Raw genomic sequence first — 57,413 nt, 5'->3', positions numbered from 1 at the left:
TTCTGTTCCGCTGAAGGTCGATTATTCTTATGGAGAAAGCTGGTTTGACGCGAAGTAAGGGGAAGGGAAAATGCCGGAATTACCAGAAGTAGAAACCATTAAAGAGACGTTAAAATTGCTTGTTCAAGGAAAGACGATTGAAAAAGTAGATGTTCTTTGGGCAAATATAATAAAACAGCCGGATGATGCGGAGATATTCAAGCATCTTCTGGAAGGACAAACCTTTCAACAAATAAAAAGAAAAGGGAAGTTTCTGCTTTTTTATTTAGATGAATATGTGCTTGTATCCCATTTAAGAATGGAAGGAAAATATCGGCTGCATCAGCCGGGAGAGAAGATAGAAAAGCATACGCATGTTATCTTCCATTTAAAGAATGGGGAGACATTGCGTTATAACGATGTTCGTAAGTTTGGAACCATGCATTTATTGGCCAAAGGGAGTGAGTTCACGCAGGCCCCTTTGGCTGCACTTGGTCCTGAGCCGTTTGAAGAAGCATTTACGGCGGATTATTTTTATGAAAAGCTGAAAAAATCATCCCGATATATTAAAACGGCGCTTTTGGATCAAAATCTGGTGACGGGACTTGGAAATATTTATGTTGACGAGACGTTATTCCGTTCCGGGATCCATCCGTTAACAAAATGCAGTGAACTGACAAAAAAAGAAGTGTCTGCTATTCGTTCTGCAGCCATTGAAACACTTCAAGAAGCTGTGAAAGCTGGCGGGACAACCATCCGAAGCTACGTAGACAGCCAAGGGAATATGGGAATGTTTCAACAGGTTTTATATGTTTACGGTCAAGATAAGAAGCCATGTAAAACCTGCGGAGAAGAAATTATAAAAATGAAGGTTGGCGGACGGGGGACGCATCTATGTCTTCATTGCCAGCCGCAAAAAAAGGTGAATGTTTTATGAGTTTAGTGATTGGATTGACCGGAGGAATTGCCAGCGGGAAAAGCACGGTAGCGAAAATGTTTACAGCATTAGGTATCCCCGTAATTGATGCAGATGTGATAGCGAGAGAGGTTGTTGAACCAGGGGAAGCATCTTATAAACAGGTTATCGAGGTGTTTGGCAAAGACATATTAAGTCCAGACGGGTCGATTGACCGGCCGAAGCTGGGATCTATTATTTTTTCAGATAAGGAAAAAAGACAACAATTAAACCACATTGTTCACCCGGCAGTCCGCGAACGGATGCTGACGAAAAAAGAAGCGTATTTAGAACAGGGAGAAAAATGCATTGTGCTGGATATTCCTCTGCTGTTTGAAGGCAAGCTGTCTTCTTTAGCAGATAAAACATTGGTTGTGTTTGTAAATGAATCAACACAGTTAAAACGTTTAATGGAAAGAAATCAGCTTCATGAACAGGAAGCAATGAATCGGATTAAATCACAGATGCCATTAGCGGAGAAGGCAAAGCTAGCTGATGAAGTAATTGATAATAATCATTCCGTGGAAGAAAGCCAAAGGCAGTTATACGATTTGTTGAAAAAATGGGAAGTAATGGAATAGGTGAGTAAAAAGACACTATCTGAACTATAATTTACACCGTTCAGATAGTGTCTTTTGTATGGCAGAAAAAAATGTTTATAAAAATGCTGAGTATAGCTGCTCCGACGGGTTTCATGGGTGAGTAATCTTAGGCCCCAGAAATACACATCGCTTTTCATGGGCCCCTAGTTCATCTCCTTTAAAGAAGACTTGCTGACTGGCAAGCTGACAGGTGCAAACAGAGCTAAATTTGGGACTGCGATTACTCGCCCTATCAAACCCGTCGCTAGAAACAGCTTCTTTTCTTTGAAAGAAAGTAAATGAAACATATTTTTTTCAAAGATGGGAGCGGAGGAAAGACGACTCCTGCGGGAAAAGCAAGAATACCAGTATTTTAAAGACCAAGTGATTTTCTTGTGGCTGAAAAAGAAAAGCTGAAAATGGTTTCTGGAAAAAAGTCAGTAAAATCTTTGCGAAGGCCAAAATATGTACGTCACCTGTTTAAATGGACATCCAGTTGTTCCTTATAGAGGGTATTCAAAAAATGTGTGAAACATTTTAATATTTAATGACACACTTTCGCTTATATGTGTTATACTAATTACAACAAAATATAAAAAGTATAACATTTTCGGGAGGAAGATAGTGCTTATGGAAAAAACGCGTATTGCAATTACAGGTTTTGGTCGAATTGGTAGAATGGTCTTTCGTCAAGCAATGGAAGAGGAACATTTAGAAGTTGTTGCCATTAATGCGAGCTATCCTTCAGAAACGCTTGCTCACTTAATTAAATATGATAGTGTTCACGGTCCCTTTAACGGAGAAGTGCAAGCGCTGCCGAACAAATTGATTGTTAATCGGAAGGAAGTTCTTTTGGTGAATTTCAGAGAACCGGAAAAATTACCATGGGAAGACCTTGGGATTGACGTTGTTATCGAAGCAACTGGCAAATTTAACACAAAAGAAGCAGCAGGACGGCATTTACAGGCTGGAGCAAAAAAAGTAGTCATCACCGCTCCTGGAAAAGAAGTTGATAAAACAATCGTCATCGGTGTAAATGAAAGTGATTACAACCCAGAATTAGATGATGTTATCTCAAATGCCTCTTGTACAACCAATTGTTTAGCTCCTGTGGTCAAAGTAATCGATGACCACTTTACAATAAAGAATGGATTAATGACAACCGTTCATGCATATACAAATGATCAAAAAAATATCGATAATCCGCATAAAGATTTACGCCGGGCAAGAAGCTGTACGCAGTCTATTATTCCGACCACGACCGGGGCTGCTAAAGCGCTTGCGGAAGTGTTGCCTCAGACGAAGGGTAAATTACATGGAATGGCCTTGCGTGTACCGACACCTAATGTATCATTGGTAGATTTAGTAATTGATATTGAAGAAGATGTTACGATAGAAGAAGTGAATGCTTTATTCAAACAAGCATCAGAAGGAAGTATGCGTGGGATTATTCAATATTCGGATGAACCTCTGGTTTCCATTGACTATACTACAAGTACTTATTCTGCAACCATTGACGGGCTGTCTACGATGGTGATGGATAATAATAAATTAAAAATTATTGCTTGGTATGATAATGAATGGGGCTACTCTAAACGTGTTGTCGATTTAGTCAGCTATGTAGGTTATAAAATGGAACAAAGTGTGCGTTTAACATCATAGAATGATATAAAAGGGAAGCAGGCTTCTATACCAGCTTCCTTTTTCCCGAAAAGAGTTTCTTATAACAGCAGAAAAACATCCGCTTGAGCGTTCATGCGGATGTTTTTCTGCTTTATACTTTAAATTTCTGTGTCTCCTCCTGCAATCCTTGAGCAGTTTCACTTAAAGAAGTGGCGACATGGGCTACTTCATTCATTGTTGCAGATTGTTCTTCCATTGAAGCGGCTATCGTATCAATATTGCCAGACATAACCTGTGATCCAGTTGAAATTTCTGTAACAGAAGCAGAAACTTGTTCTGCGCTTGCTGAGAGCTCCTGAGAAGTTGCTGAAACCTCCTGGATTTCGTGTGTCATTCCTTGGACAGCAGTCACAATCGCTTCAAAGGATGTTCCAGCCTCCGTAATGACCTCTACTCCTTTTTGAACAGCAGGTAAAGCAGTTTGCATGGCTTTCTCCACATTTTCTGTATCATTTTTGATTTCTGTGGTTAACAGACTGATAGAGCTGGCTGATTTTTTGGATTGCTCAGCTAGCTTGCGTACTTCATCTGCTACAACTGAAAATCCTTTTCCTTGTTCACCTGCACGGGCTGCCTCAATCGCTGCATTTAATGCTAATAGATTGGTTTGATCTGTGATATCAGTAATGACCTTCGTAATATTTTCAATTTCTTCTGTTTGTTTTGCCAGTTTCAGCACAAGATCATTGACAGAAGAAGCAGATTCATTTATGTGATTCATTTGCTGCTGAGCGTCCCCGATAACCAGTGTTCCATTTTGTGCGGCTTCACTTGTTTCGCTGGAAGAAGCGTGAAGTGACTGCGCAGCTTCAGCAATTCGCTGAACACCTTGAGCGGTTTCTCCCATTGCAATGGAGCTTTCATTTGCGGCGTGTGCTGCAGTTTGAGAAGTTTCCGCAGTCTCTGCAGCTTGCTTCGTCACTTCTTCCGTTGTTGCAGATGCTTCTTCAGCACTTGCTGAAAGCTCTTCGGATGATGCCCCCCAGTTGTTCCGCATTGTGTTGAATACGCATAATTAAGTCCCGGGTATTATTTTTAGAAGCATTGAAAATTGCAGCCAGCTGACCTAGTTCATCTTTAGATTTGACAGCTATATCCTCTGCAGATAAATCACCATCACCAAATTTCCTTGCAACATCCATGATACTTACCAATGGGGCTGTGATAGAACGGCGAACATAGAACATTAAACCAATACCAATGAGTATACTTGCACCCAGAACAACGAATGAAATAACCTGGGCAGTAACAATGGAAGAGCTTATTTCGCTATCGATATTATCCATTTGTCCAGTTTGATAGATTTCCATTTCTTCAGCTGCATCAAGCATAGCGGTGTTGATATCCTGTACAGTTGTATTGACAATTTCTGTCGCCTCTTCGATATTCCCATTTTCCACATCAGCTATAATATTTGGCATTGCCTCATTGAAATCATTATTCGGGGCATTAGCCTGGTCCCAATATGATCTCATTTCCTCAGATGCTAAATAGCCTTGTAATTCATCTAAATTGCCGTCAAGGTCTGCAGCGACGGCTATAAGATTCTCTCTATGGTTATCTTCCTCCGGTTCTAAAATCATTGAACGGGTATGGAGCGCCTGCATCGCAACATCATAGCGGATATTTTCAATTAATATAAGCTGCTCCAGGCGTGAATCCATTGCCTCCTCTACATCATTTTCAATGTTTTTCAAATTCATGATGCTGTTTCCAACAGAAACAGCCAATAAAACAATTAATACAATAAAAGATAAATTCAATTTCTTTCCTACACTCATTAAAACATACTCCTTCTTTTTTAAGATGACATCTTTATGGATAATGGCTTTCTTAATTACTTTATCGGCTGTCGATAAACAATATGTAATAAGTCTTTGTGACTATTTTATGAAAATAATACTAAGTAAAATAAACGGGTTTATGTTTTATAAACATCGTTTTAATGTGCTTATATTAAATCCGGAGTTTACTCTATTTTGGGAAAGTAGTTTAAATGTACAAATCATGTTAAAATAATATATACGTATATGTATGTATTTATATGTTTAAAAGAATTGGAAGATACGTTAGAATAAATACGCTGCAATGCTGTTTACAGAGACAAGAGATGCTTGTAGAATAGTTTTTTATAGCGATAAATATAGGATGTGTATGTTTATGTCGATAGGGTATAAAATGAAACGTTTTTTTAGTAATCATGCAGAAACAAGTGATCATCATATAGATGCAAGCTTAAAAACCAGATATTATAAAGCGAGTAAGAATACTGTTATTCAGGAACTAGAGACATATTTTAATGGAAGCTCTGACTTTTCGATTCATGCCAGCTCGGAGCAGCATGGAGAGATTAGTGCCATCAGTAAACGCGGTAAAAAAGTTTTCATTATTGCTACAGTCATTATGGTCCGTCCGTATTACACAGCGCTTGACTTTTCAGTGACTACAGAGACACCTCTCCAGATAGATTTTGGTTACAGTAATAAAATCATAAAAAGAATGTATCAGCATGTGAATGAACAATTACCATTAATAGAAGGGTAAATGAAGAAGGAGTGAACGAAATGCGTTGTTCTAACTGCAATAATAAAAATACGAAAGTGTTAGATTCTCGTCCAATTGAAGAGGGAGCAGCTATACGCAGACGCCGGGAATGTGAGAAGTGCGGATTTCGTTTTACCACTTTTGAACGGATTGAAGAAGTACCACTCATTGTTGTGAAAAAAGATGGCATGCGTCAGGAATTTTCGAGGGAAAAACTTACCAGAGGGATTATCAGAGCTTGTGAGAAACGCCCTGTGGCGATAGATACAATAGAAAATATAGCTTTAGACGTAGAAAAGAAATTACGGAATGAAGGGAATTCAGAGGTCTCGAGTCATAATGTAGGCGAAATGGTGATGGAAAGACTTGCTGAGGTGGATGAAGTATCTTATGTCAGGTTCGCTTCTGTCTATCGTCAATTTAAGGATATAACTGTTTTCTTGGATGAGTTAAAAGAAATAATCAAGACAGATAAACAAACACAGGAAGAATAAAACAAAGGATGGGTTGAAATGAATGCAATCGGAAAAATCCTTCCTATTGATGGGTACCATGTCGTTATGGATGAGCAGCCTCCCATTGATTTTAATGCTTCATTGACGCATTTTTATCAGCCGTTGATTGGGATTCAGGCAATTTCGTTATACTATACATTATTTTATGAGGCAGATTATGCGCAAAAAACGCAGACACATCATACATTAATGACATATTTGAATTTAACGCTGGATAATATTTACCGTGCACGTATAAAATTGGAAGCTATCGGGTTATTAAAGACCTATAAACGAAGAGAGGACAACAGAGACTATTATACCTATAGTGTGCAGCGTCCTTATTCCCCCAATCAATTTTTTGGAGAACCTATGCTGTCCCAGCTATTATTACATCATATAGGAGAACAGAAATATAATGAGCTTTATGCTCGTTACGTAAAGGACAGCATCGCTTATGGGGAAGAGGTAACAGCTGATTTTAATGAAGTGTTTGATACGATTACACCTTCTGCGTCTGCTGCTCTGAATATAGAAAATGAAAAAGAAAATAGAGAAACGGATTTCATGGATTTTTCATGGATAGAACAATCGCTTCGTCAGCGGTTTATTCCGGCTGAAAAAGTTCTACATTCTGTAAATAAAAAACTCATTTATCAAATGAAGGTATTATATGACGCAGAAAGTGTAGAAATAGAAAAAGCACTCTTATGGGCACTTGATGAAGATAACCAATTGAATCAGGAAGAATTTAAATCTGCTTGCCATGATATGTTTATCTCCCGTAATAATGGACAGGCTATCCGTTTAAACGAAAAAATGGCAGCTGTTGATACGCAAGTTTCTATGAAGCAGCCTGTGACAAAAGAAGAGCAGCTGGTTCACGAGCTGGAGACCATATCACCAAAGCAGTTATTGGAGGATTTATCTGACGGAAACCATGCTTCGGAGCAGGATATTAAAGTGGTCCGGGAAGTGATGACAAAACAGGGACTGCCAGCTCCTGTCATGAATGTACTGATTCATTATGTTCTGCTGCAATCCAATATGAAGCTGTCTAAAGCGTATATGGAAACCATTGCGGGCCATTGGTCAAGAGTTGGTTTGAAAACAGCAAAAGATGCCATGAACTTTGCTAAACAAGAACAGGAAAAATATAAATCATCCAAAAGTAAACCAAGGAAAAGTAATAATTATAATTATAATAACAACTATAAAAAAGAAGTTGTTCCGGACTGGTTTAATAACCGGAAAAAGACACCATCAAAAAATACAACAGACAGCAATATAAGCGAACAAGAGCAGCAGGAAATTGAAGCTAAGCTGCAAAAATATTTAAATGAAAGCTGAGATGAAAAGGAGGGATAATAGGTGAAACCGATACAATCCGAATTAAAAGCATGGATGGACAAAAATGAGAACTTCAAAACCAATTACACTAGAATAAAAAATGAAATTCTAAGTGATCCCTCTGTTAAAGCATTTTTGCGTGACCATCCGGAACTGACTGACCACGATATTGAAAAGAATTTAATGCGGCTCTATGAATATAAATCACAATCGAAACAATGTGACCGTTGTGCATCTTTCGGAGAGTGCCAGAATTTGATGCAGGGTTACTCTCCGGTATTAAGTATGGATAAAAATGAAATTAGACTGAGCTATGAAAAATGTCATTCACGTATTCAGATTGAGGAACAGGAAGCACAACAGAAGCTTTTTCAGAGCCTTTATATGCCGAAGGAGATTTTAGAAGCAAAAATGTCAGAAGTGATCCAAGATAAGTCAAGAATTTCAGCTATTGGTGAGATTATCAGCTTTTTAGAAGAAGCAAAAAGCGGGCTGCCGAAAAAAGGATTGTATCTTCATGGATCATTTGGAATTGGAAAAACCTATTTGCTCGGCGCGATAGCAAATGAGCTGAAAAAGAGAAATTACTCTACTACCTTGATTTACATGCCAGAGTTTGTCCGGGAAATAAAAGGTTCCTTTAAAGATGATTCATTTAACGAAAAGATAGATTTCTTTAAGAAAGCGGATGTGTTAATGTTAGATGATATTGGAGCGGAATTGCAATCTGCCTGGTTTCGGGATGAAGTGTTGGGCTCCGTACTGCAATACCGGATGATGGAAGGATTGCCTGTCTTTTTCTCCTCCAATTTTGATTTGAATGAACTGGAGAAAGAATTGGCAAGCACCAGAAACGGTGTGGAAGAAGTGAAAGCCGGCCGGATTATTGAACGGATTAAGCAGGTAAGCAGTGTGGTAAAAATGTCTGGGAAAAATAGAAGAGACGAATAACGATTTGAACACACATGATTCACAATCTGCCTTCATAAAAAAGATTTCCGCTCAGATACGGAAATCTTTTTTTATGAACAGGAAACGTAGGTAAAAAACTAGAGGGTTTCATGGGGGAGTAAACCTAACAATATTGTCAGGTTAATGAATTTTATTAAATTTGATATAGATAGTAATAAAACCTGTCTAGCGTAGTGTTTTTCCGTAGCGGCCGCACTAACCTGACAACATTGGTAATCCTGAACCCCAGAAATATACACCGTTTTCCGCAGCCCCCAAGCTCATTTCCTTTAAAGAAAACTTGCTGACTGGGAGGGTTATCAAACATGGTTTGGTTTCAACTTTTCTTATACTACATGACTTTCATTTGCTAGTCTGACTAGTTTACGCATTTTTATATAGCCTTGTCCATATAATTGTAACAGTTTGTAAGTGGATGAGGGTGATATGTATTGTTGGAACTGTATTTTGAATCGAATAAAGAAGTAACGGCTTTTCGTAATCAGTTGACTCCATATAGAAAGCAGATCAGAGTACATCAACAAACAAATGCCTGGAGCAGCAGATTAAGGCTGGAAGGGGATTTAGAAGAAAGGGAGTTCATCCATGTGATAAGCTCCGTGATGGCAGAGGTTTTTATAGAAGAGCATCTTTCTGACATCATTATTGGTAAGATTACCGATAATTATTATTTTTCAGATCCAGATGAAATCAACCGTATTTATGATTTTTCTATGTGGATTTTATTTGAAACAGATTCAGACAATCAGTATTTACGAGAACATGTGAATACTACAAAGCTTTTGCAGGATATTTTTTTTCGTCATTTAAAAGAACATAAAAGCATTCATTTTAGTGCAATATTGCATTTCCGGCTTGCTTCCTTTTTAGAATTTGTCCACGAATGTGTGGGGAAAGCAATTGAAGAATTTAAGCGGGAAGAGGATCATCAGGCATTTATAGATATGCTCCGTCATTATATCGAGAAAAAAGATCCCTGTGTTGATTTGATTTATATCGAACAGGGAGAGAATTTTATTTTTTATAATGATAAAGGAGAAGTGATCTCTAAAGATAAGCTGCGTATGTGGATGTTTCAAGCACCGTTATACGCATTGGGGCTGCATGAAAATGAATTTAATTTAAGCCCGCTGATTGCCATGTCACCAGCAAAAATAAAGGTGTATGGAGATGATCCGGACGATCCGAAAATCATGACAATAACAAATATATTTCAAGAAAGGGTGGAATTTGAAACGGAAGGAACTTCTATCCTGTCTCGCGGGGAATAATCCATTGGACTTGCTTTTCAAACCTGAAAGGAATATAATACGAATAGAGTTTGAAAATAAGCTGCTGAGATGAGGACAAGATTATTTCCTAATTACGTACTCAGAGAGGGAAGTCATTTGGCTGCAAGCTTCCTTTCGTGAAGAAATAATTACCGCCTCGGAGCATTGCTGCTGAAACGATTGGAAGTAGGCAGTAACGTCCTATCTGCGTTAAAGATCAATGAAGCTGAGGATAAGAGGATTAGTTTATCTTCAGGAATTTGGGTGGAACCACGGCATAAAACGCTCGTCCCTTTGCATAGCGCAAAGAGATGGAGCGTTTTTTAATTTGATAAAGGAGTTCGATAAACATGGCTGATTTAACAATTATTTTTCCAGATGGAGCTGAAAAACAATTCCCTGAAGGAACAACAGGAGAAGATATTGCTGCTTCTATTTCTTCAGGTTTAAAAAAGCAGGCACTTGCAGTTAAATTGGATGGAGAGCCTGTAGATTTACGCCGTCCGCTACCAAAAGGCGGAAAAATTGAAATTATTACGTATCGAGACCAAGAAGGCTTGGAAATTGCACGTCACTCTACAGCCCATTTATTAGCGCAAGCTGTAAAACGCTTGTATCCTAACGTGCAATTAGGTGTCGGACCTGTAATTGAAGAAGGCTTCTACTATGATATTGATATGGAGCATACCTTAACTCCGGAGGATCTTCCAAAAATAGAAAAAGAAATGAAGCGGATTGTGGACGAGAACTTAGAAATAACTCGTGTGGAAGTATCACGTAATGAAGCAAAAGCCCGCTTTGCGGAAATTGGTGATGACTTAAAATTAGAACTGCTGGATGCAATCCCTGAAGATGAAACAGTAACCATATACGAACAGGGGGAGTTCTTTGATTTATGCAGAGGAGTGCATGTTCCTTCTACCAGTAAAATCAAAGCATTTAAATTATTAAGTATTTCTGGCGCTTATTGGCGTGGAGACAGTAATAATAAACAGCTGCAGCGTATTTATGGAACCGAATTTGAGAAAAAATCACAGTTAGAGGAATATCTGCAAATTTTGGAAGAGCGTAAGGAAAGAGATCATCGGAAGCTTGGGAAAGAGCTGGGTATTTTCACCGTGTCGCAAAAAGTAGGGCAGGGCCTGCCTTTATGGCTGCCAAAAGGAGCAACTATTCGTCGTAACGTGGAGCGTTATATCGTTGATTTAGAAGAACGCTTAGGTTATGACCATGTGTATACGCCTGTTCTCGGTAATGTAGAGTTGTATAAAACAAGCGGACACTGGGATCATTATCAGGAGGATATGTTCCCGACCATGGAAATGGATAATGAAGAGCTTGTATTGCGTCCAATGAACTGTCCGCATCATATGATGGTTTTCAAAAATCAACTATGGAGCTACCGTAACCTGCCTGTGCGTATTGCAGAGTTAGGAACCATGCATCGCCATGAGATGAGCGGGGCGCTTGCCGGTCTGCAGCGTGTCCGTGCAATGACATTAAATGATGCGCATATTTTTGCCCGTCCCGATCAGTTAAAAGAAGAATTTATCCGCGTAGTAGAACTGGTTCAGCGTGTGTATAAAGATTTTGGAATTGATGACTATTATTTCCGTCTTTCCTATCGTGACCCTGAGGATAAAGAGAAATATGTGGATAATGATGCCATGTGGGATAAAGCGCAGGCAATGCTGAAGGAAACCATGGAAGATATGAATTTGGAATATGTAGAAGCAGAAGGAGAAGCTGCTTTCTATGGTCCGAAGCTGGATGTGCAGGTGAAGACAGCATTAGGAAAAGATGAAACATTATCTACAGTGCAATTAGACTTCCACTTGCCAGAGCGCTTTGACTTAACTTATATCGGAGAGGACGGAAAAGAACATCGTCCCGTTGTTATTCACCGTGGTGTCGTTTCTACGATGGAACGCTTTGTTGCATTTCTTATTGAAGAGTACAAAGGGGCTTTTCCTACTTGGCTTGCCCCCGTACAAGCAAAAATCATTCCGGTATCTTTGCAGGCGCATCTTGATTTCGCTAAAGAGGTGGAGGATAAATTACGCCAGGAAGGTATCCGTGTTGAATTAGACAGCCGTGATGAAAAGCTGGGCTATAAAATACGTGAAGCACAGACACAAAAAGTTCCATTCGCCCTTGTTCTGGGAGATAAGGAAATGGAAGCAAACAGTGTGAACTACCGCCGTTACGGTGAACAAGACACAGAAACACTTCCATTTGATCAATTTGTTGATTTTATCAAGGAAGAAATTAATCAGAAGAAATAAACTATATTCCTAATTTTAACAGAGAAAAGCTATTTTCATATTAGATATGAAAATAGCTTTTTTGTGGAATAAAAAAGTACAAGCAGACATTTCTATGGCAAGAACATCGATGTTTTAAAGACCGAGCGGTATTCTTGGATTTTCTTAAAATGAGGAAGCATTTCAAAGTTAACCGTCTTACTTCTATTTTGGGAAAAACCATTGACACTTCACAATAACCGTGCTATGATTCAATAGTTGTTTAAAACAAAAGGATACAGTCCTTGACAAGTAAACGATAAAATGCTATATTATAAAAGTTAATGATATGATCTAAAGACAAGTAGAAGCACCCGCTTCTCACCTGATTGACATCCATGGAGGATAGTTGACTGGTTCATCACGATTCATGTTTACGAATGAGGAGATGTGTGGGTGCAAGTATGTACCGACACTTTTTTTATGTATTGAAATGACTTGTCCAGATAGATCAGTAACAAAATTTCGGAGGTGGCTGGCTATTAGCAAGGATATGAATGTTAACGAAAAAATTCGTGCAAGAGAAGTTCGTCTCATTGATGCAAATGGGGATCAGCTTGGAGTAAAATCTCGTAATGAAGCACTGGATATTGCCGGGAAACGAAACCTTGATCTAGTATTAGTTGCTCCAAACGCAAAACCACCGGTATGTCGTATTATGGATTTCGGGAAGTATCGTTTTGAGCAGCAGAAGAAAGAGAAGGAAGCTCGTAAAAAGCAAAAGGTAATTAATGTGAAGGAAGTGCGTTTTACTCCTGGAATTGGTGACCATGACTTTGAAACGAAGCTTAAAAATGCACGCAAGTTCTTGGAAAAAGGGGATAAAGTAAAAGCTGCAGTCCGTTTCCGCGGCCGCGCAATCACCCACAAAGAACTCGGAAAAGAAGTACTGGACCGTTTCGCTGAAGAAGTGAAGGATCTCGGAACAGTAGAAACAAAACCGAAAATGGAAGGCCGTAATATGTTTATGATGGTCGCTCCATTAAATGAAAAAAAATAAGCTTTTTATTGCAATGACTGGAGGAAAAAAACATGCCTAAAATGAAAACTCATAAAGGTTCAGCAAAACGTTTCAAAAAAACTGGATCTGGAAAAGTAAAAAGATCTCATGCATACACTAGCCATATGTTTGCACACAAATCTCAGAAGCAAAAACGTAAATTACGTAAGAGCACTTTAGTTTCTTCTGGGGACTATCAACGCATTAAACAAATGCTGCCAAAATAATAAATTTAGATATGTAATTGAATACAGGAGGGATTTCTTATGCCACGTGTTAAAGGTGGAACAGTTACGCGTCGTCGTCGTAAACGCGTCTTAAAATTAGCAAAAGGTTATTACGGTTCGAAAAGAACTCTATTTAAAACAGCAAAACAACAAGTTATCAAATCAGGTCAATATGCTTATCGTGACCGCAGACAGAAAAAACGTGATTTCCGTAAACTTTGGATTTCTCGTATTAATGCCGCTGCTCGTTTAAACGATATGAGCTATAGCAAACTAATGCACGGTTTGAAGCTTGCTGGTATCGATATTAATCGTAAAATGCTATCTGATTTAGCTATTAATGATGAACAAGCATTTTCTCAATTAGTATCTCAAGCAAAAGAAGCTTTAAAATAACATGAAGAATGAGAGGTCGCATCCAAATTGGATAGCGATCTTTTTTTATCTTTCGAATCAAAGCGCTCAGCGTTGCAGGAAACAGAGACTTTCTTTATGATGAAAAGGTATCTTTCATAAAAACAGGAGGAAGAAATGGAAAACATATCATCATGGCTTCTTTATATACTGATTGCGAACATGATTGGGTTTTATTTGATGTTTAAAGATAAACAAAAGGCAAAGCAGCGAGCATATCGAATTCCTGAACGGACTTTTTGGCTGCTGGCTATTTTAGGAGGAAGTGCCGGTGTATATATTGGCATGCAGACTTTCCGGCATAAAACAAAGCATAAGAGCTTTACTATCGGGATTCCGGTATTAATCGTGATTAATATAATCAGCTTTATTAGCCTGACTGTCTATTTCTAGAGGGAGTGCTTCATTTTAATAGAGAATTTTTTAGATAGAAAAACCAGCGTCATTCTTTTATCATACACAGCTCGTCTTGAAACATATATATAAATAGAAATGAAACCAGCTTCCTCAGAGGAGGGTTAGCCATGGAATACGTTGGGAATTATTTGCTGGTGATTGTTGAGATGGGAGGCGTGCTTTCTCCGCTGCTGTTTATTATTCTTCATCTCATTCGACCGATGTTATTCTTACCAGTTGTCTTTATTTGTATTTCTGGCGGTATCTTATTTGGTCCAATTGCAGGAAGTGTTTATTCTATTATCGGGATAACAATGGCGAGTTTGCTTTTTTATATCATGGCAGGCTGGATGCCGAAATCTATCGATAAGCTCATTATTTTGAAGCAGCGGTTGCTTGGCAAGCATACAGAAATGACGACCGCTCAGATTACGCTGTTACGTCTTGTTCCATTTATCCACTTTCACTTATTATCTTTATGCTTGATCGAAACGAATCAAACCTTTAAAGGATATATTAAATCTTCCTTTATCACAAACATTCCTCTGGCAATTGTCTACACAAGCATCGGTGGTTGGATTTCTCAGCTTTCTCCAGTATATATTGCTGCATTTATCATCGCCTTACTCCCATCCTTGTACCTGTTAAGGAGAAAAGAGATTATTATTAAATGGCAGGAGTTTTTTGCTGCGCCAACGTCGGGAACGGAGTATCGGCATCATGGATTATCAAAACCTCTTACACCGAGTAAAACAACCAGCTCTTGAGCATAAGAGCTGGTTGTTTTAAAATAAAAGTAAGAAGAAAGGCGTTAAAAGAGGTGATGTATGATATGGAACTCCCGTCGTGCTGGAATTGTGAGCATGAATTTAAACTTCGTGAGCTTGTCTGGAGCTGGAGAATGCGCTGTCCAAGCTGTAAAAATAAGCAATTTTTAACAAAAGAAAGCCGGTTTAATACATTTCTTTTCAGTCCGATTCTAATGATTGTTATTTTCATCATGAATGTATGGAACATTTCTTGGTTGATTATCATTCCAGTAAGCTTTTGTTTATTTATTATTTTTATGTTAATTATCCCTTACTTTTACCGTTTTACCGACAAAGAAGCTCCTTTTGTATAGAAAAATAACCAGTCCTGTCCGGGCTGGTTAGTCTTTTGTAATCTCTGTTATAATCAGCTCATTAATCGGATGCTTCCACGTAATGGAAGCATGCGGATAATGAATTAATATTTCCTGCTCCAGAAAATACAAATCCTCTCTCGTCAATCCGCGAAGCTCTAATGGATTTTTAACGGTAACATGAATATCCACGACTTCAAAAGCATCTTCGGTGGTCCCTAAGTATTTTTCACCGATAAAAAGGCAGCCTTTATAAGTTAATTGGAAATTTTTCTTATTGTTATTTTGTTCATCTAATAAATAAAAACCCTGATTCTCCTGAGAAAGACGCAGTTTTCGCTCAGGATTTTTTAAGTATTGAATCCATGTATAAATTAATAGTGCAATTGCAATCACTAATAATATTCGAAAGATAATGATGGCCATAATTATCTACTCCTTAGAACGTCCTGTTACCCCTTCATACGGATGAGATTCAAAAAAGTTTCAGAGAAATATTATTTTATTAAAAAAATGTTGAAATTTAATCTTTCCTGCCTTCCCTGATTGTCATATTGGAAACTCCTCCTGTTTTAAGCCCTCACATTATTTTATTGACTTAAACTAATCAAGTTAGTTATAATATTAATAATATTAGTTGAGGTGATTAAATGATAATTAAACGGTATCATAATTTATATCAAATTACTTTTTTGCCACATCTTTTTCCAATTAACTGCTTTGTTGTAGAGCAGGAAGCAGATTTAATCTGTATCGATATGGGTGTGAGTAAGTTTACTGATATGGTAAAAGAAATTGTTCATCAGACTGGAAAACCGTTGAATAAATTAATTTTGACACATGCACACGGAGATCATGTAAACGGGACACCCTATTTTAAAAAAGTCTTTCCTGAAGTACTGGTGGGAATTTCAAAAAGAGACAGTTATTTATTAAAAAAAGATTTTCGCTTGCAGGAAGACGAACCGGATAAACCTGTAAAGGGAGGATTTCCTAAAAACATTATCCCGATTGATTTTACTTTTGAAAGCGGAGAATTCATTGATTCTTTGGAAGTAATTTCGAGTCCGGGGCACACTCCGGGAGCGGTGTCTTTTTTTGAACCGCAGCATCGAATGCTTATTGCCGGAGATGCATTTCAAACAAGGGGAGGCCTTGCTGTTTCCGGGGTCTTAAAGTGGCAGTTTCCTTTTCCTAAAATAGCAACTTGGGACAGAAAAACGGCTGTAGAGAGTGCAAAAAAATTACTGGATTTAAGTCCTGAATTACTTGCAGTAGGACATGGTAATATGCTCGTCAAGCCAGAGGAGCAGATGAAAAAAGCAATTAAAGTTGCAGAAGGCGGACGAAAAAAATGAGAAAAAAGATAGATCAAAGAAAAATTATTGATGCAACGCTAAAAATTGTGAAGGAGAAGGGGACATCCGGTGTAACCATTAAAAATACAGCTATGGAGTTAGGTATTAAATCGCCATCTCTATATAATCATGTGGAAAATTTAGAAGACTTACTGGATTTAGCAGCTCATAAGAGTATGCAGAATTTGTATGAGAAGCTGCTCACAGCCAGTATTGGACTGGAAAAGAAAGAAGCGTTATGGGCGATTGCAAAGGAGTATCGAAATTTTGCAAAAAACAACCCCGGCCAATATGAATTAGCACAAAAAGTAAATACATGGAATAGCGAGGAAACCAAACAAATATCTGAGCAGATTGTAGCCATCTTCTTAAAAATACTGCAAAAATATACGTTGTCCGAAGAGGAAGCGATTCATTTTATTCGGGTATTACGAAGCTATCTGCATGGATTCACGCTGTTAGAGGTAAATGGAGGATTTGGGCTTCCCCAGGAGCTGGAAAAAAGCTTTACAATCGGATTGGAGATGATTTTGACAAATTTGGAAAGCCGTTCAAATCAAGATGGGCAATGAGAATAAAAAGATTTTCTAAAAGGTCTGTGATAAAATGGAAGAGAACATGGAAGAGGAGGCGTTACGTTGGATTGGAATCAGCTATTTGATATGCAGAAGCAATTAGATACATATATTGAAAATAATCATGATTTGTCAGATGTAAATTTATTTCGTGAAAAGCATCTTGCCTTGCTGGTAGAGCTTGGGGAGCTTGCAAATGAGACAAGATGCTTTAAATTTTGGAGCACCAAACCAAGAAATAGCGGGCAGGTTATTTTAGAAGAATACGTAGATGTTCTGCATTTTTTAATGTCCATTGGTATAGAAAAGGATTTTATTTATCAATCAGCGGATAAAACAGAACTGGAAGAGGACATTACCGAATCAGAATGTTTTTATCACGTATATGAGAAGGCGATTACCTACCGGGAAAACCCGAGAAATGAGAATTATCAGCAGCTGTTCAGCTGGACTCTGCGGTTAGGGAACCAGCTTGGGTTTACGGATGAGGATATCCAGCAGGCCTATTGGGATAAAAATAAAATTAATTATGAGCGTCAGGATCAAGGTTATTAAATCTTTTCCATACGTTGGGAAAGAGTAAGCTTATAACAAATGATTTTAAGCGGCGAGTCTTTGTGTTGTATTCGTCGTTGATGAATGTAAAACAAAGGAAATTTAAGCTTTATTTACACCAGGCAAGCCAATTTTTCTTTAAAGGAGAGATTTTGAATATGGAAAAATTAGACAACACCTTAACAATGCTTAAAGATTTAACGGACGCAAAGGGAATACCAGGAAATGAAAAAGAAGTGCGTGACGTATTTGAAAGCTATATCAAGCCCTTTGCAGATGAGCTGAAAACAGATAATTTAGGCAGTTCCGTCGCTGTAAAAACAGGTGACGAAAATGGACCGAAAATTATGGTTGCAGGGCATTTGGACGAAATTGGCCTGATGGTTACACGCATTGATGAAAATGGCTTTTTATATTTCCAGACAGCTGGCGGCTGGTGGAATCAGGTTATGCTGGCGCAGCGCGTAACGATTATGGGCTCAGACGGAGATGTAACAGGGGTCATTGGTTCTAAGCCTCCGCATGTACTTAGTCCTGAGGCAAGAAAGAAACCATATGAAATAAAAGATATGTTTATCGATATTGGAGCAACAAGTAAAGAAGAAGCAGAATCGTTTGGTGTAAAACCTGGAGATTCGGTTGTTCCATATTTTGAATTTACCCAATTAAAAAATGAAAAATTATTGATGGCGAAAGCTTGGGACAACCGTATCGGTTTAGCAATCGCAATTGATGTATTAAAGGCGTTAAAAGATGAAGCACATCCTAATATCGTCTATGGTGTCGGCACGATTCAAGAAGAAGTCGGCCTGCGCGGGGCAAAAACATCTGCCCATCTGATTCAGCCCGATATCGGTTTCGGTGTCGATGTCGGTATTGCAGGGGACACTCCGGGGATTGCGAAACAAGAAGCGGACAGCAAGCTTGGCGAAGGCCCGCAGATTGTGTTATATGATGCTTCTATGATTTCTCATAAAGGACTGCGCGATTTGGTTGTCGATACAGCAGAGGAGAATAATATTCCTTACCAATTTACCTCGATGGCTGGCGGCGGTACAGATTCAGGCTCCATTCATTTAACGGGCAATGGCGTTCCATCTCTGTCTGTTACAGTAGCAACCCGCTATATCCATTCTCATGCAGGGATTCTTCATCGTGATGACTATGAAAATACTGTGAAGTTATTGACTGCTGTCATAAAAAAATTGGACCGCAAAACCGTAGATGCTCTAATCAAAGCTTAATAATGATGAAAAAATCGTGTCTTTAATTTATTTATAAGGCACGATTTTTTCATCAATGGGATGTTCTAAAAACACCTGTTATTGACAGATAGAAAAAGCTGTGGTAAATTATATTTAATTAAAAAATATGTAATTAAATATAAAAAGGAGTTTTTCTAATGAATCCAATCCGTGGAATGCACCACGTTACAGCAATTACAAGCAGCGCAGAAAAAAATTATGAGTTTTTTACTTATGTACTCGGTATGCGATTAGTAAAGAAAACAGTCAATCAGGACGATATCCAAACGTATCATTTATTCTTTGCGGACGATGAAGGTAATGCGGGGACAGACATGACATTTTTTGATTTTCCGGGTATTCCTAAAGGTTCCCATGGAACAAATGAAATTTATAAAACATCTTTACGTGTTCCAAGTGACGCGGCGCTGGAATACTGGGTGAAACGCTTTGACCGCCTGGGAATCGCGCATACAGGAATTAAACAGCAATTTGATGTAAAAACATTATCCTTCGCTGATTTTGATGATCAACAGTATCAGCTCGTTTCAGATGAGAGTAATAATGGAAGAGCATCTGGTACGCCATGGAAAAATGGCCCAATACCATTAGAATTTGGAATTACTGGCCTTGGCCCTGTTGTGGTACGTGTGGCAGATTTCAACTTTTTCAAGCAGGTGCTGGAAAAAGTATTTATGTACAAGGAGATTGCAGACGAGGGAGCATTCCATCTATTTGAAGTGGACGAAGGAGGAAACGGCGCCCGTATCATCGTAGAGCATAATGAAGAATTGCCGCCTGCAAGACAGGGCTATGGTACTGTTCATCACGCCGCATTATGTGTGGACGAACGGGAAGATTTAGATACATGGCAGCAAAGAATAGAGCAATTTGGTTTTAATACTTCGGGATTTGTGGAACGCTTTTATTTTGGTTCACTATATACGCCAGTTGCGCCGCAGGTATTATTCGAAATAGCCACAGCCGGTCCTGGATTTATGGAGGATGAGCCGTATGAAACAGTGGGAGAGAAATTAGCCTTGCCGCCATTTCTTGAGCCGCAGCGTGAACAGATTGAAAGTCAGGTAAGGGAAATTGATACGGTCCGCAGTACAAAAACCATTGAAAAAGAATATGAATAAAATAAAAAGATTCGTTTATCTCTCCATTGATAAACGAATCTTTTTTAGTACAATTTAAGAAATATATCTTAAATTAACGCTAAGTCTATTTTTAAGAACGGTATGTACCCATTACTTTAGACACATAAGCTGTTGTTTCTTTAAAGGGCGGAATACCCTGATGTTTATCTACATTACCCGGTCCGGCGTTATAAGCAGCCAAAGCTAATTCTGTATTTCCGTTATACCGGTTAAGCATTTGACTTAAGTATTTTGTGCCGCCTTCAATATTTTGGCGGGGGTCATACGAATTTGTAACACCTAAACCAGCAGCGGTTCCGGGCATTAATTGCATTAAACCTTGAGCGCCGGCATGACTTCGGGCATTAGGATTAAAATTAGATTCCTGCTGAATAACAGCATTGATTAATCGTTCACTTACATTGTACTTGTTTGCCATTTCCTGAACGATACCTTGATAATTTGATGCCTTCCCACTGACAGGCTGACTCGCAGCTGGCTGTGCAGAAGAAGCCATTTGTGTCATAGGAGAAGAAACAACTTCAGGATTTTGAATATTCGATCCAAAATCCTGTGCTGTTCGTTCCTCTGCCTCCCGGATTCGTTCTAAAAGCAGCTGCTGAAAAGACTTTCCGCCGAAGCCTGTATTTTCTTCCACATTTCCTGCAGCTGGAGCAGAACCTAGCATGCCTAAAGGGTTTGTCAGTTGATTCGTATTGATTTCCATTCGCATTCACCGTCCGTATTTTACTGAAAAATAGATTCTTTATCCTGCGTAATCACGATATAAAATGAATAATTATTACTAAAAATTTTTAGTTTCACGCACATTAACTAATCCTATTTTATCTGTTTTACAGCTTTTAAGCAATATTATATAGAGATTATTTTCATGTTTGTTTCTCGCAATAAGTTTTCATAGAATGGATCATTACCAATACATACAACAGCATCACAGATACTTTGAATTTCATCCATATCATGTGAAGTATACATAATCATTTTATGGTCAATCTTTGCTTTTTGCTTCAGATAACCCGCAATCTCTTTTTTGGATCGCAAATCAATTCCCACCGTCGGCTCATCCAGCAGCAGTAATTCCGGGTTATGAATCAGGCTGATTGCCATATTTAATTTCCGTTTCATTCCGCCGGATAACGTATGGACTGGTTCATTCCATTTGAATAATTCCATATCCTCACAAAGCTTCTTTAATTCGTCTTTTGAACGGTGAACCCAAGAAAGCTTTTCGAAGAACATCATGTTTTCTTTCACTGTCATGTCCTCCCATAAAGCAATATCCTGAGGGACAAATCCAACTATTCTGCGAAGCTGTTTTCGATTTTTTCCGTATGTCCATTCACCTAAACGTATACTGCCTGAATTTGCTTTTGAAATCGTTGCTAAAATACGGAGCAGAGAGGACTTTCCTGCGCCATTTTCTCCAACCAAACCAATGATTTCCCCGGATTCTGCCTGGAAGGATACATTTTCAAGCACCTTCTTTCTTCCGAATGATTTAGATACTTTTTCAATTTCCAGCTGCATTGCCAAAAACTCCTTTCACATACCAGACGATGAGACAAATTGGTGCTATAAATGTCCAGCCGCTGCATACTTCTTCATAAACAATCTGTCTTAACGGGTTTGCATATGCAACCCAAGGATAACTTTCATATATCCCTTCCATCGGTAATATAATTCCGCTGATAATCATCGTTACTAAAATGACCAAAACAGCAGTTATATAATAGGGGAGCAGCTTTTTAAAAGCTAATCCTGTCAAAAAGACAAGCATACAAACCGTTACACGAAAACTGACTAGATAAGCTAATTGCGATATACTAAAGCCTTCGTCATATAAAATATGGAAAATGCCCCATGTCAGCATATCTAATACAAATAACCCCATACTGTAAAGAAGGAGGTTCGACAGCAAATAGGTTGGAAAAGACAAACGATTAAATATGAAACGGATGCGGGTTGTTGCATTTTTTTCTTTTATCAGCCAATCAAATAAAAAGAAGGTAGATAAAAGCGAAAAAACGGACCATAAGCTCCATGGGTTTTGGAATAAAGAAAACCCTTCATCGGTTTCAGCATCTTCTCCAAGCAAAGTGAAATTGGTGAAAATCAGATTCTCACTTTCTTCAATAGAATAAATTTCATTCATTATTTCATCAAAAGAGGGGATGGACGAACTGTTTAAAGCCTCCCCTAAATCCATAACGGTATATGCTGTTTTGACTTTCCCACTATCCTCTTGAACAAATGAAGCAATCATTTCTATAACCGGTGTATAACCCATAGATAAATCTGTCTGGTAACTTGTAATCAGCCGGTTACGCTGACCAGCCTGAATAGCATCTTCATATCCTTCTTCAATAATAAATGCACTATCCAGCTCATGCGTCGCTACCATTTGTCTTGCCTCTGTTTCATTCTCTATGTCTACCACACGAATGAGATCGGAGGAATCGAGCTTTTCTCTTAACTGCATTGCCATCTCTGTTTCTTCTTCCAGTATTACCCCCACTGGAATCGAGCTTTGGTTTTGAATAAGCTCTGTACCAGATAGAAGCAGCCAGGTGAAAAGGATAGGTGAGATTGCCCAAAATAATATAGATACAAGCTGCTTTTTCATATGCAGCCAACGTGTCGTCAGAATATCCATCATATACTTCTACGCTCCTTCCAGCTTAAAAGTCCCAACAGTATAAATAACAAAACACCAATTAGCAGAAGGCTGGAAGTATATTCGGCATAATGTCTCCCGTTAAGTACAATTTCCTGAAGCCAGTAAAGACTGTTATAAGCATAAGAGTATGGGAGATAATCCTGAACTCCTAATGGAAAGTATAGCGTCGGAATCAGTGCGCCGCTAAATAATATCAAAATGGATGTAAATAATATTTGTGTGAGCAGTCTTAATTTTAAAGAAGAAATAAGCACTTCAAAAATGGCCAAACAGATAATAAATCCAACTTGATACAAAATAATAAGTATGAAAGAGCGAACGATATTTTCTTGATTCAGCTCTATATTTAAAAAAGAAAGTAATGCCCAAAAGGAAAGACAGGCTAGAATAAGAGACAATACAAGCGTAACGGTTATCTTAGCGAGCATTTGTCTAAGCTGTGTAGCCCCATACAAACGAATACGCTGGCTGATTAAAGGCGGATTTTCTTTTGTGAAAAAGTAATATAATGAAAAGAGCCAAAGGCTGCTGATGATAAACCAGCCTCCCAAGCTAAAATAAGCAACGGGGGAGGAGCTAGCCTGATTAGACAGCGTTCGTTCTCTTATGACCTGGTCTCTGCCAACGGTATACATTAGGAACTCTTGAAATTGATCAAAAACAAAGTCATTCCTTTCCTCATCGTCCATATCAAATTGTTTTGCATAATAATTGATTGCCAGAATATTAGCTTGTGAGGAACGAATGTGACGGACAACGCTCTGCAGCGTTTCATTCATCATGTAGCTTTCCAGCAGCTGCTTTTTATTGCCGACGATGGGAACTTCCACAGAGTATCCTTGATATAAATTCTGAATAAAACCTTCCGGAAAAGCGATATATGTACTTAAATTGTTTAATTCAATCTGTTCAATAGCTTCTTCCTCGGATAATTGATTGACTTCTAAAAAATCAATAAAGCCTGAGGACTGTTCTAATAATTGCACCATCATTTCTGTCTCTGTTGAATTATCTAAATCAACTAAACCTAATTGGATGGCTTCATTTTCATCCTGGGAAAAAAAACTGACAACAATCACCATCATAAGCCCTGCCAACGCAAGCGGAAATATGAAAAGAAGAGGAAGTGAATACCACTTCCTCTTAAGCTGCCGTATATGATTTTTGATAAAAAGCCCAGTTTGCTTTAGAAAAATCATGATCATGCACACTCTTTTCTTTCTAATTCAATCGTTCAAATGCTGGCTTAGAAGCCAAACTGCATTAGCCATTGCTCAAGCTGGCTGCTGAAGTCCTCTTCGAAGTATTGCTGCAGTTCTTCGGCAGACATGGCGCCGAGGTCAACGACATTTGATGTATCAACACCTTCTACTGCGTCGATAACAGCTCCTTCAGAATTAATGTCCATGGAAACATTTTCAACATATCCAGGGAAATCTAATGCAATATTATTGTTTGAGCTCATTTGGTCGCCGTCATAGACAGAATCGCCAGTCCAGCCAAGATTGATTGTTTCATTATCCACGGTGAATTGCAGCTGACGGTCAAAATCACGAGCAGACCCATCTAACGATTCATCGCCAGTATACGTACCAGTGAATTCAACCGGCATGTAGCCATCGTCAAATGAAAAGCTAAAGTTAGCATTATCTGTTACAGAGTCTCCAGTTCCTTGGAAATCTCCATCGAATGCCATCGTTACATCTTCAGATCCATCGCCCATTGTTAATGTATGGTCAAAATAAATCTGATCATCATTAAATAATTGCCCGCCTGATAAATTGAAAGTAACAGGGTCTTCGCCTTCTGGTGCTAGACTGATAGAGAAGTCGCGTTGAACAACTTTATCATCAGATACCCAAAGTGTAGATTGAACGCCTTCAGGGAATTGGAAGTTTTCTACTGCTTCAATGCCTTGATCCATGGCGCTGTCAAATTCTCCTAATACTTCATCAATCTGCTGTTGGAAGACTGCAGGGTCTTCTAACGGAGTGCTGCCAGCTCTTTCAAGCTGGTTGCTTAAAATTTCTTTAAACTCTTCGTCACCCTTCATTTTTTCTAAGACAGAAGTGATTAGAGATTTAACTTCCTCTTCGGAAAGGTTCATTGTGATTTTCTCAGCGCTGATTGAATCACCATTTACTTCTACGTCTTCATTTTCACTTTCAAATGCATCGTCTGGAAGCTCATCATAAATGAACATGACATATTCATCCTGAAGATATTCTTTCTCTTCATCTGTTAATAGCTGACCGTCATTTTCAAACATCAGCTCTTCAATGCCTAATTGTTCATTTCCTGTGAACGTGTAAGGATCTATTTCAGCCAATACACTGCCGATATCCTCATCAGAAATCTTAAGTACTTCTTCCAGGAAAGGAAGTTCTGCATACACATCAGAGCCTTCTACATAACCAGCCAGCCCATCGAAGTTCATGCCTGCAACATTTACGGATAATTCTGTAGAAGCCTGATTGTTTTCCATATCTGTCTCTGAATGGAATGCAAGCTCAGCGTTTGAAAGCATCGCTGCAATTTGCGGGTCTATATAGCCTTGATTTTCAAGTCCTTCCAGGTTTAAACCGAGGCTTACGTTTTGGGAAACAGGATTTTCCATGGATTGTTCATACCAATTATATTCATCCTCATATCTTGTTTCCATAAAATCTTGCAGTTGTTCAATTGAATTTTTCTCAGCTTGGAAATAGGTTGCTTTAGGTGTAGATCCGGTCAGGAAGAATGCTGCTGCTCCTCCACCTGCAAGAACGACTACTGCAATAATAATAGCAATAATTCCTTTTGAAAAACCTTTTTTCTTTGGTTGTTCCTCATTATTTTCTACCAAAGTACATGCTCCTTTCTTGAAACTATATTTGCGCAATTTGCACAATTTAGAATGGTCAATAAAAGCTCAGCGTATGTAGTTTTGCCAGGCTGCTGTATCTTTTTCATACTATAAATTATATTCATCAGCTGAGAATTAGAATCAAAAATTTATACGATGAAAAATGACCCTAACCTGTTATAACATTAAAGAAATAAGTAGTCAATCGGTTTCAAGCCTTGGTTCTTAAGACTAAATATCGACTGAGCTTGATTTCCTATTCCCTAAATAGGATAAAAATAAACAGGCTGGAAGCAGTTTTTGTCAAAACATGCTGTCTTTTATTCTACTATTTTCTACGGAACGAAACAGGAAAAGGTTTCAAAGTTTGCTAAATTTGTCGAATTAAAAATCTTAAGAAATCCCAATAAGCATTCTTTAATGAAATCAAATTGTTGAAGGGTTGAATTTTTGAAACATCCTAAAAAGCATGCCGGCTTCTCATTTGGGGAGCGGCATACTTTTTAGGGTGACATAATAAAGATATAACTGATGTCAATTAGGATAAATCGCTTTGAATTCCATCTTCTAGAGAGGATATCATTTCCTGTTTTTTGCTTTCATCAGAATGATTCCAAATTAGTTCAAAAAGAACTCCGAGACCAGGCAGCATTTTTTCTTCTCCATTGTTAATGGCATCCACAATGGTTGCTTCTAATTGTTCTTGATTATTATTTGATATATTGGCGTAAATTGCTTTACGGATATTTAAATCCATTCCTGTTCACTCCTTTATCTGTGTTATTAAAAGTAGTTTGACCATAAGTTGTGAATTTATGTATGATGTAGTTAGAATTTAAAATTGGATAGGATGAATAAAGTGATTACATCTGTGAAAAATGAGAAAATAAAGTCTTTAAAAAAGCTGCATCAAAGAAAATACAGAAAGCAAATGAATGCATTCTTGGTTGAAGGAGAGCATTTAATTGAAGAAGCGCTGGCGAGCGATTGGGAAGTAAAAGAACTTATTGTTTCCGAAGAAGCTTCTGTTTTGGAGTCGGCGCATCATCTTCCTGTTATCGGGGTCACCAAACAGGTGTTTAAAGAACTTTCTTTTACTGCTTCCCCTCAAGGGATGATGGCTGTCGTTGAAATAAAGAAAGAAGAAGCAGTGAACGGAGAGGTAGTTGTTTTATTGGATGCAGTCCAAGACCCGGGGAATGCAGGGACAATCATACGTACTGCGGACGCTGCGGGTGCAGATGGAATTATCCTTGGCAGCGGCTGTGTCGATTTGTATAATGATAAAGTGATTCGTGCCACACAAGGGTCCATTTTCCATTTACCAATTATACATGCTGATCTGGAGGAGAAGCTGTTGCGGCTGAAAGAAGCTGATTACCGTGTTTGGGCTACAGCATTAGAAAAAGCGGAGAATTACAAAGATCTCCCAATCCCGCAAAAAACAGCGCTTATTTTTGGGAATGAAGGAGCCGGCGTAAAGGAATCCTTGTTGGAAAAAGCGGATGAACGGGTAACCATTCCCATCCTCGGAAAGGCAGAATCATTAAATGTCAGCATCGCAGCAGGCGTGTTGCTATATTATTTAAAGAATTAACCTTGCAATGCAGCGATAATTTTTCTATAATAACTGTAATACATCATAAAGTAAATGATACGTTCTTTTGTTATGAAAAGAACAAACAACTAAACGCAATGAAAGAGCAAGTAACTGCCTGTATAAATGATTTAGGGAGGAGATGCCTTGACTGGAAGCATTTCTATCATGTCGGCAATTACGTTTCACTCTGGAGCGGACACTTGGACCATATCAAAATGTAAAGGTGATTCGGACGCCATCCGTTATGAGGCAAGAGTTGGATTGGATAGGTTTATCCAGTCAACAAGGGTGGTACCGCGACCATATAGCTTCGTCCCTTTTTTGGGAGACGGGGCTTTTTTTATGTTTAAAAAAGTCCATCAAACACAGGAAATGATTAAAAGGAGGTATTTCGTACGATGAAAGAAGAATTGCAGGCGATAGAGCAGGAAGCTCTCGCAGCTATTGAAAAGGCAGAAAACAGCCAGGCTTTACAGGAAATGAAAGTGAAATACTTAGGAAAAAAAGGTTCCCTGACAACCGTTCTTCGCGGCATGGGAAAGTTATCGAAGGAAGAACGTCCGGTTATCGGCGAGCTTGCTAATAATGTTCGGGAATCCATTACAGATGCATTGGATGCTAAAACAGAAAAATTAGAAAGAGAAGCCTTGAATAAGCAGCTGGAAACAGAAACCATCGATGTAACCCTGCCTGGAAACCCGGTTCACGTCGGCGGCAGACATTTATTAACGAGTATTATGGAAGAGATTGAGGATTTGTTTATCGGCATGGGCTATGAGGTAAAGGAAGGACCCGAGGTAGAAACAGATTACTACAATTTTGAGAAATTAAATTTACCGAAAAACCATCCGGCACGAGATATGCAGGACACCTTCTTTATTACCAATGAATTGCTTTTGCGTACACAGACCTCACCTGTGCAGGCACGTACGATGGAAGCATATCAAGGAAAGCGCCCAATCAAGATGATTTGCCCGGGCAAGGTGTACCGCCGGGATACGGATGATGCGACACACTCTCATCAATTCAGACAAATCGAAGGGTTAGTCGTAGATAAAAATATTACCCTGAGTGATTTAAAAGGTACATTAGATGTGTTTGCGAAAAAAATGTTCGGGAAAGACCGCGAAATCCGCTTGCGTCCATCTTTCTTCCCGTTTACAGAACCATCTGTTGAAATGGATGTATCCTGTAAGGTTTGTAATGGAAAAGGGTGCTCGGTTTGTAAGCATACCGGCTGGATTGAAATCCTGGGCGGCGGAATGGTCCATCCGCGTGTATTGGAAATGAGCGGTTATGATTCCACTGTTTACAGCGGGTTTGCATTCGGAATGGGACAGGAGCGCATTGCGATGCTGAAATACGGTGTGAACGATATTCGTCATTTTTACACCAACGATGTCCGTTTCTTATCACAATATCATCAAGCGTAAGAGAAGAAGGAGGAGAGTACATGCTTGTTTCTTATAATTGGTTACGAAACTATGTCAATTTAGATCATGTAACACCAGAAGAATTAGCGGAAAAAATAACACGATCCGGGATTGAAGTAGAGGGAGTGGAATATCTGGCCCCTGCTGTCGAAAATATTGTTGTGGGATATGTGAAATCCTGTGAGAAGCATCCGGATGCAGATAAATTAAATCTATGCCAGGTGGACGTCGGGGAAGAATCCCTGCAAATCGTCTGCGGCGCGCCCAATGTTGGGGCTGGTCAGAAGGTGGCTGTTGCGAAACCAGGCGCAAAGCTTCCAAATGGCATGAAAATCAAAAAAGTAAAGCTGCGCGGAGTGGAATCGAATGGGATGATTTGTTCCCTGCAGGAGCTCGGATTGGATGAAAAATACATTCCTTCCGACGTCGCAGAAGGGATTTTTGTTTTTCCGGAAGATGCAGAGGTTGGTACACCTGTACAGGAGCTGTTAAATCTAGACGATGCGGTGTTAGATTTAGATGTACTGGCGAACCGTCCGGATGCATTAAGCATGCTTGGTGTAGCGTATGATGTAGCAGCTGTTTTAGATCAGCCAATCCATTTACCAGATGAAAGCCTGAATGCAGATGAATCTATCCAGGCTGAGGATTATATTGATGTGAAAATTGATTCCATTGAAAATAACCCATATTACGGAGCATTTGTTATAAGAGATGTCGAAATTAAGCCGGCGCCATTATGGATGCGGAATTATTTAATGGCATCGGGTATCCGTCCGATCAACAATGTTGTAGATATTACCAACTTTGTATTATTAGAGTACGGACAGCCGTTACATGCGTTTGACTATGACCGGTTTGGCTCCAAAGAGGTCGTTATCCGACAAGGAAAAGAAAACGAGACAATGGTTACCTTAGATGATCAGGAACGTCAATTAAATGAGAAGAATCTTGTTATAACGAATGGCAAAGAACCGGTTGCTTTAGCCGGAGTCATGGGAGGCGCTGATTCTGAGGTGACGGATGAAACCACGAATATCCTGCTGGAGGCTGCTTATTTTGATGCTGCTTCTGTTCGCCATACGATTAAGCAAACAGGCCTGCGCAGTGAATCCAGCACGCGTTTTGAAAAAGGGGTTGACCCAAATCGTGTGAAACGCGCCGGTGTCCGGGCATGCAGTCTGCTTCAAAAATATGCTGGCGGAAAAGTAGCAGCTGGTGTTGTAGAAGTAGATGAATTGGATAAATCGGAGAAGTCTGTGACCATTACAACTTCGAAAGTGAACCAGCGATTAGGAATGGAGTTAGATGAAAAAGACGTGACCTCTGTCCTTGCACGGCTGCAATTTGAATTCAGCAAAAATGGAGAAGAAATTGTTATTCAAGTTCCAACGCGCCGTCTGGATATATCTATTTTTGAAGATATTTTAGAAGAAGTTATTCGTATTTATGGTTATGATCATCTGCCATATACGATTCCGCAAGGATGGGTACAGGCAGGAGGATTAACAGATGTCCAATTGCTGCAGCGGGAAATCAAAAATTACTTATCCAGCGCCGGATTGATGGAAACATTAACCTACTCCTTAACAAATAAACAGGATGCATCGCGATTCCTGACACCTGATATGGAGGAAGGGACTGCTAATACAGTCGGTTTAGCAATGCCGATGAGTGAGGAGCACAGCCATCTCCGCTTAAGTCTTATTCCAGAGATGCTTCGCGTACTCCAGCATAATGTAGCGAGAACACAAACAGATTTAGCGTATTATGAAATTGGAAAAGTATTCATTTCTGAAGAAGAGCAGATAACAAAACAGCCGATTGAGAATTTGCATGTTGCCGGCGCGTTGACTGGTTTATGGCATAATCACCCATGGCAGCAAGAGAAGAAGCCGGTTGATTTTTATGTAGCAAAAGGAATCGTGGAAGGCTTATTTGCCCATTTAGAATTAGATGTTACCTTTGCACAGACTAAAATGGAAGATATGCATCCGGGACGTTGCGCTGAAATAAAGTTAAATGGCAAAGGTATCGGCTATGTCGGCCAAGTTCATCCGCTTGTTGCCAAAGATTTTGATGTAAAGGAAACCTATGTTTTTGAAATAAATCTGGAGTCTGTATTTTCTGTACATCAAGCAACACCTTCCTTTACGGATATTCCGCGTTATCCATCTGTAACAAGAGATATCGCCTTTATCCTGGATAATGATGTTCCTGCTGGAGAGGTTCAGGCAGTGATTAAGGAAACAGGGGCTCCGTTAGTAAAAGAAGTCTCTATATTTGATGTATATCAGGGAGAGCATATGGAAGAAGGCAAAAAATCTGTAGCCTATCGTCTTCTGTATCAGGACCCAAGCCGTACGTTGAAAGATGATGAAGTGGAGACATCTTATCAAGCGGTTGTTGAAAAAGTAAATAATCAATTTGGATCGTATGTCCGTTCCTGATCAAGATATAAAAAGCCGCTGGCACAGATTTTGAAGCTGTGCCAGCGGCTTTTAGCGTAAATAGACTTGATTCATTTATCAGGATTCACTGTCAAAGAAAGCTGCCAATTAATAGGAGTGAGATTCTCCTGTTCTAAAATAGCGTTTGTTTTTGAAAAGTGACGGCACCCGAAGAAACCCCGGTGGGCAGATAATGGACTGGGATGCGGCGCTTTTAAAATATAATGCTTATCGGTATCGATCAATTCTATCTTCTTCTGTGCTGCTGCACCCCATAATAAGAAGACAACCGGATGATCCTTCTGATTTAAAGCAGCAATTACTTGATTCGTGAATCGCTCCCAGCCTTGGTTTTTATGAGAATGTGCTTGATGTGCCCGGACGGTCAGGACATTGTTAAGAAGGAGCACTCCTTGATCAGCCCATTCTTTCAGATAACCATGGGAGGGAATCTTAAAATCAACATCAGCTGCCAGTTCCTGATACATATTTTTTAAGGAAGGAGGTACCGGCACGCCAGGCTGTACGGAAAAGCTCAAGCCATGTGCCTGGTTAGGGCCGTGATAAGGGTCCTGACCTAAAATAACAACCTTCACCTCTTGGAAATCTGTGAAATGCAGTGCATTAAAAATATCGTACATATCCGGATAAACCGTGTTAGAATCGTATTCTGTCTTTAGAAATTTCCGCAAGTGCTTATAATAGTCTTTTTGAAATTCTTGCTCTAAAACTTGTCCCCAATCGTTTTTTAAAGGTATATTCATTGTAGCACCTCATTTAGTGTAAATATTTCTTTGCTTTATTTGTATTGGCAAAATGAAGCTTAGCAACATGTCCGAGCTGCTGTTCGCCATGGGATTTTATATAATTTGCTGCTGCCTTATCCACTTTGCCGGACGCGCCTTTCGGTAAGGTAATACCTGCTTCTTGGGATAATTTATCCATTGCTGTTACGAACCGGGCTCTGGCTAAAATAGAAGCAGCAGCAACATTAATCGAATGGCTTTCCGCTTTTGTAATAAAAGTAGTTTTCTCATGAAGCTTTAATGCTTCTGAGTTCAGATAGCGCTTGTAAACGGCAGGCTCACAAAATTGATCAATGACGATTCCATCATAATTCGTACCATCTAATTTTTCAATCAATTTGTCAATGGCATGATGATGCAGCATGGCTTTCATTTTCCCTTGCGACCAGCCTTTAAGCTGCAGGTGATTGTATTTTTCATTCTCTAGCTTAAGGATGGTATATGAAATAGGAAGCTGTATGATTTCTTGTGCGATACGATGGATGGCGTCATCTTTTAAGTGTTTAGAGTCTTCCACTCCCATTTGTTTTAATTGAACTTGCTGCACTTCGTCTGCAAAAACAGCCGCAACGGTTATAGGTCCAAAATAATCGCCGGTTCCTGACTCATCGGATCCTATATGACTTTTTTGGAAAATAGCTGTGTCTATACTTGAGGAGGGCTTCGCTTTAGCTGCTTGTGTCGAAGCAGATGCATCCTTCCATTGGGTGCTTTCCTTCTCTGGCTGGCTGCCCTGGAAGAGGACTTTCCCAGAATGATATGCTGTGATGACTGCATAAGGTGTTTTTGCCCGGAAAACAGCACCCTGTGGTGTTTTTTCTAAACAGGCATGATAATGCTTTTTCATTTGTTTAATTTTATCAGCAGATGTTGTTAATACTTCTTGGCCCAAAGCTTCATTCCTCCAATCATCGGATACCTAAGACTATAGCAAATATAACAGGATTTTGAAATACTTCTTTTTATGCAAAGTTCATGTTAATATATACTAGAATCAACGTTACACAGGAGGAAGCCAAAATGACAGACAATGAAAAACAACGCGTAACAGTTGAAATATACAATCGGACATACCATGTTATCGGAACGGAATCAGAACGCCATGTTCAGCTAGTGGCTAATTTAGTTGATCAAAAAATGAATGAAATCCATGATGCCAATAAACAATTAGATACAGCCAGTTTAGCAGTATTAACGGCTGTGAATACAATGAACGATTATTTAAAACTAAAAGAGGATTATGCAACACTTTTAGGTTCATTACGAAAGAAAGAGGACTAACAAACATGATTAACTTAATTATAATTATTCTTCTATTATTTGGGATTATGATGGGATTAAAAAGAGGATTTGTCCTTCAGCTATTTCATTTAACAGGGTTTATTATTGCTTTTATTGTAGCAGTAATGTATTATAATCCGGTTGCAGAAAGACTATCCTTGTATATTCCTTATCCAGATCTCTCAGGTGATGGAGCCTGGTCAGCGTTTTTAGAAAACCTGCCAGTTGAATCGGCATTTTATAATGCGATTTCTTTTGCGCTTATCTTTTTTGCGGTGAAATTTATTCTGCAGATTATTGCTTCTATGCTGGATTTTGTGGCGGCAATCCCCATTATCAGCTTTATCAATAAAATTCTAGGAGCCGCGCTGGGGTTTGTTGAGATCTATCTCATCAGCTTCATTATTTTATATATCCTGGCGTTAACGCCTGTGGGCGGGGTGCAGGAAGCAATCCAAGGGTCTTCTCTGGCGATGCGGATTATTGAACAGACGCCATATTTTTCAGATCGTATTTTTGAATTATGGTTCAACTTGACAGAATCTCTGACCAAATAATATAGCAGATCATTAGAAGGTATAGTAAGCAAAACTGACTCAAACTAACTTGGATAGCTTGAGTCAGTTTTATGTAAATAGTGACAGAATAGGGTGAAAGAAGATGAATAAGAAAGATATCATTCGTTTGCTGGAGAATATAGCTGTTTATATGGAGCTGAAGGGAGAAAATCCATTTAAAATAAGCGCTTATCGAAAGGCTGCACAAGCGATTGAAACAGATGACCGCAGCTTAAGTGAGATAGATGACTTTACAAAGATGAAAGGGATTGGAAAAGGAACTGCAGCAGTAATTACCGAGTTTATCGAAGCTGGACATTCAGAAACCTTAGCGGAATTGGAGAAAGAAGTACCGGCCGGGCTTGTACCGTTATTAGATTTGCCAGGTTTAGGCGGGAAAAAATTATCCAAGCTCTATCAGGAGCTGGGCGTCATAGATGCGGAAACGTTAAAAGAAGCTTGTCTGTCTGGAAAGGTAGAAGCGTTACCTGGATTTGGAAAAAAATCTGTAGAGAAAATCGTTGCAGCAATCGAGGATGCGGGGAAGAGACCGGAACGGCTTCCGGTAGCAATGATGCTTCCGATTGCTGAGAAGATAGAAGCTTACCTGGAGGATATTCCGGGTATTGTCCGTTACTCTCAGGCAGGGAGCATCCGGCGTATGCGTGAAACTGTAAAGGATCTTGATTTTATCATTGCTACGGATGATGCAGGCGAGGTAAAAGAAGCTTTAATCGCACTGCCTTCTGTCAAAAATGTTATTGCAAGCGGAGATACAAAGGTTTCTATCACTTTAGAAGAAGCTTATGATATCAATGTTGATTTTCGTCTGGTTTCTGACGGGGAATTTGCTTCTACTTTACATCACTTTACCGGTTCAAAGGATCATAATGTAGCTATGCGTCAATTAGCAAAGTCGCGTGGTGAAAAAATCAGTGAATACGGTGTAGAGGTGGAAGAAACAGGAGAGACGTTCCAGTTTGAAACGGAAGAAGCCTTTTTTAATCATTTTGGTCTGCATTTTATTCCCCCGGAGGTTCGTGAAAATACAGGAGAAGTAGACCTGTTTACAGAGGAACAGAAATTAATCCAGCTATCCGATATTCGCGGAGATTTGCATATGCATACCACCTGGAGTGATGGAGCACAGTCTTTAGAAGAAATGGCTGAAAAGGTAAAAAGTATGGGCTATTCCTATATGGCGATTACAGACCACTCTAAATACTTGCGCGTAGCAAATGGATTAAATGAAGAACGTCTTCGTAAGCAGCGTCAGGAAATTAATGCATTAAATGAAAAGTACGCTGATTTCCATATCTTTTCGGGTGTGGAAATGGATATTCTGCCAGATGGCAGCTTAGATTTTGAGGATGATTTTCTAAAGGAAATGGACTTTGTTATCGGTGCGATACATTCCAGTTTTCAACAATCGGAAGAGGAAATCATGCACAGGCTGACTAACGCCTTAGAAAATCCATATGTTTCGATTATTGCTCACCCGACAGGAAGGCTAATCGGGAGAAGAGATGGATATAAAGTGAACCTGGAAAAATTGATTGAAAAAGCAAAAGAAACAAATACCGCATTAGAAATCAATGCTAATCCCAATCGCTTAGATTTATCCCATGAATGGGCTAAAAAAGCGCAGGAAGCAGGCGTAAAGCTTGTCATTGATACTGACGCACACAACTATCAGATGCTTGAACATATGCAATATGGTGTAGCTACTGCCCGTAAAGGATGGATCAAACCGTCCACTGTAATCAACACATGGACAAAAGAAGAATTAGCTGCATTCTTTAACCAGGGAAAATAAATGCGTCATTGTTTTCATGCGGAAACTGGCACAAAGTATAGATTTTAATTTTTAATAAAAGAGGGGTTAAAATGAACGAACGTGTACTAAAAACGCTTGAGTTTCACCGCCTTGTTGAAAGGGTTCGTGAACAAGCAGAAACCTCTATAGGAAAGGATTTAGCATCTAAATTACGACCAAAGTCGACGCTTGATGAAGTAGAGGAGTTACAAGCGCAGACTGACGAAGCCGTTCAAATTTTCCGGCTGAATAAAGTGATTCCTTTAGGCGGTATATCTGATATACGACCGAGTGTGAAACGCAGTGCAATAGGGAGCATTCTTTCTGCAGATGAGGTTTTACGCATTGGTGATACGTTATATGGAGGCAGACAGGCCAAAAGTTTTTTAGAACAGGTCGAGGATTTGGAAATACCAATTCTTCAATCTGCCGCAGCAAATATTATCGCTATCCGGGATTTGGAACAGCATATTAACAGCTGTATCGATGATCATGGTCAAATAATGGATGGTGCTTCATCAGCTTTACGTTCTATCCGCAGCTCTATCCGGACGTACGAAAGCAGTGTCCGAAGCAAGCTGGAAAGCTATACACGCTCTAACAGTAAAATGCTTTCCGATTCGATTATCACGATTCGGAATGATCGTTATGTTTTGCCGGTAAGACAGGAATACCGGGCTGCCATTGGCGGAATTGTCCATGATCAGTCATCATCCGGTCAGACATTATTTATGGAGCCAAAAGCGGTAGTGGATATGAATAATAAATTACAGGATTTATTTTCTAAAGAAAAGCAAGAAATAGAACGGATTTTAAAGGAACTCAGCGGGCATATCGCTTCCTATGAACAAGAGCTTTTAAATAATGTCTATTGGCTTTCGGAAATTGATTTTATCAGTGCCCGGGGAAAACTTGCTCAAAAAATGCATGCGGTAAGACCTAAAATGAATATACATGGTTATATAAAGATGCAGCAGGCAAGACACCCATATATTCCAGATGATCAAGTTGTTCCAAATGATGTGGAAATGGGCAAGGATTATCAGGCAATTGTTATTACAGGACCAAATACAGGCGGAAAGACAGTTACTTTGAAAATGGTTGGACTTTGTACATTGATGGCTCAATCCGGTTTACAGGTACCCGCACTCGATGGTTGTGAAATGCCGATATTTGATGAGGTTTTCGCTGATATAGGTGATGAACAGTCAATTGAACAAAACCTGAGTACCTTTTCCTCCCATATGACAAACATTGTGGAAATTATGAAGCATGTCACGGATCAGTCGCTGGTTTTATTTGATGAATTAGGCTCTGGTACAGACCCGCAAGAAGGGGCTGCTTTAGCAATGTCGATTCTGGATGAGGTGCTTTCTAAAAATGCAAGTGTTATTGCGACGACCCATTACCCGGAACTAAAAGCTTATGGATATAACCGGACGCAGGTGGTCAATGCTTCTGTAGAGTTTAATGTAGAAACATTACGGCCGACATACCGGTTACTAATTGGCGTGCCTGGACGAAGTAATGCATTTGACATTTCGAAGCGGTTAGGGCTTGATGGAAATATCATTAATCAAGCGAAGCAGCTGATTGGTGTGGATTCTCATCAAGTAGAAAATATGATTGCTTCCTTAGAACAATCCCATACAGAGGCAGAGCGAGACTATGAAAAAGCGCATCAGGTACTTGAAGAAAGTGAAAAACTGCATCAAGAACTAACAAAAGCGATGAACCGATGGGAAGATAATAAGCAAAAGATTTATGAAAAAACGGAAGAGAAGGCTGAAAAAGCATTGCTGAAGGCGCGTCAGGAAGCAGAAGAAATTGTGCAGATGATGCGCAATATGAAAGATCAGTCTGGCATGAAAGAACATGAGTGGATCGAAGCCAGAAAGATGCTTGACGATGCAATGCCGAATCTAAGCAGTGATAAATCAGCTGTCCAGCCTGAGAAGAAGCAAGAACAGAGTGAACTGAAGCCGGGAGACGAGATTAAGCTGCTCACCGTAAATCAGCTTGGCGAGGTTGTTGAAAAGGTGAATGACAAGGAATATAGGGTGCAGGTCGGTATTATGAAAGTAAAAGTAAAACGGTCTGATTTAGAGCTCGTCAAGAAGAAGAAAAAGAAGCAGGCTGAGCCAGTGGCCACGGTTAGGGGCAATAACCAGCATGTAAAAACAGAGTTAGATTTACGCGGTGAACGTTATGAGGACGCGATGCACAAGCTGGAGAAGTATGTGGATGATGTATTGCTGGCCGGCTATGCACAAGCATCTATTATTCATGGGAAAGGGACTGGCGCCTTGCGAAAGGGTGTTCAGGAATTTGTGAAGCGGCATCCGCATATCAAAGGCTCAAGGTCAGGTGAAGCAGGAGAAGGCGGAAGCGGCGTTACAGTTATTCGCTTTGAATAAGTAGTAGAGTTAAATGTTTAGTAAGATTGGAAAAAGGGGTTGATGCTATACTGGTAACGAATCCCTTTTTCCAAATGAAGGAGCGAGAAAAATGGAAGGCTTTTGGGAAAATATTTTAGTAATAACCGCAGCAAGATATAGTGTGTTTATTTTATCCACTCTGCTCTTTTTAGCAATTGCTGAACTGGTAACCTCCTATAAAAACTGGGAGGAAATAAAAAAAGGGAATCTGGCTGTTGCGATGGCTACCGGAGGAAAGCTATTCGGTATAGCCATGATTTTCAGATTCTCCATTGAGCATAACGATAGTTTAATGGTATCGATGGGCTGGGGGATTTTCGGTTTTGTATTATTAATAGCAGGGTATTTGTTTTTTGAATTTTTAACTCCATTTATGAAAGTGGATGAAGAAATCGGCAACGGCAATAAGGCTGTCGGCTTTATTTCGATGGTCATCTCTGTCGGGTTAGCCTATGTTATCGGAGCAAGCATCGTTGGTTAGGAGGGCAATGAGTGATATTTGAACGTTTAGCAAAAATATTAATGGCAGTTGGAATTATTTTTTTCATCGTGGGATTGGTTTATTTATTTCTCTAAATATTAGATAATATTTTCAAAGTTAGCAATTAACCGTTATAATAGGTATAGACTAAATTGAAGGAGGAATGATTTATGTTGGAAAAAAGGGCTTGGCATGATTGCTACCCTGAGGATTTACCTAAAACACTGGAATATGATAAGTGCGCTCTGTATCAATATTTAATTGATGCGGCGAAGCATCACGGAGAAAAGAAAGCGCTTTATTTTATGGGTAAGGAGATGACATATAAAGAGCTGTATAAAGAGGCGAAAAAAACAGCGAATTATTTGCAATCTATCGGAATCAGAAAAGGAGACAGGGTTGCTATTTTTTTGCCAAATACTCCTCAATCGGTCATTAGCTACTATGGTATCCTGATGGCAGGAGCAATAGCTGTTCCAACAAATCCGCTTTATACGGAAAGAGAATTGATTTTTCAAATGAATGATGCGCAGGCTAGAGCAATTATTTGTTTAGATATTTTACTTCCGCGTGTAAACAGCGCCCGTTCACATACGACATTAGAGCATGTTATTGTAACCGGCATCAAGGATTATCTTCCTTTCCCTAAAAATATGATTTATCCATTTATACAGAAGCGAGAATACAATTTGGTGGTGAAGGTAGAGCCCAGCAATGATACCCATGTATGGAAAAAGATGATGGAGCACTCGGTTGCTGATTATTTAGAATCCCCTATTAATCCGGAAGAAGACCTTGCACTTTTACAATATACTGGCGGGACAACAGGCAGTCCTAAAGGAGTAATGCTGACGCATTATAATTTAAGTGCCAATGTGCAAATGTGTGAAACATGGCTTTCGCGCAGCGAAGAACAAAAAGGTCAGGATGTGGTTCTAGGTATTCTTCCATTCTTCCATGTATACGGGATGACAGCTGTGATGAACTTTGCGATAAAAAAAGCCTCCAAGATTATTCTGATACCAAAATTTGATGCGGGTGACTTATTAAAAGTAATAGATAAACAGAAACCTAATCTTTTCCCAGGCGCCCCAACAATTTATATCGGTCTGTTAAACCATCCGGAATTAGAGAAATATGATTTATCCTCTATAGATGCGTGTATTAGCGGGTCAGCCCCGTTACCGGTTGAAATTCAGGAGCGCTTTGAAAGAATTACCGGTGGAAAGCTGGTTGAAGGATATGGATTAACAGAAACTTCCCCTGTAACACATGCAAATTTTGTATATGCTGAACGTATTAACGGCAGTATCGGCGTTCCTTGGCCGGATACAGATGCTAAAATTGTTCAAATGGGCGAATCGGGGTTAGAAGAAGTTCCGGCTGGAGAAATCGGCGAAATTGCTGTAAAAGGACCGCAAGTAATGAAAGGGTATTGGAATAATGAAGAAGAGACGTCGAGTACCCTGAAAGATGGCTGGCTGTTGACCGGCGATTTAGGATATGTTGATGAATCCGGTTTTTTCTATGTCGTGGACAGAAAGAAGGATATGATTATTGCAGGCGGTTTTAACATTTATCCAAGAGAAATCGAAGAGGTTTTGTATGAGCATGAAGCTATCCAGGAAGCGGTAGCAGCAGGTGTGCCTGATCCATACAGAGGAGAGACAGTAAAGGCTTATATTGTGTTGAAAGAGGGAGCGGCACTTACGGAGGAAGAGTTAAATGAATATGCAAGAAAACATCTCGCAAGCTACAAAGTCCCGAGAATTTATGAATTCCGTGATGAATTGCCAAAAACAGCAGTGGGGAAAATCTTAAGAAGAAAACTGATTGACGAAGAGAAACAGAAACAAGAAGCAGCATCTGTTTGAGCCTCGTGCTCTTTTTTTCTTTTCCAAAGCAGCTTGACAGCTAATTTAATTAAGCAGAGAAGCTGAATGTATTTATATTGAAAGCGTTTTAATCAAAGCAGCTTTTCATTGACATTAAACTTCAAGAATTGTATATTAAAAATATGAATGACTATTCACTCATTTTTAATTATGTAATCAAGGAGTAAATCATGAATAATCAAAAACCAAAATATCATCAAATTATTGAAGCTGCTGTAAAAGTAATTGCCGAAAATGGATACCATGGGTCACAGGTTTCCAAAATAGCAAAGGAAGCGAATGTTGCTGACGGTACCATTTATTTATACTTTAAGAACAAAGAACATATTCTTGTTTCTTTATTCGAAGTGAAAATGGGAGAATTTATCGATCAAATAGCAAAAGCAATCGAAGAAAATGATTCTGCTTCTAATCAGCTGTATACCTTAATAAAAATGCATTTCACGCAGCTGTCTTCAGATTATTATTTAGCTATTGTGACCCAGCTGGAGTTAAGACAATCAAATATTTCTTTAAGACTGCAGATTAATCAAGTTTTGAAGCCTTACTTGACCGTGATTGACGGTATTATTCAAAAAGGAATGGAGCAGCAGCATTTTAGAGAGGATTTGAATATACCTCTGGTCAGGCAAATGATTTTCGGTACACTTGATGAGATTGTTACGAATTGGGTGATGAAGGAACAGAAATATCATCTTGTTGACATGGCGCCTGAGATTCACAGAATGCTCGTCAGTGCTTTAGCTTCTAAATAAGCAGATAATGAAATATAAAAAAGAGGTGATTGATTTGTCCGTTTTGGAATTAAAAGTAGAGGAGAGGGTTGCTTATTTAACAATCAAAAGCCCTCCTGCTAATGCATTATCTTCTAAGCTGATCGCAAAATTAGATGAACTGTTAACACAGATTGAACAAGAAGGGGAAGCCAAAGTGGTTGTCCTGCAGGGAGAAGGCAAGTTTTTCTCAGCTGGGGCAGATATTAAAGAATTTACCGCTCTTCAAGAGGCATCAGAGTATGAAACTTTAGCAAAGAATGGCCAGAACATTTTTAACAGAATAGAGCATTTTCCGCTTCCTGTTATTGCATCCATACATGGCGCTGCATTAGGCGGAGGATTAGAGCTCGCAATGGCTTGCCATATAAGGTATGCTACACCCGATGCAAAGATAGGGCTTCCAGAGATGAATTTAGGCATTATTCCTGGTTTTGCCGGTACACAGCGTTTGCCGCGATATATAGGTAATGCCAGAGCATATGAGATGATTTTAACCGGAGAACCGATTTCCGGAAGGCAGGCGGAAGAATGGGGGCTTGTTAACCGGATTGTGGAAGAAGATGAGCTGGAAAATGAAGTTCGTCAATTAGCCGGAAAAATTGCTGCTAAAAGCAAGCCTGGAATCAATCGGATTATGCAATTGATTCCTTATGCAAATACAAGCCAATTTGCAGAAGGAGCTGACAGGGAAGCGGGCTTGTTTGGTGAAATTTTCGGGTCATATGATGCGAAGGAAGGTGTAAGCGCTTTTAAAGAGAAGAGAGCAGCTAAGTTCCAAGATAAATAGATTTTCGAGGGAGTGTAAAAAGTTACATCATGGTAAGGAACTGTACTATGGACTGCTTTTTAAATATACATTCTAGTTTGTGACAAGGAGGAAAAAAGATATGAATATTTATGTATTATTGAAAAAAACGTTTGATACAGAGGAAAAAATTACTGTTCAAAATGGAAGAATTGAAGATGACGGTGCAGAATTCATCATTAACCCTTACGATGAATATGCAGTAGAGGAAGCGATTGTACAAAGAGATAAGCATGGCGGAGAGGTTACTGTTGTTACCATTGGTGACGAAGACTCTGAGAAGCAGCTTCGGACAGCTCTTGCCATGGGAGCGGACAAAGCCGTTCTAATTAATACAGAAGAAGATTTGGAAGAAGGAGACCAGTTTACAACTGCTAAAATTTTAGAAGCATTTTTTGAAGAAAAGGAAGCTGATTTGATTTTGGCAGGGAATGTTGCTATTGATGAAGCGAGCGGTCAGGTTGGACCGAGACTTGCCGAGCTTTTGGGAATATCTTGCGTTACAACGATAACGAGCCTGTCTATTGATGGCGATACCGCATCCATCGAAAAAGACGTCGAAGGAGATGTCGAAATCATCGAAACCAGCCTGCCTGTACTAGTTACTTGTCAACAAGGCTTAAATGAACCGCGTTACCCTTCGCTGCCGGGAATTATGAAAGCGAAGAAAAAACCGCTTGAAGAGTTAGAAATCGATGATCTGGATCTAGATGAGGATGAAGTAGAGGCAAAAACGAAAACAATCGATATTTATCTTCCGCCTGAAAAAGAAGCTGGTAAGGTGTTAGAGGGAGAGGTAGCAGATCAGGTGAAGGAATTGGTTTCTTTATTGAAGAATGACAAGAAGGTACTTTAAGGGGAATTTCAAGAGGTACTCTAATGGAAATTTCAAAAAGTACTTTAAGAGATAATTCCAAAGATACTTTAAAGAGAAGTTCGTATGATAATGCAGCTGATAGTGAAAGGGGATAATAATAATGAGCGATAAATTACTAGTGATTGGTGAAGTAAGAGATAATGATATAAGAAATGTTTCCTTTGAGGCAATTGCAGCGGCGAAGCAAATTGATGCGGATGCTGAAATTGTGGGTGTTTTATTCAGTGATAGTGATTTAACCAGTGCAGGTGAAGAACTGATTGCTTATGGGGCGGATAGTGTTGTTACAGTCACGCACGACAATTTGAAAACGTATACATCAGAAGGGTATGGACAGGCGGTTTTAGAAATTATCGATGAATTATCTCCAAAAGGAATTGTCATGGGGCATACCTCTATCGGAAAAGATCTGACACCAAAAGTTGCAAGCAGGCTGTCAGCAGGACTTATCTCTGACGTAGTAGATATTGAAAAAGATGGCGATGACAATGTATTTATTCGTCCTATCTATTCCGGAAAGGCATTTGAAAAGAAAATATTTGCAGATGATTTTATATTTGTAACGATTCGCCCGAATAATATAGCTGCTCTTGAAAAAGATGCTTCAAGGTCTGGCGAGGTGAATGCCAAGGATATAGATATTAAAGATTTACGTACGATTGTGAAGGATGTTGTCCGAAAAACTTCAGAGGGGGTTGACCTCTCAGAAGCAAATGTTATTGTAGCAGGCGGAAGAGGAGTAAAAAGTGCAGATGGATTTAAACCGCTTTACGAGCTTGCAGATGTACTGGGAGGTGCTGTAGGGGCATCAAGGGGCGCCTGTGATGCTGACTATTGTGATTATGCGTTGCAAATTGGGCAGACCGGAAAAGTAGTAACTCCTGATTTATATATTGCTGTAGGTATCTCCGGCGCAATTCAGCATTTAGCAGGAATGTCTAATTCCAAGGTAATTGTTGCTATAAATAAAGATGCTGAATCAAATATCTTTAATATTGCTGACTATGGGATTGTTGGTGATTTATTTGAAGTCATCCCGCTGCTTATTGAAGAAATTAAAAAAGTGAAAGCATAAAGGAAGTAAAAGGTCTGTGAGAAATGCTGTGGCACAGGCCTTTTGAAAGTAATTTTAATCAATTCAAGCAAACTATTAGGAAGTATACTTATACGATGATATACTCATACTAAGCTTATGATAAGCTGCATGATGTTTTAAGGAGGTAAAAATAATGGCAATTAAACATGTAACGGATCAAAACTTTACAGACGAGACGTCAAAAGGTCTTGTACTTGCAGATTTCTGGGCTCCATGGTGTGGACCTTGTAAAATGATTGCTCCTGTTTTAGAAGAAATTGATGGAGAAATGGAAGAGAAAGTACAGATCGTCAAATTAGATGTGGATGAAAACCAGGAAACAGCTGGGAAATTTGGTGTAATGAGTATACCGACACTTCTTTTATTCAAAGATGGGGAAGTGGTAGACCAGGTTATTGGTTTCCAACCTAAAGAGGCATTAACAGATTTAATTAATAAACATGCCTGATAAAGTCACGTTTTCGTTCTGCGATGATAGCATATCACAGAACGGATTCTTTGATTTCTATTAGAAAAAAAGGAATCCCTTTGTCATCAAGCAGATGAAAAGGGATTTTCTGATGTATAAAGGGCTGGTTATAGATGAAAGAAGCAATTGAAAAAAAGTTGGCTATTCTTCCAATGCAGCCTGGCTGTTATTTAATGAAGGATAAGCATGGGACAATTATTTATGTAGGAAAATCTAAAAAGTTAAGAAATCGCGTTCGTTCTTATTTTCGCGGGGCGAATGACAGGAAAACGCAGCGTTTAGTCCAGGATATTGCAGATTTTGAATATATGGTTACGTCATCAGAGATTGAAGCACTTATTTTAGAAATGAATTTAATAAAAAAATATGATCCTAAATATAATGTAATGCTGAAGGATGATAAATCGTATCCTTATTTGAAGATTACATCTGAACGGCACCCGAGGTTAATTGTCACAAGACAGTTAAAAAAAGATAAAGGAAAATATTTTGGTCCTTATCCTAACGTGATTGCGGCAAGGGAAACCAAAAAGCTTTTAGACCGGATCTATCCGCTCAGGAAATGTAATAATCCTCCCGGCAGACCGTGTCTTTATTATCATATGGGGCAATGCTTAGCCTGTGGTAAAAATCCGCCTTCTAAAGAAACGTATCAGCAAATTGTTCAGGAGATAACCTCCTTTTTACATGGCGGGTTTAAGGATATTCGCAACCGTTTGACAAGAGAAATGACAGAAGCAAGTGAAGTGCTGAATTTTGAAAGAGCAAAAGAACTTCGAGACACTATCCAATACATCGATGCAACGATGGAACAGCAGAAAATGGCTGCTAATGATTTAGTAAACAGGGATGTTTTTGGGTACAGCTATGATAAAGGCTGGATGTGTGTACAGGTTTTCTTTATCCGGCAAGGAAAGCTGATAGAACGCGATGTCAGCATCTTTCCATTTTATGATAATGCGGAAGAAGCGATCGTCAGTTTTATAGCGCGATTTTATCTGCAGGAAAACCATTTGAAGCCAAAACAGGTATTAGTTCCGATAGGCATTGATGATGAGATATTGGAAAAATTACTTGAAGTCAATGTCCATACACCGCTTCGTGGCAGAAAAAAGGAAATGGTAGAATTAGCTGAAAAAAATGCAAAAATCGCTTTGAACGAGAAATTTCAATTAATTGAGCGGGATGAAGAAAGAACCTATCAAGCGATGGAGGATTTAGGCGATTACTTAAATATAGAGACACCTCGCCGGATTGAAGCGTTTGATAATTCGAATATTCAAGGAACAGATCCTGTATCGGCGATGATTGTTTTTGAAGATGGAAAACCGAACAAAAAAGAATATCGCAAATATAAAATCAAAGATGTCAAAGGACCGGATGATTATGAAACTATGCGGGAAGTAATACGCAGACGTTATACCAGAGTACTTCGCGAGGAGCTTCCTTTACCTGATTTAATTATTGTTGACGGGGGAAAAGGCCAGATGACTTCAGCATCAGATGTGCTGGAAAATGAACTTGGTTTAAGTATTCCGCTTGCTGGTCTTGCTAAGGATGACCGGCACAAAACCAGCGAATTATTATACGGGGAGCCTCCGGAGGTCATTCCGTTAAAACGCCAATCACAGGCCTTTTATTTAGTGCAGCGGATACAGGATGAGGTGCACCGCTTTGCCATTACCTTCCACAGGCAATTAAGAGGAAAAGGACTGTTTCAATCCGAGCTTGACCGTATCCCGGGTGTTGGAGAGAAACGACGCAAGCTTTTATTGACGCATTTCAAATCGGTAGAAGAAATTAAAAATGCCTCTTTGGAGGATATGCGTAAAATTGGCATACCCAAAAATATAGCCACAGAGATTATCGGACATTTAAAGAAGCAGGAAGCAGAACAAAACGATCGTGAAATCGAATAAGTTTCGCGATCGTTTTGTTCAGTTTTAAAGGTTATCAATCCTGTATATAAACCGTAAATTCAACTTGTTTCAGGCGACGGTGAACAGATTCAAGGCATTCACAATCTACGCCTTCCAGCTGTTGCAGCGCCTCTGCTATTATTCCGGCTTCTAAACGGAAATCGGTCTCCATATTTGATTTTAATTTCGCAACAATTGTATCGGATAGAAGATAAAAGGTTTTTACGTTCTTTTTATCTTTTACTAGATCCAGGGCCCCTAAACCCATTTTTTCAAAAAATAAACTTAAATCTTCCAGACTGCTAAACTCAAATTTCCGTGCCAGATTTCTGCCTAAAAAATAAAGAAGTGTATCTTTTTCTTCACCAAACAGCTCCGGTAAACCAATATAGCGTAAAATATCATATCCCGCGCCGTCACTATATAATTGCTCTAACTCATTTACATCTAATTTTTGATTGCTGCCATACTTTGACACTACTTTCATCCTTTCCTTCACGTCTCGTTCGTGTTACATGTCTATGGTTATTATGTATTGTTGTCTGTTGATTAGCAAGTATTGGAACTAGATAATTTAACTTACTTGCGTGTTCATACAGGTCTCAGCCTGAGCAGGAAAAGGGGATTCCTTCACCGTCTGTCGTCCGGTCATGCGGTTATTTTTCCTGTCAGCTATATTTCGAGATTTTTGAACACTGCCATTAAATTAATAGATTATCCAAGAGATTAACATCATCTGGAACCGCAAACGAAGTTAAATATCTCTATTATAATAACATTCTCTGCGACTTTTCTAAATCTTTTTCTTGGTTTTCGTATGGTTTTGTTTCATTTTGATGTAAAAACGGCGATTATCTTATAGAATGATGCAATAATATAATTCAATTTCTCATGTAATAGAGATTTTAATAAATACTTTTCATTTTCTTAAAGAAGCCGGTCGGGAATTCTTGACGCTTTACAATGTAAGAAGTACAATAATAGATGTTATTGGCTGTACTATAAAAAATAAATATTTACAATTTTGTAAAGCGCTTTATTTTTATAGTATACATATTATAGGGATTACGTTTCAAAAGGGGGGTAAACATGGCAGAACAACGTGAGTTCTTCTTTAGAAGACTACATTCGCTGCTGGGAGTTGTGCCGATTGGTATTTTCCTAGTACAACATTTATTTATCAATCATCTTGCTGTGTATGGAGAAGAAGTATTTAATACAGCAGCTGGTATTATGCACGAATTACCATTTGTATTGCTGCTGGAGACATTAGTAATCTATCTACCAATTTTGTTCCATGCGATTCTGGGTGTTTATATTGTTTTTACATCTAGATACAGTACACGACGTTATGGATTCTTCCGTAACTGGATGTTCGCACTGCAGCGGGTTACTGGAATTATCCTTGTTATCTTCATTGCATGGCACGTATTTGAAACACGCGTTCAGCTTGCTTTAGGAAATGTGGATATCAACTATAGCTTGATGGAAGGCATCCTTTCCAGCACGCCGATGTTTTGGTTCTATGTGGTAGGGGTTCTTTCGGCTGTATTCCATTTCGCAAATGGATTGTGGAGCTTCATGGTAACATGGGGAATTACACAAACACCGAAATCACAGCGCATTTCTACGTATGTGTGTCTGATTGTATTTTTAGCAGTCGGCTATCTAGGTATAAGATCATTACTTGCATTCGCATATGGTGTATAAACAGTAATGGAATGAAAGAAGGAGTGAGCTAACGAATGAGTAAAAAAGTTGCTGTAGTCGGCGGCGGCTTAGCCGGTTTAATGGCTACAATCAAAGCTGCTGAAGCAGGAGTAAATGTAGATTTATTTTCTATCGTACCTGTAAAACGTTCTCACTCTGTATGTGCACAGGGCGGTATTAATGGAGCTGTTAATACAAAGGGAGAAGGAGATTCTCCTGATTTGCATTTTGATGATACAGTTTATGGCGGAGATTTTCTCGCCAATCAGCCGCAGGTAAAAGCAATGTGTGATGCTGCACCAGGTATTATACATATGTTTGACCGTATGGGAGTTATGTTTAACCGTACACCGGAAGGTCTATTAGATTTCCGACGTTTTGGCGGTACGCAGATGCACCGTACAGCATATGCAGGGGCAACGACAGGACAACAATTATTATATGCATTAGATGAGCAGGTTCGCCGTTATGAAGTAGAAGGTCTGGTCACCAAATTTGAAGGCTGGGAATTCCTTGAAGCGGTTATTGATGAAAACGGTGTAGGAAAAGGAATTGTGGCTCAAGATGTAAAAACACATGAAATTAGAGCATTTCGTTCAGATGCAACCATCTTTGCAACGGGCGGCCCTGGTATTATCTTTGGGAAATCAACAAATTCCATGATTAATACAGGCTCTGCAGCAAGTAAGCTTTATTTGCAAGGTGCAAAGTATGCAAACGGAGAATTTATCCAAATCCATCCGACTGCAATTCCGGGAGATGATAAGCTGCGATTAATGAGTGAATCAGCCCGTGGGGAAGGCGGCCGTGTTTGGACGTATAAAGATGGAGAACCTTGGTACTTCCTTGAAGAAAAATATCCGGCATATGGTAACCTTGTTCCTCGTGATATCGCAACACGTGAAATTTTTGATGTTTGCGTAAACCAAAAACTTGGTATCAATGGGGAAAACATGGTTTACCTTGATTTATCGCATAAAGATCCAAAAGAGCTTGATGTAAAACTCGGCGGAATTATTGAGATTTATGAGAAATTTGTCGGTGAAGATCCTCGTAAAGTGCCAATGAAAATCTTCCCTGCAGTTCACTATTCCATGGGTGGATTATGGGTTGATGAGAAGCAAATGACAAGCATTCCTGGAATTTTTGCTGCTGGTGAATGTGATTATTCTCAGCATGGCGGAAATCGTCTGGGTGCGAATTCCCTGTTATCCGCAATCTATGGCGGTATGGTCGCTGGCCCTAATGCCATTGAATACATCGATGGACTGGAGGAGCATGTGGAAGAGCTTCCGGATGAACTCTATCAATCTCGTGAAGAAGCAGAACAAAGCGATTTTGAAAAGCTGATGAATATGCAGGGGACAGAAAATGCATATCAAATCCATAAAGAGCTTGGAGACTGGATGACAGATAACGTTACAGTAGTTCGTGAAAATGAAAAGCTGTTAAAAACGGATAAGAAAATTGTCGAATTGATGGAGCGCTGGGAAAATATCAATATTAATGATACGACCCGCTGGAGCAACCAAGGAGTTATGTTCACCCGTCAATTAAAGCATATGCTTCAATTAGCACGAGTGATCACCATTGGTGCGTATAACCGGAACGAAAGCCGCGGAGCACATTATAAACCGGAATTTCCGGAACGAAATGATGAGGAATGGTTAAAAACAACTGTCGCTGAATACAATGCAGAAAAGAATGAGCCTGTATTTAGTTATGAAGATGTAGATATTTCCTTGATTCCTCCTCGGAAACGAGATTATACAACAAAACATTAGAAAGGAGTAAACGAAATGGCTGAACAAAGTAAAGTTACCTTTATTATAACTAGACAAGACGGTCCGGACGCTGCTCCTTATGAGGAAACGTTTGAGATACCTTATAGACAGAATATGAATGTTATTTCTGCTTTAATGGAAATCCGAAAAAATCCTGTAAACAGCAAAGGAGAGCAAACTACACCAGTCATGTGGGACATGAACTGCTTAGAGGAGGTTTGCGGAGCTTGTTCAATGGTTATTAATGGAACAGCAAGGCAGTCCTGTGCGGCATTGGTTGATCAGCTGGAGCAGCCTATCCGTTTAGAGCCGATGGCTACATTCGATGTTGTCCGTGATCTTATCGTCGACCGTGATCGCATGTTTGAAGCTTTAAAGCAAGTAAAAGCATGGATTCCAATCGACGGTACGCATGATTTAGGTCCTGGACCGCGCATGCCGGAGAATAAACGCCAATGGGCATATGAGCTGTCTAAATGTATGACATGCGGTGTTTGTCTGGAAGCTTGTCCGAACGTAAATGACAGTTCCAATTTCATTGGTCCTGCTGCTATTTCCCAAGCACGATTATTTAACGCGCATCCAACAGGTGAAATGAATGCCAGTGACCGTTTAAACGGTTTAATGGAAGATGGCGGAATTGACGGCTGTGGAAATTCTCAAAACTGTGTACAAGTTTGTCCAAAAGGAATTCCTTTGACAACTTCTATCGCAGCAATGAACCGCGCGACCAATATCCAAGCATTTAAAAACTTCTTTGGAAGTGACACAGCACTTTAATAGGTGATGGATAACAAGCGAAAAACCCTAACCACTAATCCGGTCAGGGTTTTTCTTCAACAGGAAATGAAAACGTTTTAATTAAAAGATAGAGATTGATATAAAATTGTACAAGAGAGAGGAAAAGGTTGTATGTCTCGTATTCCTTATATTGAAGATTTTTCGGCATGGGAGAAAGATTTTTCTTTCTATATTCCTATATCTGTCCGATTTTCTGAAACAGATATGTATGGTCATGTGAATAATGTTTCCCCATTTATTTACTTTGAAGAAGCGCGCATCGCTTATTTAAACAGTATCAGCTTTTTATCAAAAGATATGCGTCAAAAAGACGGAATTATTGTTGCTGATTTACAATGTAATTATCTGAAGGAGCTTTATTTTGGCGATGATATTCGTGTTTATGTAAAAACAGCGTCGGTCGGTAATACTTCCTTTGATATTCATTATAAAGTGATGAGAGAAGAGGATGTTATCCTGACAGCCCGGGGAAGGTTAGTTTATATTGATACAGAAAAGAAAGCGCCAAAAAAGCTGTCTGATGCATTAAAGAAGAAGCTGCTGGAGACATGACCTATATTAATCGTGTTCAATTTAGCTGGACACGAAGAAGGTGAACCCCTTAGCTAATCGTCTAAATAGAAAAAGCTGGATGGATGATAGTTTTTTATCGTCCATCCAGCTTGCGTATATTTGGCTCTGCTGTTTTCGCTGCTTTCATAGAGCTTTCCTAGTTTTTAATTTCTTTCCTCTAGTTAGTAGCTAATTTTCTTCCAAATGATTTTAAACTACTACTGAAGCAAGAACTTTTTGAATATCATAAATATTAGTATCTTTCTTAAATGTTTTAGAAACAAGCGGATTGACTCCACCTGAAATCCATATTTTAAGTTCCGCATCCATATCAAAATGTCCGGCAGTCTCCACGCTGAAATGGGAGATGCTTTTATACAGTATGGAATGGTATTCTGTTTTCTTGCCGGTTAAACCTTGTTTATCAACCAAAATCAGACGTTTATTGGTGAAAATAAATAAATCACGAATAACTTTAAAGGCTGCGCTTACTTCTTCTCCTTCAATAAATAATTGCTCGTATTCTTTCATGATTTCCTTTTCGTCTACGTTTGAAGCATTTCCCATTAAACCATCTAAAATTCCCATCATTTCGTCCCCCAGTTTTATAGTTTATTTATTATACTCTTGTTTCTTCATAGCCATATCCGTAATGTATGTAAAATATTTCTCCAATTCTTTCATTTCTTCCGGTCCCATTGCCTCCCATCGATCAATCTCGTGGAAGCTCGAACACTCCATTCTATATTCCTTAATCAAACGACTGATTTCTGAGATTGGATTGAATTCATTTTCTAAATTTCTATTATCCGTTCTGCCTAGCAGGTAGTCCACACTTACTTCGAAATAGTCAGCTAATTTAACTACTAAATTATAATCTGGTGTTCTTGTTCCTTTTTCATAAGCAGTATATGCAGGGCGAGTGACACCAATAATAATTGATATTTCTTGCTGGGTATTTTTCTTTTCATTCCTTAATGCTGCTAATCTTTGATTAAGCATTTATTTTTATCCTCCCTATAACTATATTTTACAGTAACAAAGTGTTACTTGAAATGGAATGTAACAAATAGCGACTATTTATATAAAAATCTATAAAAAAGTAACAATATGAAACTATAATCAATTGTAACCCTAATAAGGGAGTCGTGAAAAACTAAAAAAGTCAAAATACATTTCTTGAAAGCCTGCAGCAGCAAATACAGATGTTGGATAGGAATAGAAAAAGAAATGGAGAATAAGGAAAAATATTTCTATTCATATGTAATTTAATTAATTCAATAAAATTTTTTAGTTATGAAAAAGTTAAATATTATCTATTACTATTTGATTACATGTGGTAAAATTTACTTATTACATATACAGGGGTGGTCAATATGTCGAAAGAAAGAAAGCGTGTTTTGAAAAAATGGAAGTTTTTTCTAATCGCTATTATCGCAGCCGCTGCAATTTTAAGCGGTTGCGGGGATGAAGGAGAGGCAGCAGAGGAACCTGCTCAAGATGAAATGAATAATGATGAGGAATCTGAAGAAGCAGAGGAGGAAGCTGTCGAGGAGGAAGAGTCTGAAGAAGCAGAAGAACTTGCTGAAGTAGAGGAGCCTGAAGAAACGGAGGAAGAGCCAGCTGAAGTGGAAGAAACGGAAGAAATAGAGGGAGAAACGGTTGAAGCGGAGGAGCCTGAAGAAGCAGAGGAAAATCCGACTGAAGTCGAGAAATCCGAAGAGGCAGAGGAAAATCTGGCTGAAGCGATAGAACCAGAAGAAGTTGAAGAAGAACTTATTGAAGAAGAAGCGTCTGGAGAAAGCTTCTCTCAACAAAATGCAGTGAGCGCAGCTGGCGATTATTTAAATTTTACTGCTTTTTCAGAAAGCGGTTTGATAGAACAGTTGGAATTTGAAGGATTTACAAATGAAGAAGCTGTCTATGCAGTCAATCAATTGGATGTAGATTGGCAAGAACAAGCAGTTTTATCGGCAGAGGATTATATAACTTTTACTAGCTTTTCAGAAAGCGGTTTGATAGAACAGCTCGAATTTGAAGGATTCAGCAATGAACATGCTGCGAATGCAGTCAGTCAATTAGATGTAGATTGGCAGGAGCAGGCAGTATTAACAGCAGAAGATTATATAAGTTATTCCAGTTTTTCCAAAAGCGGCTTGATTGAGCAGCTCGTGTTTGAAGGATTCAGTAATGAACATGCTACGTATGCTGCAGAGCAAGTAGGCTTTTAAAAAGGTAAATAGTATAAAAGTCACCCTGAAAATAGGGTGGCTTTTTCTTATATAAAATCTGAATGGGCAGATTTATTATGCGGCGAGTATTTGATTGTCAAACCTTTCATTACTTTTAAAAATAAAAAAGTCTGAGCTCGTTTTTTTCAAAGCTCAGACTAAAAAGCACCTTCATATAACCTTAGTTTATACCTGTAAGGAATGACGATAAAGTATACGATTGTATGGTGAGTACTGCCGCAGCATCTCACCACTGAATGCATGTATTGATTTGAGCTCAAAACAAAAATAGAATAAAAAAGAAAATAAATGTATTTTGATCTCGAACGACATGCTGGTGTATCGTTTTTTCTTTTTTGTGTGTTTACAGTTTTAATTCGCCCATGCGAAGCAATTCAACAACAGCCTGTGAACGGCCTTTTACCCCCAGTTTTTGCATCGCGTTTGAAATGTGGTTCCTCACAGTTTTTTCTGAGATGAATAGCTCTTGGGCAATCTCTTTTGTTGTTTTATCTTGTACCAATAGTTCAAACACTTCTTTCTCGCGTTTGGTCAGCAGCTGCTTCGGTTTATACCCATTATCCTTCAAATGTTACCCCCTCCTTGCTTTATAGAACTGCATCATGAAGGGAAATTATTTAGTCGATATAGCTTATGAAGGCTGAAACAAAAGAGTGCGTACATTTTTAAAGGTATTTGCCTTGGACGGCTTTAAAAAAGTTTTCAAGAAGCGATTTTTAGTTTACTATGTAATACAAGCAGCAAGAAATGACTTCATAACCATTGCTATATAATTAGTGTTAAAATACCAGGAGCAATTCTTACTTTTAGGGGGTATCAATTTGGAAAAAAATAAAGAATTGGAAAAGAGTAAAGATGTAGAAGCAGTGAATAAAATGGAAAAACAATTAAGGTATATTTCTGGCATGATTAAACAAAATGGCAGAAAAATATTACATCATTATCCGATTACTTCGCCGCAGTTTATTGCCTTGCAGTGGCTGCTGGAAGAAGGAGATTTGACCGTTGGCGAATTGTCTAACCGTATTAGCCATGCATTTAGTACAACGACAGACTTAGTTGATCGTTTAGAGAAAAATGAATTAGTAGAGCGTGTCCGTGATACAAATGACCGGCGCGTGGTGCGCATCCATCTTCTGGAAAAAGGGAAGCATATTATTGAAGAAGTAATCCAAAAACGTCAGGAATATTTGCAGGATGTTTTATCTTCATTTTCAGATGAGCAGAAAGAAACGTTGAATGATTTGTTAGGCTTTTTGCATGATGAAATGAAGCAAGTTAATGAGAAGTAGCAATAGTAAAAAGGGAGAGAGCGTTTTGGAACAGCCAATTGGTGTAATAGATTCAGGAGTGGGCGGGTTAACGGTTGTTCATGAACTAATGAGACAGTTGCCTAAAGAGCCGCTTATTTACTTAGGAGATACAGAAAGATGCCCATACGGACCGAGAACGAAAGAAGAGGTAAAACAATTCACATGGGAAATGGTCCGTTTTTTACTTAAAAAAAATATAAAAATGCTTGTGATTGCTTGTAATACGGCGACCGCATTTACAATAGAAGAGTTACAAGAAAAATTGGATATTCCGGTTATTGGCGTTATCAAGCCTGGCGCGAGGGCTGCAATCAAGTCTACGAAGAATAATTATATCGGTGTAATTGGAACAGAAGGAACGGTGCGGAGCGGTGCATATAGTTATGCACTACGTCAAATCAAGTCTGATATTGAGGTTATTTCTTTAGCTTGCCCTGCGTTTGTTCCGATGGTAGAAAAAGGGGTCCTGGACGGGCCGGAAGCAAAACAAGTAGTGGAAACAACTCTGGTGCCTATTTTAGAGCATGGTCAAATGGATACATTGATTTTAGGCTGTACGCATTATCCACTATTAAAGGATACTATTCAAGAGGTGGCAGGAGAGAAAATTACTGTTATTTCTTCAAGTGAAGAAACGGCGAGAGAGACGAGTACAACATTAGATATTCACCAAATTGCGAATGGTGATGACCCTATGCCGCCCCATGAATTTTATGCGACAGGAGATTTGAATATTTTTATCGAAATCACACAAAAAATATTTAAGGATAGTAATTTCGGTGTGCTGACAATTAAACATGCAGATTTGCGTCATGTTTAATCTCAGTAGCTCTAACTCCTATGCAGATGAGAGTGAATCTCTGCATAGGAGTTTTTTTATCGAAGCGGCATATTAACCTGACAACATTGCTGCGATTACCCGCCCTATCGTAAAGAGCCGTGCGTCGAACTCTCCACTGATTTGAAGTTTCACTTTATGTGGTCTTTTTCAGATATAAAATGAAACTTCCTTCATAAACTATCTAATTTCTGGTCTATTTCTTGAGATGGGCTCGTATGATTAATAGTACAAACCATCTTGGGAGGTAGTTGCATGAGTAAAATGATAATCCGATTAATCGTGGCTTTTGGAATATTAGTCTTATTGGCAGGATGTTTTAAAGGAGAACAGTCATCAAAAGAGGTGGATCCTCCGCAAAATGCAGAAGCAGTAAATGGGGAAGAAACAGTAGATGATGAGGCAGCAAATGAAGAAGATGCTGCAGCTCCTCCTGAGGAAGCAGAAGATACAGTTTCTAGAGAGTTGTATTTAATTGATTCAAACGGGATGGTTGCTTCACAAATGATTGAGCTTCCAATTCCTGAAACAAATCAAGTGGCGCAGCAAGTCATTGAATATATGGTTAAAGGCGGTCCAATCACTCCAATGCTGCCAAACGGCTTCCAAGCTGTGCTTCCGGAGGATACAGAGGTCCTTGGCATTGATCTTCAAGAAGACGGTACAATTGTCGTAGATTTATCCGGAGAATTTTCCGATTATGAAGCAGCATCTGAGCTTCCTATTTTAGAAGCCGTTACGCACACGCTGACACAATTTGAGAATGTTAATAAGGTCAAGCTTCGGGTAGATGGGGTCGATTTAAAGGAAATGCCGGTAAATGGTACACCGATTAATAATGGTTATACACGGGCAAAGGGAATCAATTTGACCAATAATGATACATTGGACTATTTTAACAGCAGTCCAGTTACCATGTTTTATCCGGTAGAACAGGAAAATAACCGTTATTATGTTCCTGTTACGCAATATGTCGAGATGGATGATGAAAATGATTTAACAGGCGTTGTGAAAGAACTGATAGACGGTCCAGGCTATCAAAATCATGTTGTGAATGTTTTTAGCCCGGAAGCAGCCTTGACAGCAGATCCTGTTATAGAGGAAGGAGTTGTCCATCTGACATTTAATGAAGGTATCCTGATGGATTCCGAGCAAAATATTATCTCAGATGAAGTGATGGAGACTATGGTCAGAACGTTAACGCAGCGGCCAAACATCGATGCGGTAGATGTTCAGGTTGAAAATGTGGATGAAGTATTTAATGAAAATGGAGAGCCTTATTCTGCACCGGTGTCAGCAGAGATATATACACCAAGTGAAGAATTATAAAAGGATTGCAATGTGCGATGAAGCATCTGGAGAGCAGTTTATCTGTTCTTGAGGTGCTTTTTTCTTTGAACGGATAATTTGAAGATACATACTTCTTTTAACAGCATTCTCATGTTTCTTTTTTCGAAAATATGATAAGCTATGTAATGTGAAATAAGGAGGAAAATAGATGGAAAGACAGGATAATCGAAAACCAAATGAATTGCGGCCGATAAAAATAACACCGGGCTATATTACGCATCCGGAGGGGTCTGTATTAATTGAAATGGGCCAGACAAAGGTTATTTGTAATGCGAGTATTGAAGATAGAGTACCGCCATTTATGAGAGGCCAGGGAAAAGGATGGATTACAGCGGAATATGCAATGCTGCCGCGTGCAACAGAGCAGCGTAATATTCGTGAATCTTCTAAAGGAAAAGTGAGCGG

60 protein-coding genes and 1 other annotated feature (2 of these 61 running past the window's edge) are annotated in these 57,413 nt (G+C 39.1%); of the genes, 45 read left to right on the top strand and 15 right to left on the bottom strand.

What is annotated here, in order from left to right:
- The 4 genes from polA to MKY65_RS13555 form a co-directional block, all read left to right on the top strand.
- On the top strand, window positions 1-58 hold the end of the coding sequence (gene polA, locus MKY65_RS13570; RefSeq protein ID WP_339177622.1) for a DNA polymerase I. The gene continues 2,579 nt to the left of window position 1, outside the view; the window shows 58 of its 2,637 coding nt (coding positions 2,580-2,637); the start codon falls outside the window, past its left edge; the stop codon is at window positions 56-58.
- 12 nt (window positions 59-70) lie between these two features.
- Window positions 71-916 carry a DNA-formamidopyrimidine glycosylase gene (gene mutM, locus MKY65_RS13565; RefSeq protein WP_339177620.1) on the top strand — a complete coding sequence of 282 codons (846 nt, stop codon included), beginning with the start codon at window positions 71-73 and terminating at the stop codon, window positions 914-916.
- Entirely contained in the window at window positions 913-1,515 is a 603-nt protein-coding gene (coaE, locus tag MKY65_RS13560; RefSeq protein ID WP_339177618.1) for a dephospho-CoA kinase, read from the top strand. The genes mutM and coaE overlap by 4 nt, the downstream gene beginning before the upstream one ends.
- A gap of 630 nt (window positions 1,516-2,145) precedes the next feature.
- On the top strand, window positions 2,146-3,177 hold the full coding sequence (locus tag MKY65_RS13555) for a glyceraldehyde-3-phosphate dehydrogenase (protein WP_339177616.1): 1,032 nt from the start codon (window positions 2,146-2,148) through the stop codon (window positions 3,175-3,177).
- 112 nt (window positions 3,178-3,289) lie between these two features.
- Here MKY65_RS13555 and MKY65_RS13550 read toward each other — a convergent pair whose 3' ends face one another.
- Entirely contained in the window at window positions 3,290-4,195 is a 906-nt protein-coding gene (locus MKY65_RS13550) for a methyl-accepting chemotaxis protein (RefSeq protein WP_339177614.1), read from the bottom strand.
- Window positions 4,146-4,979 carry an MCP four helix bundle domain-containing protein gene (locus MKY65_RS13545; protein WP_339177612.1) on the bottom strand — a complete coding sequence of 278 codons (834 nt, stop codon included), beginning with the start codon at window positions 4,977-4,979 and terminating at the stop codon, window positions 4,146-4,148. Before MKY65_RS13545 ends, MKY65_RS13550 begins: the two co-directional genes overlap by 50 nt.
- 379 nt (window positions 4,980-5,358) lie before the next feature.
- Here MKY65_RS13545 and MKY65_RS13540 point away from each other — a divergent pair, with 379 nt between their 5' ends.
- From MKY65_RS13540 to MKY65_RS13485, 12 genes are all read left to right on the top strand, one after another.
- Window positions 5,359-5,742, top strand: a complete 384-nt coding sequence (locus tag MKY65_RS13540; RefSeq protein ID WP_339177610.1) for a cytosolic protein — start codon at window positions 5,359-5,361, stop codon at window positions 5,740-5,742.
- 20 nt (window positions 5,743-5,762) lie between these two features.
- The gene (gene nrdR, locus MKY65_RS13535; protein WP_042534507.1) at window positions 5,763-6,236 is read left to right on the top strand and encodes a transcriptional regulator NrdR; all 474 of its coding nucleotides are present in this window, start codon (window positions 5,763-5,765) and stop codon (window positions 6,234-6,236) included.
- Window positions 6,237-6,254: 18 nt separating this feature from the next.
- Window positions 6,255-7,586, top strand: a complete 1,332-nt coding sequence (locus MKY65_RS13530; RefSeq protein WP_339177607.1) for a DnaD domain protein — start codon at window positions 6,255-6,257, stop codon at window positions 7,584-7,586.
- A 21-nt stretch (window positions 7,587-7,607) separates the two neighbouring features.
- Window positions 7,608-8,537 carry a primosomal protein DnaI gene (dnaI, locus tag MKY65_RS13525; RefSeq protein ID WP_339177604.1) on the top strand — a complete coding sequence of 310 codons (930 nt, stop codon included), beginning with the start codon at window positions 7,608-7,610 and terminating at the stop codon, window positions 8,535-8,537.
- 452 nt (window positions 8,538-8,989) lie between these two features.
- Window positions 8,990-9,829 carry a sporulation protein YtxC gene (gene ytxC, locus MKY65_RS13520; protein WP_339177601.1) on the top strand — a complete coding sequence of 280 codons (840 nt, stop codon included), beginning with the start codon at window positions 8,990-8,992 and terminating at the stop codon, window positions 9,827-9,829.
- A 350-nt stretch (window positions 9,830-10,179) separates the two neighbouring features.
- On the top strand, window positions 10,180-12,114 hold the full coding sequence (gene thrS / locus MKY65_RS13515; protein ID WP_339177598.1) for a threonine--tRNA ligase: 1,935 nt from the start codon (window positions 10,180-10,182) through the stop codon (window positions 12,112-12,114).
- Between the two features lie 314 nt (window positions 12,115-12,428).
- Window positions 12,429-12,560 (top strand) — a sequence feature (ribosomal protein L20 leader region).
- Window positions 12,561-12,625: 65 nt separating this feature from the next.
- The gene (gene infC / locus MKY65_RS13510) at window positions 12,626-13,132 is read left to right on the top strand and encodes a translation initiation factor IF-3 (RefSeq protein ID WP_339185248.1); all 507 of its coding nucleotides are present in this window, start codon (window positions 12,626-12,628) and stop codon (window positions 13,130-13,132) included.
- A gap of 32 nt (window positions 13,133-13,164) precedes the next feature.
- The gene (gene rpmI / locus MKY65_RS13505) at window positions 13,165-13,359 is read left to right on the top strand and encodes a 50S ribosomal protein L35 (protein ID WP_042534497.1); all 195 of its coding nucleotides are present in this window, start codon (window positions 13,165-13,167) and stop codon (window positions 13,357-13,359) included.
- Between the two features lie 39 nt (window positions 13,360-13,398).
- Window positions 13,399-13,755, top strand: coding sequence for a 50S ribosomal protein L20 (gene rplT / locus MKY65_RS13500; RefSeq protein ID WP_042534495.1), 357 nt, complete (start codon window positions 13,399-13,401; stop codon window positions 13,753-13,755).
- Between the two features lie 135 nt (window positions 13,756-13,890).
- Entirely contained in the window at window positions 13,891-14,166 is a 276-nt protein-coding gene (locus MKY65_RS13495) for a DUF1294 domain-containing protein (RefSeq protein ID WP_339177595.1), read from the top strand.
- Window positions 14,167-14,297: 131 nt separating this feature from the next.
- Window positions 14,298-14,936 carry a VTT domain-containing protein gene (locus tag MKY65_RS13490; protein ID WP_339177593.1) on the top strand — a complete coding sequence of 213 codons (639 nt, stop codon included), beginning with the start codon at window positions 14,298-14,300 and terminating at the stop codon, window positions 14,934-14,936.
- Window positions 14,937-14,992: 56 nt separating this feature from the next.
- The gene (locus MKY65_RS13485; RefSeq protein ID WP_339185246.1) at window positions 14,993-15,292 is read left to right on the top strand and encodes a TIGR04104 family putative zinc finger protein; all 300 of its coding nucleotides are present in this window, start codon (window positions 14,993-14,995) and stop codon (window positions 15,290-15,292) included.
- A gap of 27 nt (window positions 15,293-15,319) precedes the next feature.
- On the opposite strand, the gene MKY65_RS13480 is transcribed toward MKY65_RS13485, so the two are convergent.
- Entirely contained in the window at window positions 15,320-15,718 is a 399-nt protein-coding gene (locus tag MKY65_RS13480) for a sigma-w pathway protein ysdB (RefSeq protein ID WP_339177592.1), read from the bottom strand.
- Between the two features lie 224 nt (window positions 15,719-15,942).
- Here MKY65_RS13480 and MKY65_RS13475 point away from each other — a divergent pair, with 224 nt between their 5' ends.
- The 5 genes from MKY65_RS13475 (at window position 15,943) to MKY65_RS13455 (ending at window position 20,166) form a co-directional block, all read left to right on the top strand.
- Window positions 15,943-16,650 (top strand): MBL fold metallo-hydrolase, encoded by a 708-nt coding sequence (locus MKY65_RS13475; protein ID WP_339177590.1) that lies wholly within the window; start codon window positions 15,943-15,945, stop codon window positions 16,648-16,650.
- Entirely contained in the window at window positions 16,647-17,222 is a 576-nt protein-coding gene (locus tag MKY65_RS13470; protein ID WP_339177588.1) for a WHG domain-containing protein, read from the top strand. Before MKY65_RS13475 ends, MKY65_RS13470 begins: the two co-directional genes overlap by 4 nt.
- Window positions 17,223-17,288: 66 nt before the next feature.
- Window positions 17,289-17,780, top strand: a complete 492-nt coding sequence (locus tag MKY65_RS13465) for a dUTP diphosphatase (protein ID WP_339177586.1) — start codon at window positions 17,289-17,291, stop codon at window positions 17,778-17,780.
- A 158-nt stretch (window positions 17,781-17,938) separates the two neighbouring features.
- On the top strand, window positions 17,939-19,024 hold the full coding sequence (locus tag MKY65_RS13460; RefSeq protein WP_339177584.1) for a M42 family metallopeptidase: 1,086 nt from the start codon (window positions 17,939-17,941) through the stop codon (window positions 19,022-19,024).
- 158 nt (window positions 19,025-19,182) lie between these two features.
- Window positions 19,183-20,166, top strand: coding sequence for a ring-cleaving dioxygenase (locus tag MKY65_RS13455; RefSeq protein ID WP_339177582.1), 984 nt, complete (start codon window positions 19,183-19,185; stop codon window positions 20,164-20,166).
- A gap of 91 nt (window positions 20,167-20,257) precedes the next feature.
- Here MKY65_RS13455 and MKY65_RS13450 read toward each other — a convergent pair whose 3' ends face one another.
- The 6 genes from MKY65_RS13450 to sspI form a co-directional block, all read right to left on the bottom strand.
- Window positions 20,258-20,893, bottom strand: a complete 636-nt coding sequence (locus MKY65_RS13450) for a lytic transglycosylase domain-containing protein (RefSeq protein WP_339177579.1) — start codon at window positions 20,891-20,893, stop codon at window positions 20,258-20,260.
- Window positions 20,894-21,039: 146 nt separating this feature from the next.
- Window positions 21,040-21,714: an ABC transporter ATP-binding protein gene (locus tag MKY65_RS13445; RefSeq protein ID WP_339177576.1), complete on the bottom strand. Its 675-nt coding sequence runs from the start codon at window positions 21,712-21,714 to the stop codon at window positions 21,040-21,042.
- The gene (locus tag MKY65_RS13440) at window positions 21,698-22,843 is read right to left on the bottom strand and encodes an ABC transporter permease (RefSeq protein ID WP_339177574.1); all 1,146 of its coding nucleotides are present in this window, start codon (window positions 22,841-22,843) and stop codon (window positions 21,698-21,700) included. Before MKY65_RS13440 ends, MKY65_RS13445 begins: the two co-directional genes overlap by 17 nt.
- Window positions 22,840-24,063: an ABC transporter permease gene (locus tag MKY65_RS13435; protein WP_339177571.1), complete on the bottom strand. Its 1,224-nt coding sequence runs from the start codon at window positions 24,061-24,063 to the stop codon at window positions 22,840-22,842. Before MKY65_RS13435 ends, MKY65_RS13440 begins: the two co-directional genes overlap by 4 nt.
- Window positions 24,064-24,110: 47 nt before the next feature.
- Window positions 24,111-25,709 (bottom strand): DUF6583 family protein, encoded by a 1,599-nt coding sequence (locus MKY65_RS13430; RefSeq protein ID WP_339177569.1) that lies wholly within the window; start codon window positions 25,707-25,709, stop codon window positions 24,111-24,113.
- A 538-nt stretch (window positions 25,710-26,247) separates the two neighbouring features.
- Window positions 26,248-26,466 carry a small acid-soluble spore protein SspI gene (gene sspI / locus MKY65_RS13425; protein ID WP_042534468.1) on the bottom strand — a complete coding sequence of 73 codons (219 nt, stop codon included), beginning with the start codon at window positions 26,464-26,466 and terminating at the stop codon, window positions 26,248-26,250.
- A gap of 102 nt (window positions 26,467-26,568) precedes the next feature.
- Between sspI and MKY65_RS13420 the strand changes: the two genes are divergently transcribed.
- From MKY65_RS13420 to pheT, 3 genes are all read left to right on the top strand, one after another.
- A complete protein-coding gene (locus MKY65_RS13420) occupies window positions 26,569-27,306 on the top strand; it encodes an RNA methyltransferase (RefSeq protein ID WP_339177568.1) in 738 nt (245 codons plus the stop codon).
- Window positions 27,307-27,707: 401 nt separating this feature from the next.
- Window positions 27,708-28,742: a phenylalanine--tRNA ligase subunit alpha gene (pheS, locus tag MKY65_RS13415; protein ID WP_339177567.1), complete on the top strand. Its 1,035-nt coding sequence runs from the start codon at window positions 27,708-27,710 to the stop codon at window positions 28,740-28,742.
- A gap of 20 nt (window positions 28,743-28,762) precedes the next feature.
- Window positions 28,763-31,192, top strand: a complete 2,430-nt coding sequence (gene pheT / locus MKY65_RS13410) for a phenylalanine--tRNA ligase subunit beta (RefSeq protein ID WP_339177565.1) — start codon at window positions 28,763-28,765, stop codon at window positions 31,190-31,192.
- 71 nt (window positions 31,193-31,263) lie between these two features.
- On the opposite strand, the gene ung is transcribed toward pheT, so the two are convergent.
- Together ung and rnhC are read right to left on the bottom strand one after the other, a co-directional pair.
- On the bottom strand, window positions 31,264-31,956 hold the full coding sequence (gene ung, locus MKY65_RS13405) for a uracil-DNA glycosylase (protein ID WP_339177564.1): 693 nt from the start codon (window positions 31,954-31,956) through the stop codon (window positions 31,264-31,266).
- A gap of 13 nt (window positions 31,957-31,969) precedes the next feature.
- Window positions 31,970-32,890, bottom strand: coding sequence for a ribonuclease HIII (gene rnhC / locus MKY65_RS13400; protein ID WP_339177562.1), 921 nt, complete (start codon window positions 32,888-32,890; stop codon window positions 31,970-31,972).
- 128 nt (window positions 32,891-33,018) lie between these two features.
- Between rnhC and zapA the strand changes: the two genes are divergently transcribed.
- The 12 genes from zapA (at window position 33,019) to uvrC (ending at window position 46,408) form a co-directional block, all read left to right on the top strand.
- Window positions 33,019-33,279: a cell division protein ZapA gene (gene zapA, locus MKY65_RS13395; protein WP_042534454.1), complete on the top strand. Its 261-nt coding sequence runs from the start codon at window positions 33,019-33,021 to the stop codon at window positions 33,277-33,279.
- Window positions 33,280-33,284: 5 nt separating this feature from the next.
- Complete coding sequence (locus MKY65_RS13390; protein ID WP_339177561.1) at window positions 33,285-33,836, top strand: CvpA family protein; 552 nt, start codon at window positions 33,285-33,287, stop codon at window positions 33,834-33,836.
- Window positions 33,837-33,939: 103 nt separating this feature from the next.
- On the top strand, window positions 33,940-35,652 hold the full coding sequence (gene polX, locus MKY65_RS13385; protein WP_339177558.1) for a DNA polymerase/3'-5' exonuclease PolX: 1,713 nt from the start codon (window positions 33,940-33,942) through the stop codon (window positions 35,650-35,652).
- Between the two features lie 71 nt (window positions 35,653-35,723).
- Window positions 35,724-38,069 carry an endonuclease MutS2 gene (locus MKY65_RS13380; RefSeq protein WP_339177555.1) on the top strand — a complete coding sequence of 782 codons (2,346 nt, stop codon included), beginning with the start codon at window positions 35,724-35,726 and terminating at the stop codon, window positions 38,067-38,069.
- A 91-nt stretch (window positions 38,070-38,160) separates the two neighbouring features.
- Window positions 38,161-38,571: a DUF350 domain-containing protein gene (locus MKY65_RS13375; RefSeq protein ID WP_042534446.1), complete on the top strand. Its 411-nt coding sequence runs from the start codon at window positions 38,161-38,163 to the stop codon at window positions 38,569-38,571.
- Window positions 38,572-38,741: 170 nt separating this feature from the next.
- On the top strand, window positions 38,742-40,445 hold the full coding sequence (locus tag MKY65_RS13370) for a long-chain-fatty-acid--CoA ligase (RefSeq protein ID WP_339177553.1): 1,704 nt from the start codon (window positions 38,742-38,744) through the stop codon (window positions 40,443-40,445).
- A gap of 191 nt (window positions 40,446-40,636) precedes the next feature.
- On the top strand, window positions 40,637-41,221 hold the full coding sequence (locus tag MKY65_RS13365) for a TetR/AcrR family transcriptional regulator (protein ID WP_339177552.1): 585 nt from the start codon (window positions 40,637-40,639) through the stop codon (window positions 41,219-41,221).
- Between the two features lie 7 nt (window positions 41,222-41,228).
- Window positions 41,229-42,029, top strand: coding sequence for an enoyl-CoA hydratase (locus MKY65_RS13360; protein WP_339177549.1), 801 nt, complete (start codon window positions 41,229-41,231; stop codon window positions 42,027-42,029).
- 100 nt (window positions 42,030-42,129) lie between these two features.
- Window positions 42,130-42,903: an electron transfer flavoprotein subunit beta/FixA family protein gene (locus MKY65_RS13355; RefSeq protein WP_339177547.1), complete on the top strand. Its 774-nt coding sequence runs from the start codon at window positions 42,130-42,132 to the stop codon at window positions 42,901-42,903.
- Window positions 42,904-43,024: 121 nt separating this feature from the next.
- Window positions 43,025-43,999: an electron transfer flavoprotein subunit alpha/FixB family protein gene (locus MKY65_RS13350; RefSeq protein WP_339177545.1), complete on the top strand. Its 975-nt coding sequence runs from the start codon at window positions 43,025-43,027 to the stop codon at window positions 43,997-43,999.
- A 154-nt stretch (window positions 44,000-44,153) separates the two neighbouring features.
- The gene (gene trxA / locus MKY65_RS13345) at window positions 44,154-44,468 is read left to right on the top strand and encodes a thioredoxin (protein WP_042534434.1); all 315 of its coding nucleotides are present in this window, start codon (window positions 44,154-44,156) and stop codon (window positions 44,466-44,468) included.
- 134 nt (window positions 44,469-44,602) lie between these two features.
- Window positions 44,603-46,408 carry an excinuclease ABC subunit UvrC gene (gene uvrC, locus MKY65_RS13340; RefSeq protein WP_339177543.1) on the top strand — a complete coding sequence of 602 codons (1,806 nt, stop codon included), beginning with the start codon at window positions 44,603-44,605 and terminating at the stop codon, window positions 46,406-46,408.
- Between the two features lie 34 nt (window positions 46,409-46,442).
- Here uvrC and MKY65_RS13335 read toward each other — a convergent pair whose 3' ends face one another.
- Entirely contained in the window at window positions 46,443-46,886 is a 444-nt protein-coding gene (locus MKY65_RS13335; protein WP_339177542.1) for a DUF2507 domain-containing protein, read from the bottom strand.
- A 611-nt stretch (window positions 46,887-47,497) separates the two neighbouring features.
- Here MKY65_RS13335 and MKY65_RS13330 point away from each other — a divergent pair.
- The 4 genes from MKY65_RS13330 (at window position 47,498) to MKY65_RS13315 (ending at window position 51,255) form a co-directional block, all read left to right on the top strand.
- Window positions 47,498-48,118: a succinate dehydrogenase cytochrome b558 subunit gene (locus MKY65_RS13330; protein ID WP_042534431.1), complete on the top strand. Its 621-nt coding sequence runs from the start codon at window positions 47,498-47,500 to the stop codon at window positions 48,116-48,118.
- A gap of 35 nt (window positions 48,119-48,153) precedes the next feature.
- Entirely contained in the window at window positions 48,154-49,902 is a 1,749-nt protein-coding gene (gene sdhA, locus MKY65_RS13325) for a succinate dehydrogenase flavoprotein subunit (RefSeq protein WP_339177539.1), read from the top strand.
- 15 nt (window positions 49,903-49,917) lie between these two features.
- Window positions 49,918-50,682, top strand: coding sequence for a succinate dehydrogenase iron-sulfur subunit (gene sdhB / locus MKY65_RS13320; RefSeq protein WP_042534429.1), 765 nt, complete (start codon window positions 49,918-49,920; stop codon window positions 50,680-50,682).
- A gap of 132 nt (window positions 50,683-50,814) precedes the next feature.
- Entirely contained in the window at window positions 50,815-51,255 is a 441-nt protein-coding gene (locus MKY65_RS13315) for a thioesterase family protein (protein WP_339177537.1), read from the top strand.
- 210 nt (window positions 51,256-51,465) lie between these two features.
- On the opposite strand, the gene MKY65_RS13310 is transcribed toward MKY65_RS13315, so the two are convergent.
- Together MKY65_RS13310 and MKY65_RS13305 are read right to left on the bottom strand one after the other, a co-directional pair.
- Window positions 51,466-51,843, bottom strand: a complete 378-nt coding sequence (locus MKY65_RS13310; protein WP_193062402.1) for a PH domain-containing protein — start codon at window positions 51,841-51,843, stop codon at window positions 51,466-51,468.
- Window positions 51,844-51,867: 24 nt separating this feature from the next.
- Window positions 51,868-52,257: a helix-turn-helix transcriptional regulator gene (locus tag MKY65_RS13305; protein WP_339177533.1), complete on the bottom strand. Its 390-nt coding sequence runs from the start codon at window positions 52,255-52,257 to the stop codon at window positions 51,868-51,870.
- 374 nt (window positions 52,258-52,631) lie between these two features.
- Between MKY65_RS13305 and MKY65_RS13300 the strand changes: the two genes are divergently transcribed.
- Window positions 52,632-53,486: an Ltp family lipoprotein gene (locus MKY65_RS13300; RefSeq protein ID WP_339177532.1), complete on the top strand. Its 855-nt coding sequence runs from the start codon at window positions 52,632-52,634 to the stop codon at window positions 53,484-53,486.
- 364 nt (window positions 53,487-53,850) lie between these two features.
- On the opposite strand, the gene MKY65_RS13295 is transcribed toward MKY65_RS13300, so the two are convergent.
- On the bottom strand, window positions 53,851-54,075 hold the full coding sequence (locus MKY65_RS13295) for a response regulator transcription factor (RefSeq protein WP_040981732.1): 225 nt from the start codon (window positions 54,073-54,075) through the stop codon (window positions 53,851-53,853).
- A gap of 271 nt (window positions 54,076-54,346) precedes the next feature.
- On the opposite strand from MKY65_RS13295, the gene MKY65_RS13290 reads away from it, so the two are divergent.
- The 4 genes from MKY65_RS13290 to rph all read left to right on the top strand — a co-directional run.
- Window positions 54,347-54,799 (top strand): MarR family transcriptional regulator, encoded by a 453-nt coding sequence (locus tag MKY65_RS13290; RefSeq protein ID WP_339185243.1) that lies wholly within the window; start codon window positions 54,347-54,349, stop codon window positions 54,797-54,799.
- A 25-nt stretch (window positions 54,800-54,824) separates the two neighbouring features.
- Entirely contained in the window at window positions 54,825-55,640 is an 816-nt protein-coding gene (racE, locus tag MKY65_RS13285; protein ID WP_339177530.1) for a glutamate racemase, read from the top strand.
- A 273-nt stretch (window positions 55,641-55,913) separates the two neighbouring features.
- Window positions 55,914-56,987, top strand: coding sequence for a GerMN domain-containing protein (locus tag MKY65_RS13280; protein ID WP_339177528.1), 1,074 nt, complete (start codon window positions 55,914-55,916; stop codon window positions 56,985-56,987).
- Window positions 56,988-57,156: 169 nt separating this feature from the next.
- Window positions 57,157-57,413 carry the 5' portion of a ribonuclease PH gene (rph, locus tag MKY65_RS13275; RefSeq protein WP_339177527.1) on the top strand. It continues 490 nt past the right edge of the window, so 257 of the gene's 747 nt are visible here — the first part of the coding sequence; it begins with the start codon at window positions 57,157-57,159; its stop codon lies beyond the right edge, outside the window.

The organism is Oceanobacillus sp. FSL W7-1293, from assembly GCF_037969815.1.
GTDB lineage: Bacteria > Bacillota > Bacilli > Bacillales > Amphibacillaceae > Oceanobacillus > Oceanobacillus oncorhynchi.
The sequence above is the reverse complement of the archived record's forward strand: the minus strand, read 5'-3'. Positions and strand labels throughout refer to the sequence as shown.

What these genes read in the sequence shown, in the direction of transcription:
- pheT (WP_339177565.1), top strand. Translation starts at nt 28,763, where the DNA reads ATGCTTGTTTCTTATAATTGGTTACGAAACTATGTCAATTTAGATCAT.
- sspI (WP_042534468.1), bottom strand. Translation starts at nt 26,466, where the DNA reads ATGGATTTAAATATCCGTAAAGCAATTTACGCCAATATATCAAATAAT.
- rplT (WP_042534495.1), top strand. Translation starts at nt 13,399, where the DNA reads ATGCCACGTGTTAAAGGTGGAACAGTTACGCGTCGTCGTCGTAAACGC.
- MKY65_RS13355 (WP_339177547.1), top strand. Translation starts at nt 42,130, where the DNA reads ATGAATATTTATGTATTATTGAAAAAAACGTTTGATACAGAGGAAAAA.
- MKY65_RS13370 (WP_339177553.1), top strand. Translation starts at nt 38,742, where the DNA reads ATGTTGGAAAAAAGGGCTTGGCATGATTGCTACCCTGAGGATTTACCT.
- MKY65_RS13300 (WP_339177532.1), top strand. Translation starts at nt 52,632, where the DNA reads ATGTCGAAAGAAAGAAAGCGTGTTTTGAAAAAATGGAAGTTTTTTCTA.
- MKY65_RS13545 (WP_339177612.1), bottom strand. Translation starts at nt 4,979, where the DNA reads ATGAGTGTAGGAAAGAAATTGAATTTATCTTTTATTGTATTAATTGTT.
- zapA (WP_042534454.1), top strand. Translation starts at nt 33,019, where the DNA reads ATGACAGACAATGAAAAACAACGCGTAACAGTTGAAATATACAATCGG.
- MKY65_RS13330 (WP_042534431.1), top strand. Translation starts at nt 47,498, where the DNA reads ATGGCAGAACAACGTGAGTTCTTCTTTAGAAGACTACATTCGCTGCTG.
- MKY65_RS13460 (WP_339177584.1), top strand. Translation starts at nt 17,939, where the DNA reads ATGGAAAAATTAGACAACACCTTAACAATGCTTAAAGATTTAACGGAC.
- trxA (WP_042534434.1), top strand. Translation starts at nt 44,154, where the DNA reads ATGGCAATTAAACATGTAACGGATCAAAACTTTACAGACGAGACGTCA.
- MKY65_RS13495 (WP_339177595.1), top strand. Translation starts at nt 13,891, where the DNA reads ATGGAAAACATATCATCATGGCTTCTTTATATACTGATTGCGAACATG.
- MKY65_RS13435 (WP_339177571.1), bottom strand. Translation starts at nt 24,063, where the DNA reads ATGATTTTTCTAAAGCAAACTGGGCTTTTTATCAAAAATCATATACGG.
- sdhA (WP_339177539.1), top strand. Translation starts at nt 48,154, where the DNA reads ATGAGTAAAAAAGTTGCTGTAGTCGGCGGCGGCTTAGCCGGTTTAATG.
- thrS (WP_339177598.1), top strand. Translation starts at nt 10,180, where the DNA reads ATGGCTGATTTAACAATTATTTTTCCAGATGGAGCTGAAAAACAATTC.
- pheS (WP_339177567.1), top strand. Translation starts at nt 27,708, where the DNA reads ATGAAAGAAGAATTGCAGGCGATAGAGCAGGAAGCTCTCGCAGCTATT.
- ung (WP_339177564.1), bottom strand. Translation starts at nt 31,956, where the DNA reads ATGAATATACCTTTAAAAAACGATTGGGGACAAGTTTTAGAGCAAGAA.
- rpmI (WP_042534497.1), top strand. Translation starts at nt 13,165, where the DNA reads ATGCCTAAAATGAAAACTCATAAAGGTTCAGCAAAACGTTTCAAAAAA.
- mutM (WP_339177620.1), top strand. Translation starts at nt 71, where the DNA reads ATGCCGGAATTACCAGAAGTAGAAACCATTAAAGAGACGTTAAAATTG.
- MKY65_RS13315 (WP_339177537.1), top strand. Translation starts at nt 50,815, where the DNA reads ATGTCTCGTATTCCTTATATTGAAGATTTTTCGGCATGGGAGAAAGAT.
- MKY65_RS13350 (WP_339177545.1), top strand. Translation starts at nt 43,025, where the DNA reads ATGAGCGATAAATTACTAGTGATTGGTGAAGTAAGAGATAATGATATA.
- MKY65_RS13375 (WP_042534446.1), top strand. Translation starts at nt 38,161, where the DNA reads ATGGAAGGCTTTTGGGAAAATATTTTAGTAATAACCGCAGCAAGATAT.
- MKY65_RS13365 (WP_339177552.1), top strand. Translation starts at nt 40,637, where the DNA reads ATGAATAATCAAAAACCAAAATATCATCAAATTATTGAAGCTGCTGTA.
- MKY65_RS13555 (WP_339177616.1), top strand. Translation starts at nt 2,146, where the DNA reads ATGGAAAAAACGCGTATTGCAATTACAGGTTTTGGTCGAATTGGTAGA.
- MKY65_RS13445 (WP_339177576.1), bottom strand. Translation starts at nt 21,714, where the DNA reads ATGCAGCTGGAAATTGAAAAAGTATCTAAATCATTCGGAAGAAAGAAG.
- MKY65_RS13310 (WP_193062402.1), bottom strand. Translation starts at nt 51,843, where the DNA reads ATGGGAATTTTAGATGGTTTAATGGGAAATGCTTCAAACGTAGACGAA.
- MKY65_RS13490 (WP_339177593.1), top strand. Translation starts at nt 14,298, where the DNA reads ATGGAATACGTTGGGAATTATTTGCTGGTGATTGTTGAGATGGGAGGC.
- MKY65_RS13530 (WP_339177607.1), top strand. Translation starts at nt 6,255, where the DNA reads ATGAATGCAATCGGAAAAATCCTTCCTATTGATGGGTACCATGTCGTT.
- MKY65_RS13305 (WP_339177533.1), bottom strand. Translation starts at nt 52,257, where the DNA reads ATGCTTAATCAAAGATTAGCAGCATTAAGGAATGAAAAGAAAAATACC.
- MKY65_RS13550 (WP_339177614.1), bottom strand. Translation starts at nt 4,195, where the DNA reads ATGCGGAACAACTGGGGGGCATCATCCGAAGAGCTTTCAGCAAGTGCT.
- MKY65_RS13280 (WP_339177528.1), top strand. Translation starts at nt 55,914, where the DNA reads ATGAGTAAAATGATAATCCGATTAATCGTGGCTTTTGGAATATTAGTC.
- MKY65_RS13475 (WP_339177590.1), top strand. Translation starts at nt 15,943, where the DNA reads ATGATAATTAAACGGTATCATAATTTATATCAAATTACTTTTTTGCCA.
- polX (WP_339177558.1), top strand. Translation starts at nt 33,940, where the DNA reads ATGAATAAGAAAGATATCATTCGTTTGCTGGAGAATATAGCTGTTTAT.
- MKY65_RS13380 (WP_339177555.1), top strand. Translation starts at nt 35,724, where the DNA reads ATGAACGAACGTGTACTAAAAACGCTTGAGTTTCACCGCCTTGTTGAA.
- MKY65_RS13440 (WP_339177574.1), bottom strand. Translation starts at nt 22,843, where the DNA reads ATGATGGATATTCTGACGACACGTTGGCTGCATATGAAAAAGCAGCTT.
- uvrC (WP_339177543.1), top strand. Translation starts at nt 44,603, where the DNA reads ATGAAAGAAGCAATTGAAAAAAAGTTGGCTATTCTTCCAATGCAGCCT.
- MKY65_RS13455 (WP_339177582.1), top strand. Translation starts at nt 19,183, where the DNA reads ATGAATCCAATCCGTGGAATGCACCACGTTACAGCAATTACAAGCAGC.
- MKY65_RS13470 (WP_339177588.1), top strand. Translation starts at nt 16,647, where the DNA reads ATGAGAAAAAAGATAGATCAAAGAAAAATTATTGATGCAACGCTAAAA.
- infC (WP_339185248.1), top strand. Translation starts at nt 12,626, where the DNA reads ATGAATGTTAACGAAAAAATTCGTGCAAGAGAAGTTCGTCTCATTGAT.
- sdhB (WP_042534429.1), top strand. Translation starts at nt 49,918, where the DNA reads ATGGCTGAACAAAGTAAAGTTACCTTTATTATAACTAGACAAGACGGT.
- MKY65_RS13480 (WP_339177592.1), bottom strand. Translation starts at nt 15,718, where the DNA reads ATGGCCATCATTATCTTTCGAATATTATTAGTGATTGCAATTGCACTA.
- MKY65_RS13540 (WP_339177610.1), top strand. Translation starts at nt 5,359, where the DNA reads ATGTCGATAGGGTATAAAATGAAACGTTTTTTTAGTAATCATGCAGAA.
- nrdR (WP_042534507.1), top strand. Translation starts at nt 5,763, where the DNA reads ATGCGTTGTTCTAACTGCAATAATAAAAATACGAAAGTGTTAGATTCT.
- MKY65_RS13390 (WP_339177561.1), top strand. Translation starts at nt 33,285, where the DNA reads ATGATTAACTTAATTATAATTATTCTTCTATTATTTGGGATTATGATG.
- coaE (WP_339177618.1), top strand. Translation starts at nt 913, where the DNA reads ATGAGTTTAGTGATTGGATTGACCGGAGGAATTGCCAGCGGGAAAAGC.
- MKY65_RS13450 (WP_339177579.1), bottom strand. Translation starts at nt 20,893, where the DNA reads ATGGAAATCAATACGAATCAACTGACAAACCCTTTAGGCATGCTAGGT.
- MKY65_RS13360 (WP_339177549.1), top strand. Translation starts at nt 41,229, where the DNA reads ATGAAATATAAAAAAGAGGTGATTGATTTGTCCGTTTTGGAATTAAAA.
- MKY65_RS13485 (WP_339185246.1), top strand. Translation starts at nt 14,993, where the DNA reads ATGTATGATATGGAACTCCCGTCGTGCTGGAATTGTGAGCATGAATTT.